Source organism: uncultured Ferrimonas sp. (assembly GCF_947489035.1).
Classification (GTDB): Bacteria; Pseudomonadota; Gammaproteobacteria; order Enterobacterales; family Shewanellaceae; genus Ferrimonas.
On sequence record NZ_CANLCI010000007.1, the window covers coordinates 57,672 to 115,342 of the forward strand.

Consider the following 57,671-nt stretch of genomic DNA (forward strand, 5'->3'; position numbering starts at 1 on the left):
GTTGCAGTCGTTGCTGCTCTTGCGCCACTTGTTTGTCGCCAAACAGCTGTTGCCGCTGCTGCTGCATCTGCTTGAGATCCGCGTCGGCCTTATCCCATTGCTGTTGTTGCTGGGTCTGGGTCGCCGTCAGTTGCGTTTGCTGCTGCAACAGGTGCTGCTGCTGTTGCTCAAGCTGCTGTTGCTGTTCGCCTAGGGTTTGCAGCTGCTTTTGTTGTTGCTGGTGTTGCTGTGCTTGTTGTGCCAGCTGTTCCAGCCAGTGCTGGCGCTGCTTGAGTGGCGGTAACGTCAGTGCCAGCGGCTGCAGTTGCTGCTGCCAGCGTTGATCCAGAGTTTGCAACTGGGCTTGCAGTTGCTGCAGACGCTGCGCTTGTTGCTCTAGCTGTTGCAGCTCGGTGTGCCAGCGTTGCTGCTGATGTTGTTGCTCTAACAATTGCTGTTGGCTGTGTTTAAGCGTCAGCTGGCTTTGCTGCTGCGCTTTTTCCAGCTGCAGCTGCTGCTTTTCAAGTTGCTGCAGTGCGGTTTGCTCCGCAGACAGAGCCTCGGCGTGGGCGCTTAATGCGGTTTGATCCGCCAGTGCGAGCGTCCAATCGTATTGCTGGCACAGTTCAAGCCACTGTTGCTGGGCGCTGTCAATGGCCTGTTGCCACTGCTGCAGCTGCGGCGCTTGCTGCTGCACCTGTTGCTGCAGCCCGGTTAACTCGGTTTTTAGGGCTACCCCTTCGCTGATCAGTCGCTGCCGCTGCTGTTCCAGTGCCTCCAATGCGGTGGCGTTGGCGCTTTGCTGGTGCTGCTGTTGGTACTCCTGCACCAGAGGGTGCTCGGTGGCACCACACAGGGGGCAGGGCGCATCGGGCTTTAGCCGTTTGCGCTGCTCGCTTAAATCTTGGATCTGCTTATCCAGCTCAACCAGTTCATGCAGTCGCTGCCGCTCCCCTTGCAGCGATTGTACCTGTTCGCGCTTGGCGTCGGTCTGGCTGGTTAACTCGCCCATGCGCAGCTGCTGTTGGCGTTGTTGTTGGTTAAGCTGATCCAGCTGTTGCTGGGCATGGTGGTACTGCTGCTGCAGCCGTTGCAGCTGTGGCAACGCCTGTTGCAGTGCTTGTTGCAGCTGGCTTTGTTGGGTTGGCAATGCCGCAAGCGTGTGCTGCTGTGCAAACTGAGTCAGTGCCTGCTCCGCCTCGGTTGCTTGCTGGCGGTGCTGAGTTAGCGCTTGCTCAGATTGGGTGAGCGTCTGGGCGATGGTGGCCAGTTGCTGGCCAAGTTGCTGCTGTTGGTTGTGGCTGTCTTGCGGCAGGGTGTTTAACTCGCTGTGCAGCTCAGCTTGCTGCTGTGCCAGTTGCTGCCACGCGGGCAGCAGTTGCGGCAACTGGTCAAAGTTGGGGTGCTGCTCTAGGTTCTGTTGGCACTGTTGTTGTGCCTGCTGATTGTGCTGGCGCTGCTGCTGGTTGTCAGCCAGCTGCTGGCCGAGCTGCTGGCTTTGATCGCGGCTTTGGCTTAGCTGCTGTTGGTGTTCTTCAAGCCGCTGCCGTTGCTGGGTGATGTTGCTGTCGAGCGGCACCACCTGCTCCAGCATCATCTGGTTTTGCTGCTTTTGCTGCTGTTCTTGCTCTGCAAGCTGCTGTTGCGCTTGTGCACTGCGTTGTTGCTGCTGCTGTAACTGTGGTGTCAACTCGGCCAGTTGGTGCTCTAGCTCGGCTCGGCGTTGCTGCTGCTCGGCCTGTTGCGTCAGTTGCTGGCTGAGCAATTGCTGCTGCGCAGACAGCGGCTGTGCCGGTTGCGCTTGTTTTAGCCGCGCTAATGGTTGCGCTTGCTGTTCAACGGCGGCGTTGGCTTCGCTTACTTGAGTGCTGGCGTTATGCTGCGCCTGAGTTAACTCTTGCTGCTGCGTTAACCACGTCAGTCCCAATTGCAGCTGGTGCAGCTGATCGTGCTGCTGTTGCTGCGCTTGTTTTAGCGCCGTGAGCTGCTGCTGTTTTTCGGCGATTTGGGTCTCATCAAGCAGTGAGATCCCTTGCTGCTTGGCTTGCAGCAGCTCCAGTTGATTTTTGGCGTTGGCGCAGTTGTCGTACACCTGCGCCGAGATCTGGCCGTAGATCTCGGTACCGGTCAGCTCTTCCAGCAGATCGGCGCGGTCGTTGGCACTGGCATTAAGAAAGGCGGCGAACTGGCCCTGGCTCAGCAGCATCGATTTGGTAAAGCGGCCAAAATCTAAGCCGGTGAGGCTGGCCACCAGCTCCAGCTTATCGCGCACTTTATCCGCCAGAATTTTGCCATCGCTTAGCTGGGCCAGCTCCACACTGGGGGCTTGCAGCTTGCCTTCGGCACTTCCACGGGCGCGGCGCTGGCTCCAAAAGGCACGATAGCCGACCCCTTGCACTTCAAACTCGACCTCCGCCAGTGATTCGGCGGTGTGGCGGGTCATCAGTTCATTTTGAGAGGGGGAGACACTCAGCCGTGGCGTTTGGTGGTACAGCCCCAAGCAGATGGCATCAAGCAGGGTGGTTTTGCCGGCACCGGTGGGGCCGGTAATGGCGAACAGGCCGTTGCTGGCGAAGGGCTCTTGCCGAAAGTCGATCTTCCATTCGCCTTTAAGCGAGTTCAGGTTTTTAAAGCGCAGGCTAAGGATCTTCATTGGTTGTGCTCCTGCAGCTGCGCCACGGTGGCGCTAAAGTGTTGTTGCAGCCGTAGCTTGCGCGCCGCGCCTTCGTCGCCGTCGAACTGTTCTTGGTCAAGGCGGCGGCTAAAGACATCATCGACGCTGAGCTCAGACAGGGTTTCGTTGTCGCGCTCGGCGCTTAAGCTGTCTCGCTGTTGCGATTTTTGCCGCCGCACCAGCAGCGGCTCTACTGGCAAGCCCTCACACAATGCGGTGACTCGCCCTTGCAGATCCGACAGGTAGCTTTCGCTGCTGATCTCAATGTCGAGCCAGGTGATCTGATCATTATCTGCAAACTGCTGCAGCTGTTGCTCTACCTCGCTTAAATCCCCTTTAAGCAGCGCCATTTGTTGGAACCGTGGCACTTCCAGCGGGGTAATTTGGCGAACGCGTTGGCCGCAGAACTCCACCAGCTGCACCTGCTTGGCTTTGCCCAGTTCATCGAAGCTGAGGGGGATGGGGCTGCCGCTGTAGCGGATATGCTCGTTGCCGCCAATCACTTGGCTGCGATGGATGTGGCCAAGGGCGATGTAGTCCGCCGGTGGAAAGGCGCTGGCGGGGAAGGCATCCAAAGTGCCGATGTACAGATCGCGCACCGATTCGCTGCTGCTGGCACCTACAGTGGTTAGGTGGCCGGTGGCGATGATCGGCAACGAACGATCGCCTTTCAGCGCCAGTGCGGCGTCATACAACCCTTGGTAATGGCTGGCAATTGCTTGTTGTAATTGCTGCTGTTTTTCGCTGGCACTTTGCTCGGCAATCGAATGCTGAATGTCCCGTGGGCGCAGATAGGGGATAGCACACACAATGCCGATGGCGTTGCCACTAGCGTCGGTCAATTCCAGCAGTTGCTGTTCGATGTTATCGCTGGCATTGGCCGTTAGGTGGGTGCCGAGCTCGGCCAATAAGCTTTTGGACTCATTCAGCATGGCAACCGAATCGTGGTTGCCGCCCAGCAGCACCAGCTGGCAATCCAGTTGGCTCATGGCGGTAACGAGGCGGTTGTAGATATGGCGGGCGTAGCTGGGCGGTGTGCCAGTATCAAACAGATCCCCAGCCACTATCACCGCATCAATCTGATGCGCCTTGATCTGCGCTAGCAGCCAATCAATAAAGGCGTTGTGTTCGTCGGCGCGGCTTTTGCCGTAAAAGTACTGACCTAAGTGCCAGTCAGAGGTGTGCAGTAGGCGCATGCAGAGTCTCTATCCCCAAAGCGAGTGCGTGTTATAGGGCTATCCTACTGAGCTATTTAGTGATTGTCCTTGGTTGCCAACGAATTCCCAGCCAACGGCTGTTCCCGCATCCAGTTTTGCCGTTTTTTCGGCAATTATGTTGTGGCGGCTGATTTGATGATGAACCTTAACAATCAATGGTTTGTTCTGAATGTGGCTGAGTAGGCGTGATATTCCATGGCGAATGGTGGCCCTAACTGGAAGTTATGCCCGTTAAGCAGCAGTACAAACGTTGCCGTTGGTTGCGTGTTTGATGGAGTGACAGGATGCAGAAGATAAGGATGTTTTCATGGCGCGGTGCAGTGCCAATGCTAACACTGGCTTTAAGTTTGTTGTTTTCGAGCAGTGCAGCGGCGTGGTTTTATCAACCTCGGGGCTTGTCGTTGGATTTGGCGTGGCATGTGTGGTTTGCCGATAAGATGATCGTGCGTGGCCGAGTGAATAGCAGCAAGGTGGGCAATACCGTTGAGTTATGGGATGCGGAGCTTGATCTGCTGTTGGCTACCACCACCGCCCGCAATGGCCGCTACCGCTTTAAGTTAACTCAGCCACAACAAAGCACCTTGCCTTGTAAGGTTGAGGTGCGGGCAGGCAACAAGAAGCGGATCAAGCGGGTGCGCTGGGCTTCGCAACAATGCGGCCATCGACGTGCCACCATTGCTGGGCAGGTAACGGTTCAACCCAGCCCCGACGCAACAATCAGCGTTCATCTTAACGGCCAACGTTTTAGCACCCGTACCGATGCTGCTGGGGCTTATCAATTGCCGATCCTCAGTAAAGATCTCGAACCACTGGTGTTGATCCAAGCCGATGCCATCAATCCAGAGAACGGCGATCAAATTACGTTGGTCAATATGGCGGGCTCGTTCGCGCGGGTGCTGGATACGCCGCAGCACAATGTTACTCATGTCAGTAGCGCCAGTTATCAGCTGCAACTGCAAGCCAATGGTGGGCTGGTGCCGCAATCCCAAGCAGAGCTGGATGCGCTAGAAACCACGATGGATGCCGAGCAAGTGCTGCAACTGGCTGGGGTGATCAAGCTGCTGTTGACCGATGATCGTTTCAGCCTGCCTTTAGGGCAAACCAACCTGCTGGATTTTATTGCTGATCGCGATGCCGTTACGGCGTTTATCGCGGCAGTGGCGGCGGAAGATGTGATGGCATTGAATGCAGCGGTTAGCGCGATCACGACCGATAGCACCCAGATATCGGGCTTTAACGCGAATCGTCTGCCAAGTGAGCTATTGGCAGTTCGTGTGGCGAATAAAGGGTATTTGGCGCGCTATGCTGAAGTGGTTGAACTGAATGCGGCTGAGCAGAGCGGGCTGTTACTGGGCTTGGGTTACAATGGCAACCCCATCAATCAAGGGTTTGATTATCGCATTGAGCAAGGCCAATTGGCGTTTGATCTTAGGGAAAGCGTACAGACGGAGACCGTGACGTACGACATCGCGGAACTGACGGATGATGTGGCGCTGCTTGATGCCTATTACGCCGCGGGTGGTGCACCGGATGGGATCCGCTATCGCATTAGCGAGATCCAGCGTAATTACAACCGTGTTTATAACGGCAATAAAGTGGATGTGGTTCGGGTAGAAAGCCGGCAGCGTATTAATGTACCCGACTTTACTCTGGCCGATGGCAGCCAGCTTGCTGTGCCAGACAGGGTTGAGGTGTCGGTTAGCAGCCAGTTGCTGCAGTCGGCTACGGCAACGGCCACCAGCGGGTTTAGCACCCGTTGTGATGGCAGCAGCGTTTGTGTGTTGGGACGGTGGGGCGGTCTATACCATCACGATGTGGGCATTAATGTCTATTCCCGTGCCGCTTATAACAACACCGCCTTTGGTGAGGTGATTGAACTGGCAGCCGATGGCAGCGCGGTTGGGGTGATCTCGGCACAGCTCTCCAGCTGGCAAGTGGATGACCGCGGCCGGTTGCAGCTGCATTACGCCGATGGCACCGTGCAAACCAGCACGATTATCGATCAGCAAGGGCTGGAATACGGTGTGTTAAGTGAGTTTCAGCAGGGGCAGCAACGCTACGCCAGTTACAATATCTGGGTGCGGGGCGACAGCAGCTTTGCACTGGATCTTAGTTATCTACTGAACCCCCAGCCACAGCAGTATTGGAATGGCGAAGTGAACGCATGGCGACCAGGGGTTTACGATGAACAGGGCAATCGCCACGCCTCAAACTACTTTGGTTGGAAGTTTGATAGCGGCATGAACGTCAGCAACCGCCGCTATCGATCTTACGACTACGATGGAGATGGCAACAACGATGACGTGTGGTTGATCAATGAAACCCTTGGTTGGGAGTCGCTGGCGGATCGGGTTTTGATCAACCGCAGCAGTTACGCTCGTCGCTACTGGATCCCACTGGCAGCAACCGAACTGGATGGTGAGCGGGTGTTTTATGTGATGGAGGTGGCCGAGCGTAACGCCGAGCTGCAATACGGTGGCGAACCGGGCTGGCATACCTACTTCTCCCCACGGGTAAACATTGAGCGTGAGATTGATCAGTACCAACCGTTTGATGCCGAGGTGATCGTGCCAGCGTCTTAAGCGCCAGCTCACCCAGCAAGTGCCCCAGCAAGTACCGTAGCCGCTGTGCGATTCTGGCTGTACTTGCTGGGAACATCAACAATCAAGCGGTCTCAGTGCGTTGTGGTTTTGCTTTTAACGGAGAGCCCGTTAAGCTTGCCCTCTATCGCTAAAGGAGCCGCCCATGTCCCACCGTCATACCCCCGCTAACACCATCGTTGTACTGGATTTTGAAACCACCGGTTTGTCCCCCAACATGGGCGATCGGGCTATTGAAATTGGTGCCGTTAAATTGGTGGATGGTCAGGTGGTGGATCAATTCAGCGAATTGATGGATCCGGGGTTTCGAGTGAGTGGCTTTATTGAAAGTTACACCGGGATCAGTAACGCCATGCTCGCCACGGCACCTAACTGCGCCGAGGTGATGCACCGCTTTGCTGATTTCATTCAAGGCTGCAATATGCTGGCCCACAACGCCTCTTTTGATAAGAAGTTTTTGGATGCCGAGCTGGACGCCATTGGCCGCAGCTACAGTGGTGAATTTGTCTGTTCGCTGTTGATTGGTCGCCGCATCTACCCGCACGCGCCCAACCACAAATTGGGCACCTTGGTGGAGTACAAAAACGTGCAGCACGATGGCGTATTTCACCGTGCCTTGGCCGATGCGCAGATGACCGCGAAACTGTGGCTTGCGATGGTGGCAGATTGTGGTGGCAACGTTAGCTTTGCCCAGATGTACACCATCAGTAAAACCCCCAAAGCGAAAGTGCCCGCACTGTTAGCTACGTTGTAAATCGCGAGCCTCATTAGCGTTGCATTGAACGAGTAGCGGCTGGCTAATCATCAACAAACCCCTTAGTTTGGGTACCTTCGACACGGAGGTAAAATGAAAACCCTGATCCCCTACAAAACCACCTTAGATGGTGGCAATGCCTACTGGATGGCTCGGCTGGCACAGCTGGTGTATTGCCGTCGCCCCGCCGATCCCCGTCCGGATGAGGCGCCGATCCTTACTGCGCTGCAACAGCAAGATCCGCAATTTACCCAAGTGATTGGCTACAGCGAGCAGAGTGCTCAAGCGATGCTGGTGGTGCATGGGGACTACCTTGCCGTGGCGTTTCGTGGCACCGACGAGCCCAATGATTGGCTGGATAACCTCAATGCCTTTGCCACCGACCAGCTGTTTGGCGAGTTTCACCGTGGCTTTTATCAATCCTTTGCGGCGCTATGGCCGCAGATCGAGGCCGACATCAATCGGCAGCAGCAACAGCAATCTCGGCCTCTGTTCTTTTGCGGCCACAGCTTAGGTGGGGCGATGGCAACCATTGCAGCGGCGCAGTTGGTGCATCAGGACAAGCCCTTCACCTCGCTTTATACCTTTGGCCAACCACGGGCGATGACTCGCGCTACTGCACGGATCTTCAACCAAGAGGCCAAGGGGCGCTATTTCCGTTTTCACAACAACAACGACCTGGTGACCCGAGTGCCAGCACGCTTTATGGGCTACAGTCACGCCGGCACCTACCTCTACATCAGTGAAGAGAAACAGATCCACCAAGAGCCCGGTTTTTGGTTCCGGTTCTTAGATTCGGTGGATGGTGCGGTAAATTCGGTGCTGGACTTGGGGTTAGATGCCATTGACGATCATGGCATGGAGCACTATCTGGCCGCCATCGAACAGTGGCAGTTCGAACCGTAAGGACGGCACGGCATTAGCTGGCTTGTTGCTGTGGTTGACTGTGCTGCTGGATCCAATCCAGTGCCAACGGCCACAGCGCCTGACACTGGCGACTGAAGAACTTCATGTGCCCAATCTCTTTCAGGCCATGTTCTTGTGGCACTAACGTCAGCCGTTGTGGCTGCAATTGGTGATGCACCGCAATCATCTCGGCCACGTTGCGGTTGTTGGCGATCTCATCATCACTGGCGTTGATCCACAGGGCTGGAATATTCAACCGATGGTAACTGTGCTGTTGAATGGCGTGGCCAAAATCAGTTTGCACGTAGCCACTGCCGTTACACCAGTGCCGCCACTGTTGCGCAACTGCCTTAGGCAGCGGTTCACCCATGCCGAACCACTGCGATTTGGTGTGGCCGAACAGCAGATTGCTAAGGGGAATAAAGCCGTTCATAAAGTACTGGGCGCTAAGCCAAAATGGCATCCGCATGTTGCTTAAATTGCCCGATGAACAAGCAAAAGCAAACATCGAACTAAGCTGGGCACTGTTGTGCATCAACCCCAGCAACTGTCCGCCAGCGCTGTGGCCAATCAGATGACAAGAACGGTTAGGCACTAACTGTTGCAGCTTGGCCAGTACCGCAGGCATATCTTGCTCACCCCATTGCTGGATCGAGGCCGTACTGTTGCTAACGGCCCCCTGTAACGAGCCGCCAATGCCGCGATTATCAAAACTCAATACTGCCAGTCCCTGTTGCGCTAAATAGCGGGAAAAATTGGCATAAAACTGACGTTTTATCCCCGTTGCCGGCGCAATCATCACCGCCGCTGAGGCGGCAATCTTTGGGGCAAAATAGCTGGCTGCCAATACGGTGCCATCTTCGCAGTTGATCGTCAGTTGCTCGCAAGTGATATCGTCCATGGCCTTCATACTGTTCAAGTGTGAGAAAGATCACATTAGCGTGAAGGGGCCAACTGGTCAAACCTGTTCTTGGTGTCACCATTGACGCGAGCAAGAAGCAAGGTGGATCAAAGCCGAGGATGGCAGGTGGGGATCAAGCAGATACAAAAAAGCCACCTTCTTGCGAAGGTGGCTTTTTCCAAACGTTTGGTGGAGCTGGCGGGATTTGAACCCGCGTCCAAAACATCTACGCCGTCGGCACTACATGCTTAGTCACTGTTTTATTTAACCGGTCAAGACCCCCAGAGACAGGGTTCTATCGGGTGAGTCGGATTGGTTTTAACGCTTTCTCTCCCGACAAAGAGTCCACGCGATCATGCAGGGTTTGACTACCTTGAATCTTCAGCCAGCAAGCGGGGCTTCAGAGGTAGGCACTACACAGCGTATTAGGCTGCTAGTGCGTAGTTTTCGTCGTTTGCGACTATTTTTTTGCGGCTTTTTACGTGGCCAACCGCCCCACGGCATGCTCCTAGGGTTTCAAATATTCTGTCGAATCCTGAATCAGCCCCAGAACTTAAGTCTACCACCGTTAGCCGCTGACGGCCAAGAGCAAACTGTTCATACAACCAGCAGTTAGCGCATGCTGCCTTTCATTACGCGTGCTTTTTCACGTTGCCAGTCGCGTTCTTTGCTGTCCTGACGTTTATCGTGCAGCTGCTTACCCTGTGCAAGGGCTACTTCCAGCTTAACGTTGGATTTGCTCCAGTACAGCGCAACTGGCACCAAAGTGTGGCCAGAGCGCTCCACTTGGCCGATCAAGCGATCAAGCTCGCGTCGTTTCAGCAACAGCTTTCGCGGTCGCATCGGCTCGGCGATAACGTGGGTAGAGGCAACATGTAATGGGGTAATGTTGCAGGCAACCAGGTAGGCCTCGTTGCGTTGAATGATGACGTAGCAATCGGTCAGGTTAACTTTGCCCTGACGGAGTGACTTAACTTCCCAGCCTTGTAAGACCAGACCCGCCTCAATCTTCTCCAAAAACTTATATTCGTGCTTCGCTTTTTTGTTCAGCGCGATAGTTGAGGAGGTGGGCTTGGATTTCTTTGCATTATTCTTAGCCATAAGCGCGACATTATACCTGTCTTACAGCGTTTTGGTATCGCTTCAGCTGTGGCAAAATGATCTCATGTGATCAGTGGAGTACTCAAATGCCAGAGATTAATCGCAGCGCGTTGGTTCGCTTTAGTGCGGCGCAGATGTACGCGTTGGTGAACGATGTGGCGTCATACCCTAAATTTTTACCCGGTTGCGTTGGCAGCAAGGTATTAGAGCAGGCCGAAAACCAAATGGTGGCGTCGGTGGCGGTCAGCAAAGTGGGGATCAGCCACAGCTTTACCACCTGCAACACCTTGGTGGAAAACCAATCCATCAGCATGGCGTTGCAAGATGGCCCGTTTAAAGCGCTGTCTGGTGGTTGGGTGTTTACTCCGCTGCGCGACGATGCGTGCAAAGTAGAGCTGTCGTTGCAGTTCGAGTTTTCCAGCCCATTGGTGGCCAAGGCGTTTGGCCGAGTGTTCAGTGAAGTGGCGCAGAATATGGTGCAAGCTTTTACTGAGCGCGCTAAGGATGTGTACTAATGAGTGACACCATGCAAATTGAGGTGGTCTATGCGTTGCCGGGCGAAGCCTTTGTGCGGAAATTAAATTTGCCGGTTGGCGCGACTGCCGAGGAAGCGATTCAAACCTGTGGCGTGCTAGAGCGTTATCCCAATATCGATTTAGCAAAGCAGAAGGTGGGCATTTTTAGCCGCACAGTGAAGCCCGCTTATGTGTTAGCCGATGGCGATCGGGTTGAAATCTACCGGCCATTACTGGCGGATCCACGCGAGGTGCGTAAGCGCCGTGCCGAAAAGGCGAAGCAAGAGGGGCGAGCCGATGCGGTAACCGGTGGGAAACCAAACCCATTGCGTGCTGAGGCGGATGACGCCCAGTAACCCCAGCGTTGAGTTAATGGGGTTTTAGGCAACAAAAAAGGAGGCAATGGCCTCCTTTTTTTGTGCGCAGTAACGGCGCGGTTATTGGCTGTTACTGGTTTCGAGCGGGGTGTTGTACTGCTCGCTTAATTCGTAATCGCCGCTGATGCTGGCAACTTTATCGGCCACAAAGGTAACGATCAGCTCTTTTTCAGTCACTTCGTCGGTGCGGCCGTTTTTGTACTGGTAGATGTAGTACCACGTATCCGAGGCGAAGCTGTCGCGCAGTACCGGACGGCCAAGCACAAACTCAACCTGTTCACGGCTCATTTCGACGCGCAGTTTCTCCACCTGAGTCTGTTCGATGAAGTTGCCCTGTGGCACATCAATTTTGTACACCAACCACTCAAATTGAGCGCATCCTGCCAAGCCCGTGGCTAAGGTGGCTGCGAGCATCAGGTTTCTGAACTGCTTCATCCTACTCTCTAAATCCATATTTATGTGAGCTGGCATCATACCCAAGCTTATCGGGCCGAGTCTATGGGGAAACGGCGTTCGCTGTTGCTAAGGAAAGTTGCCAACGGCTTATTTGTTAAGGGGTTAGTGTAAAGCTTGACGGGAAAGTTCAAAAAAGGGGCCATCAGGCCCCTAAGTGGTCACGCGAGTAAACGCTTATAGTGCGTTTTTGTAGATCTGGCAGATCTGCTCGTGGCTCGCTTCACGTGGGTTGGTTAGGCCACAGGCATCGTTCAATGCGTTGGTTGCCAGTGTTGGGATGTCTTCTTCCTTCACGCCCAGACCAGCCAAGCTTTGTGGGATGTCGATATCCAGAGACAGTTCGCGGATGGCTTGCAGTGCGGCTTGAGCACCTTGCTCGTCGCTCATGGCGGCAACGTCTTTGCCCATCAGGTGTGCAACCAGCTTCAGCTTGTCGGCAACAACCGTGGCGTTGAACTCTTGTACGTGTGGCAGCAACAGTGCGTTACATACGCCGTGTGGCAGATCGTAGAAACCGCCCAGCTGGTGCGCCATGGCGTGTACGTGGCCCAAAGAGGCGTTGTTGAATGCCATGCCAGCCAAGAATTGAGCGTAAGCCATCTGCTCACGTGCGTCGATGTCGTTACCGTCTTTCACTGCTTGGCGTAGGTTGTTGGCAATCAGGGTGATCGCTTTTTCTGCGCAGGCATCGGTGATTGGGGTTGCGGCGATAGACACCAGTGCTTCAATGGCGTGAGTCAGCGCGTCCATGCCGGTAGCGGCAGTCAGGAAGGCTGGCTTCGCTTTCATCAGTTCCGGATCGTTTACTGACAGCAGCGGAGTGGTGTGCTTATCAACGATGGCCATTTTGATGTGGCGCGCTTCATCAGTGATGATGCAGAAGCGGGTCATTTCAGACGCGGTACCGGCGGTGGTGTTGATGGCAACCAGTGGCATCTGCGGCTTGGCAGATTTATCAACGCCTTCGTAATCAGCAATTTTGCCACCGTTTGCGGCAACCAAAGCGATCCCTTTGGCACAGTCGTGTGGCGAACCGCCACCGAAGGAGATAACGAAGTCACACTGATGTTCGTTCAGCAGCGCCAAACCAGCGTCGACGTTGCCGGTGGTTGGGTTTGGCTGAGTACCATCAAATACGATGGCGGCAATGCCTTTGCTGGCCAGCTTGTCAGACAGGTTAGCGACCATGCCCAGTTGTACCAGCGGCTTGTCGGTTACGATCAGTGCTTTTTTGAAACCCAGAGCCACGATGTCATCAACAGCAACGTCCAATGCGCCTTGGCCAACGGTGTTCACAGATGGGATGAAAAATTTGGAAGCGGTCACGATGCTTCTCCTAATAGTGATTTAAAAAGTTTCTCTGCCACCTAAATTACGCCTACCTCGAAGTAGGTAATGTGATCGATGTCGAGAATTACACTACTGATTTTAATCTTGACGAGAGTTCAGATGCGCCGTGACCATAAATGAAGTTTTGTTCGCAGCTTCACTATTGAAATATAAGGTGAATCACCTAGCGAGCAGTTCTGTGGCATTGGCTCGAGTATTTTCCGTTATGGTATCTCCGCCCAATAAACGGGCGAGTTCATCAATACGTTGGGCTTCACTCAGCGGCACCATGTTGGTTTCGGTGCTCTTACCTTGGCTCTGTTTTGAGACATACATGTGGTTGTGGCCGTTGCCTGCTACTTGCGGTAAGTGGGTGACACAGAACACCTGGGTCGATTGCCCCAACTGGCGCAACATCTTGCCGACGACGGCTGCGGTTGGGCCGGAGATCCCAACATCCACTTCATCGAAAATCAGCGTTGGCGTGGCCACTTTGCGGGCGGTGATCACCTGAATGGCCAAGCCAATCCGTGATAATTCCCCCCCCGAAGCGGTTTTGGCGATCGCTTGTAAAGGTTGGCCTGGGTTAGTGGTAACCAAAAATTGCACCTTGTCGCTGCCCAATGGGCTGAAGTGATCGTCGTGAAAGGCCACTTCGATTTCAAACTTGGCGTGGGGCATGGCCAGCTCTTTTAAATTGGCGGTCACCAGTTTGTTGAGCTCTTTGGCAAAGCGGACGCGGCTCTTATGCAGCTTAGCGCCATGCAATTGCAGTTGTTCTAAGGCGTGCTGGCGCTGCAGCTGCAGCTGCTCTAATTGGGTATCGCTGTCGGCCAGTTGCGCCAGTTCATCGGCCAACGCTTGATGGTGGGCGGCCAATTCAGAGGCGGCCACTTGATGCTTACGCGCTAAGGTCATGGCGCGGGATAACCGCCCCTCCAGTTCATCAAAACGCTCGGGCTCCATTTCTAAACTGGTGTGGTAACTTGCCAATTCGTTGCTGCTTTCTTGAATTTGGATCATCCCTTCGTGCAGCATCGCCAGCGGTTCTGCGAGGGCGGGATCGTCACTGTGCAGCGCTTCGACTTCGCTGATGGCCTGTTGCAACAGCGATTGCACCGAGGCTTCTTCCCCGTCACTGAGCAGATACAAAGCGCGTTGGCTTTGCTCCATCAGGTTACCGCAGTTAGCAAGACGCTTGTGTTCCGCTTCAATCTGTTCAAACTCGCCACGGGCTAAGCCAAATTCGTCTAACTCTTGTACTTGGTACTCCAGCAGTTGGCTGCGGGCTTGCCGTTGTTGTTGCTCTTGCTGCAGCTGCTGAATTTGACGGTCGATGCGTTTCCACTGCTGGTAGCCTTGCTGGCAGCTGGCCAATAAGCTGTGGTGCCCGGCGTATTGATCGAGCAAATCCAGCTGCACGTCGCAGTGCAGCATGCTGTGGTGGGCATGCTGACCATGAATGCTCACCAGCTGTTCACCCAATGCTTTCAGTTGTGCCAGTGGCACCGGATGGCCGTTAACCCAAGCGCGACTGCGCCCTTCTTGCGAGATGGTACGACGGACAATGCAGTTATCGTCGTCGTTCAGTTCGTTTTGCTGTAACCAACGCTGGGCTACCGGGATGGCGCTGATATCAAATCGAGCGGAAAGATCGGCTCGTTCGGCACCGGGGCGAACCATGGCGGCTTCCCCGCGGCTGCCTAAGCACAAACTTAATGCGTCGATGGCGATGGATTTACCAGCACCGGTTTCGCCGGTGATGCTGGTCATGCCAGCGTGAAAATCCAGTTCTAAAAACTTAACGATGGCAAAGTTGCTGACAGTCAGTTGGCTTAGCATGGGGCAGCCCTGTATAGGTGAACATGGATACTGTATAAAACGACAGTATATGTGTTTTTTTTCATCGGTAAAGAGGGCGGGGCAATTCTTTTGCAAAAAAACGGGCGCCATGGCACAGCCAACCAACGGCTGAGTGCAATCATGCTGTGGGGCAGAAATCGTGCCTTTTCGCGGCAGCAGAGGCGCGCCGATAGAATCGACCATTTTTAAACTTTGTTGTTATTTATCTGTTTGTTACCATGCCGCGTCGATGGGGTTGAGCGGCACATTGCGCCCCATCCGGGAGCAACCTCACGGACTGGGGTTGCAGCTAGCCTAAAGGAGTCTCACGGTGTCAAACAGCAAGCCCAGCGCCAAAATCGATCACAGCGAGCTGACCAGCTCTGCGTTTTGGATTGGTCACACATTAATGATCATTGCCACGGTGGTGGGGGTGTATCTGGCCGCACAGGCGGGGTTAAAACAGGCGATCATCTTTGATGATGTGACGGCACGGCAGAATAACTATTTTTTACGGCAGTCTTTGTATGAAGAGCTGGCGGATAACATCGGTTCCCTGCGGGAATACGATAAGCAGTACCTTAGCCGCAATATTTCGTCCAATCAGCTGAAAGCGAATGCCCCCAACATCAGTCGCTATGTTTGGGAAACCATGAAGTATTCGCAGATCACCCTGGAAACCCCCAGTTATTTTCTTGGGGAAACGCGACGTTTCTATGCTCAGGTTGATGACATCATTGCCAAGGCGGAAGCCTCTTTTTATTCCTCTCAATACGCCAGCGGTTTAATGACGAAACAGTTGGATAGGATGGCGCATGAGGTGCTGCCGAAATTGAAAAGCAACACCGCCACCTTGGCCACCTACCTTGAGCAATTCGACGTGTATGTGGATGACCTTAAAGCGGTTGCGCCGAGTGAGGCAGAACAATGAGCCAGAAACTGTGCCCGCAGTGCCCGAGTGAATCCTTAACCGTAACCCCCTACCGGCAAGAAGCGGTGGACGTGTGTCGCCGCTGTGCTGGAATGTGGTTCGAAGAGAGTGAAATCAATCGGGTGATCTCTGAGGTGGATAATGGCGAAGATAACGCCGACATTAGCAATAGCCTGAGCCAGCAACGCAGTAAAACCTTATTGCGTTGCCCCGACTGCAACATCAAATTAAAGCGAGCCAAGTTGTTAGATAATTTTGATCTGGAACTCGATGCCTGCCCCAGCTGCGATGGGGTGTGGATTGGCAATGATGAGATCGAAAAAGTAGAACACTCACCGCGGCTGCGGCAGGCACTGAGCGAGATAAACCAGAAAGTTTCAGTGAAAAGTTGGCTATTTCAAACGCTGGTGCGTTTTCCGGTGGAATACAACATAAAACCCCATCGGGTGCCGATTGTGACTTGGTCATTGGTGGTGTTAAACACGTTATTCTTTTGGGCGTATTTTGGTTCGTACAGTGACACCGAGTGGGTATTTGCCCACTTTGCCAGTCGTCCCGCGGATCTGGCTCAAGGCAACGAGTGGTGGACACTGCTCAGTGCCACCTTTTTGCATGGGGATATCCTGCACCTGCTGGGCAACATGTATTTCTTGCTGTTAATTGGCGACAACCTTGAAGACGTACTGGGGCGTTGGCGCTATTTGGGGATCTATCTGGTTTGTGGTATTGGCGCAGGGATCATTAGCACCGTGGCTAACTGGAACAGCGAGATCATGAGCGTTGGTGCCAGTGGCGCCATTGCCGCCTTGTTTGCGATGTATTTGGTTTGGTTCCGCTTCGCCAGTTTGTCGTTCATGTTTATTATCTATCAGAAGAAGTTGTCACCGGTGTGGTATTTCGCCATTTGGCTGGTGATCGATAATCTGTTGGCGATGCTGCTGGATGGGCAGGGCGTGGATTACTGGGCCCATCTGGGGGGCTTTGCGGTGGGGCTGGCATTTGGGTTGGGCTTGAAAGAGTGGGTTTATCAAACCAATCCGGTGGTGCGGATCTTGGCGCAAAACAGCGTTAAAGTTAATCGCTAGTTTAACCGCGAGTGTAACGGCTACCGCAACGAAAAAAGGCTTGATTGGGTAAGCGCCAATCAAGCCTTTTTTGTTGGTTTACCTCGGCCATCTTGATGGCGGCCTTTGGGTTAAAACAGTTTGCTGCCCCAGCCCAGTTTGGTTCGCAGCACTTCAAAGTAGCTGTGGCCCTTAGGGTGGATCAACCGCAGTTTGTGCTTCGCGCGGCGTATGATGATCTCGTCGCCGGGGAGGGCGGGCAGGGTAATGTGGCCATCGCAGGAAACTTCTAAGGGCCGGTTGCCCATTTCAGGTGACGCGATCAATTTCACCACCGATTCCCCATCAACCACAATCGGTCGGCCAGACAGTGAATGAGGGAACATTGGCACCAAAATGACCGCATTCATGTTGGGGGTAAGGATCGCCCCGCCAGCGGAGAGTGCGTACGCCGTCGACCCCGTTGGGGTAGAGACAATCATGCCGTCGGCTCGTTGGCTGTACATAAATTGGTCGTCGATGTACACCTCGAACTCAATCATGTTAGCGACTCGCCCTGGGTGTAATACCGCTTCGTTCATGGCGCTGTTGGTGGATTTTAGCTTGCCGTGGCGGTATACCTCGGCTTCCAGCAAAAAGCGCATTTCGGTATCAAACTCACCGGCCAGTACCGGCCCCAGCTTCTGTTCAAACTCATCGGGACAGATATCGGTAAGAAAGCCAAGGTTGCCACGGTTAACGCCAATAACGGCCACATCGTAACGGGCCAGCACCCGCGCTGCCCCTAGCATGTTGCCGTCGCCCCCCACCACAATCACCAGATCGCAGCGTTCGCCCATTTCACATAGGGTTAAGGCTTCGGCTTTGGTGCAGCCCAACTGCTTGGCGATCCGCTGCTCAATCAATACTTGGTAATTGCGCTCGTGCAACCAATAGAACAGCTTTCGCAGGGTTTGGTTGGCCCCGTGATGGTCCGGTTTGCCAATTAGGCCGATAGTACGAAAGGGCTGAGACATAAAAAGAAAACCGAAGCGGCCTTGAAGTGGGAATATTGATCCCCATAATAGGCTCAGTGTTTAAGTGAATAAAGTGATTTTGGCGGAGTTGTGATGAGCGACGAGCAGCAAAAAGTTGTCGATCAACAAGAAGATATTGAATCTGTAGAAGCAGAAGCTGTGGAAGCGGAAATCGTAGACGAGCGTGATGAGCGCATCGTTCAATTGGAAGCGGAACTGGCTCAGGCACAGGCTGCAGTGGATGGTGAAAAAGACATCAAACTGCGCGCCGCGGCAGAAGTGGATAACATCCGCCGCCGTGCAGCCATTGACGTGCAGAAGGCTCGTGATTTTGCGTTAGAGAAATTCGCAAAAGAGCTGCTGCCGGTTATCGATAACTTAGAGCGTGCCCAAGAGGCAGGCGATAAGGATACCGATGCGGTTAAAGCGATCTTGGAAGGCGTTGAGCTAACCCATAAAAGCTTTATTGATAGCGTTGGCAAGTTTGGCATTGAAGCTGTGGGCGTTGAAGGCGAAGCCTTTAACCCAGAGGTGCATCAGGCCATTTCGATGGTGCCAAGCCCGGATCACGATTCCAATACCATCATGGCGGTAATGCAAAAAGGCTATACCTTAAACGGTCGCCTGTTGCGCCCAGCGATGGTGATGGTTGCGCAGTAAGCGCTAACCGTCGCAGAAAAAACCGAGCCTAGGCTCGGTTTTTTTGTTTTTGTCTGCGGGCGAACAGCCCCGTTGTGGTGCGTTAGCTGATGACGAGGTTGCGCTGGCTGAGTTCCGCTACGCCCGTGCGGATCAATTCTGCGGTGGCCTTGGCGTTTTCCAAAGGCATTAAGTGGCCGTGTTGCTGGTTTTGCTTAAACAGCACGTTGCTGGCGTTACGTTGCCACTGTTGCCATGTGGTGTCGCTGAAGAACGCCGAAGGCTTACCGCGAATGGCTACGGTGGGCACCGGTAAGTCAGTTAGCACTGGCATGATGTTACGGGCTTCACTGTAGTTAGCGGCTTCCCAAATTTTATCAAACACCAATTCCACATTGCCGCTGCTGGTGGGGCGCACGCCGTGATCGGCAAAGGCTTCTAAGGTATCGGCTTCAATGTGCTGAAATGGGCGTTTACGACTGAGTTCGTGCACAAACTGCTGCGGAGTGGGCCAGTGGTGGCGTTTGGCCAAGGTGGATTTTACCAAGGGGTGGCGCTGCTTTAACGAGTTAGGGGCGTAGCGCAGTAGGGTGGATTGCCACGTGGCAACGGTAACCGGCTCAATCAACACCAATTGGCTAAAAAGATCGGGGCGCCGATACGCGGCCAAAGCGGTGCAGCTGGCGCCCATCGAGTGGCCAATGCCGATGATGGGCTCATTGTGGTGGCGTTCAATCTGCTCAATCAGATCATCCACGTACAGCATCCAGCCGTGGTATTGCGGCGGCTTGCCCGCATCGGGCCAGGTTGGTCGCATCGGTAGGGCGGTTAAGCTGAAATGCGGCAACAGTTGGCGCAGCAGCGGCTGATAAACCCCAATTGGAAAGCCATTAGCGTGATAAAAATGGGCTGCAGGGCCTCGGCCACCAAGGCTGAGGTAGGGGCTGTGGGCTGACACCGGTTGAAACATCGATACGTCCTTGTTTGATGTTAGAGCAAATACGCTAACAAGGAACGGTGCGGGACGCCAGCGTAAGCGCCAAGCTTAATTCTTTGTGGTAGTTCACCGCAGCTGCAGTGGGGCGGTTACCACGCGGGGATATGGGGTTAATACCAAACAAAGGGGCGGTTGGCTTGCAACTCGGCCACGCTGGCTTCGATTTTTTGGTATTTCAGATCAACCCAGGCGGGCAGATCCCGTGGTCGCTTTAAGATCCCGCGGCGGGGATCCTTGGGGCTGATCACCACTTCAATGTTATCCAGGCCAATGTCGTGGCTCAGCACAAACAGCTCTTCAATGGAGCGATCGCCCATGGCCAGACAACCGGTAGAGACTTCGCGGCCGTGAATAAAGATGTCGCCCCCCAAATCGGATCGTTGTTCTACGTTGCCATAGTGGCGGTCCAGCTGATTGGGGTAATCGATCCGCAGCGACAGATGAAATTTGCTGTTGGGGTTGGCGGCATCCAGTCGGTAGATCCCCTCGGGCACCAGCAGATCCCCTTGGCGCATCTTCGGGCGCAAGGTGCCACTGGCGCGTTTAATGGGGTAGCTGCGCAGATGGTGCCAAGCGTTATCCTGCCCCTGCAGCCAAATTTCTAATTTGCGTTCCGCTTTTAACGCCACTAATTTCGCTGCTTTGGGCTTGAGCTGATCCGGCAGGCGTTCAAAGTAGGGGGCCAACCGCGCGCGGGCGTCTGGCCCATAGGCGGAAAGCACCGATTCAACCGTGCGGATCTTACCCCAGCTTGGGGCAGCAAAAGACAGCAACAACACTGGCAGCAGTGTTAACAACAGCGTGACACGCAACGGTGAATCTCCTTCGTGATTTGGCGGCAGTGTTTCATAGCCACCGCGGGGCTGCAACGTCCTATGTCACAACCGAGCTAACCGTTATAGCTTACGCAATAAACGAAAAAGCCCGCAAGTTGCGGGCTTCATAATCAGTCGATTGATTTGCTTGAATTAACGCAAATTATGCTGGCTGACGAGTGGTGGTTAACGCAATCTCACGAATGTGTACGTTTTGCGGTTGGCCGTAAGCGTATTCAATGGCGTTGGCCACATCTTGTGCTTTTAGTACGCCGCCCATGGCGTCTTTCCATTCGCCGTAACCGTTTTTGATGTCGTCACGGGTGGTGTGGCTCAGCAGTTCGGTTTCTACCGCGCCTGGGGAGATCACGATAACGCGCACGTCGTCGCCACACACTTCTTCACGCAGGGTTTCGGACATGCCGTGTACCGCGTACTTGGTGCCACAGTATGCCACGTGGTTCGGGAAGGTTTTGAAACCAGCAATCGAAGAGATGTTGACGATGGTGCCGGCTTTGCGTTCACGCATGCCTGCCAGAACCAAGTGGATGCCGTTCAGTAAGCCTTTTACGTTGACGTCCAGCATCTTGCTCCATTCAGCAGGATCTTGGGTGTGAGCGTCGCCCAGCAGCATTACGCCGGCGTTGTTAACCAAGCAATCAACGGGACCAAACTGCGCTTCCGCTTCTTTGATGGCGGCATCAAAGGTCGCCACGTCGGTAACGTCCACTTTGCGGCACAGGGTGTTTGGCAGGTTTAACGCTTCCAGCTTTTCTACTCGACGAGCCAACAGCAGCAGTGAGTGGCCTTGGGCTGACAGAGTGCGAGCGGTTGCTTCGCCGATACCAGAAGAGGCGCCGGTAATTACAACAAGTGGCTTAGTCATGGGGTTTCTCCAATTAAGTCGTTGCCAGCTTGGCAACGTGATGGCGGCCACTATAGAGATAGTCGTTATCGGGCTAAAATACTTTGTTTCTTTGTCTGTAATAGGGTTTGCCTATGGATCTGCGTCGACTGCGCTGCTTTGTGGCGGTATTTGAAGAGCGCAACATCACCGCTGCGGCCCAGCGTTGTTTTGTGTCTCAACCATCATTATCTAGTTCTATCAAACAGTTAGAGCAGGAACTTGGGGCCACATTATTTATTCGCCACAAACGCGGTGTCGATCTTACCGACGATGCCCACCAGCTCTACCCGTTGGCCCGACGCCTATTAGGGCAAGCGGATGAGCTGCCGGCGATGTTTGCCGAGCGCCAAGCTAAGATCAAATTGCGGCTGGGTAATTTTCATGATTTAAGCCCATCGCAGCTGGTGGCCTTTATCGATCGCTGTCAGCAGCTGGAGCCGCGCTTGCAGATTGAACTGTGCGATCACGATGACGGCGAGGTGGATGCGCGCTTAACCTTGGATGTGCTGAAAAAAGAGGAAGAGCTGTTTGTGCCGCTGTGGGAGGAAGACTATGTGTTGTGCGTGCCCACCGACCACGCGCTGGCCAGCCAAGATGAGGTGTCGTTGGCGCAGCTGGATCAATACTCCTTTATTGAATGCGCGGCCTGTGAAGCGCATCAGCAAACCTTAAGTTTGCTGGCCAGTGGCGGCTTTGCGGTTAACTTGGTCGCCAAGGCAGCCCATAAAACCCAAGTACGGCACATGGTGTGTGCTGGGTTGGGGATCTCGTTCTTACCGTCGGGGGTCTTAGAGGGCTGCGAACAACTTAAGGCGGTGCCGTTGCTGGCACCACGGATGTTCCGCCGAATTGGGCTGTGCTTACCGGCTTCCCGCGCCGATAGCAGCTTAAGCCAACTGCTGCGTCGCGTGCCGATGTAACGCCAATGGGTTACGGGGTTGAACGCTGGCTGGCGAGCTTGGCCTTGGCCATTTTCGGCCCCAATTGCTGCACCATTAATCCCGCCACAATCAACACCAAACCGATGATGGTGGCGGGGGCGATCACCTCGCCCAAGATCTGCCAGATAAACAGCAGCGAGATAAAGGGGCCAAGAAACACTAAGTTACTGAGACTGGCGGTGTGTTCTGCAGTACGCATCGCGGTAAGCCACAGCACAAACGTCAGTCCCATTTCAAATAAGCCAATATAGGCAGCACCAGCGAAGCCTTGCCAGTTGGGCAGTGCCAGCTCGCCCCGATATGCACAGACAGCAAGCGTTAACGGCAGCGACACGATGAAGCCCAATAACAGGCCAACCACCGGGTTGCCCTGCTGCTTGGTGTTGATGATCCAGTACAGCGCCCACAACACGGTAGAGATCATCATTAAGCCAATGCCGCTGGGATCAGACAGCTGCAAGCGGCTGAAATCGCCCGCAGTGGCAATGATCACCACCCCAGCATAAGCGGCGATGGCGGCAATAATGTCCCAGCGTCGCAGCGTTTGCCCCAACATCGGCACCGCTAATAGGCTCAGCATGATCGCCCAAGTGTAATTTAACGCCTGCGCCTGTTGGGCAGGTAAGCGATCGTAGCCTGCAAACAACACAAAGTAATAAAGAAAGGGGTTAAGCACCCCGCATTTGATCGCATGCCAAGGGGCTTGGCGCCATTGTTGCGCCAATTGCGGCAGTTGGTCGCGATAAAGAACAATGCCAAACAGCACCAAAGTGGACACAAGCGAGGCATACAACACTAATTGTGCCGGGGATAAGTGCTGCAGCGATAATTTAAATGCGGTAGCAACGGTTGACCAACACAGCACCGCTGCGAAGCCAAATTGCATCGCTCGAGTTTGATTTTTCACGTGTTTATTTTATTTTCTGTGGTAGCGAAAAAGGCGTATTGAAGATTGTATACAATCCTGAAGCGGACGATAACGCCCACAAACTAAATTTTTTTTATTTTTACCCTTGAAAGCCACAGGGCTATCCCCATTTCTCTTGTCAGAATCAGTCGGCCGCAAAAGTTTGCGCGTTTCCCTTGAAAGGGCGCTTGGCTGACCCCACATAGTTTGTAACTTATTTACACCTCGTTATTGCAAAGTTTTCGGAGGCTTTCGATGGGCAAGATCATCGGTATCGATTTAGGCACCACTAACTCCTGTGTTGCTATCTTGGACGGCGATGCGCCGCGTGTTGTTGAGAACGCTGAAGGCGATCGTACTACCCCGTCAGTTATCGCTTACACCGATGGCGAAACCTTAGTTGGTCAACCAGCTAAGCGTCAGGCAGTAACCAACCCACACAACACCATGTATGCGATCAAGCGTTTGATCGGTCGTCGCTTTAAAGACGAAGTGGTACAGCGTGACATCGACATCATGCCGTTCAACATTGTTGAAGCGGACAACGGTGACGCTTGGGTTGAAGCGCAAGGCAACAAGATGGCTGCACCGCAGGTATCTGCAGAAGTTCTGAAGAAAATGAAGAAAACTGCAGAAGATTACCTGGGCGAAGAAGTAACTGAAGCGGTAATTACCGTACCAGCTTACTTCAACGATTCTCAGCGCCAAGCCACCAAAGATGCCGGTCGCATCGCTGGTTTGGACGTAAAACGTATCATCAACGAACCAACTGCTGCGGCTCTGGCTTACGGCATGGGCCGTACCGAAGGCGACAACGTGGTTGCGGTATACGATTTGGGTGGTGGTACGTTTGATATCTCCATCATTGAAATCGACAACGTTGACGGCGAACAGACTTTTGAAGTTCTGGCCACCAACGGCGACACCCACTTGGGTGGTGAAGATTTCGATAACCGCCTGATCAACTACTTGGCTGAAGAGTTCAAGAACGAGCAAGGCATCGATCTGAAGAACGATCCACTGGCCATGCAGCGTCTGAAAGAAGCCGCTGAAAAAGCCAAGATCGAACTGTCTTCAGCGCAGCAGACCGACGTTAACCTGCCGTACATCACTGCAGACGCAACCGGTCCTAAGCACATGAACATCAAAGTAACCCGCGCTAAGCTGGAATCTTTGGTTGAAGATCTGATTGTGCGCTCTTTGGAGCCGTTGAAAGTGGCACTGCAAGATGCGGACCTGTCGGTGTCTGACGTTAACGACATCATCTTGGTCGGTGGTCAGACTCGTATGCCTAAAGTACAGCAAGCGGTTGCTGACTTCTTCGGCAAAGAGCCACGTAAAGACGTGAACCCAGACGAAGCGGTTGCCATGGGCGCTGCGGTACAGGGCGGCGTATTGGCTGGCGACGTGAAAGACGTATTGCTGCTGGACGTTTCCCCACTGTCTTTGGGTATCGAAACCATGGGCGGCGTGATGACTTCTCTGATTGAGAAGAACACCACCATCCCAACCAAGAAGTCGCAGGTATTCTCTACCGCAGAAGACAACCAGTCGGCCGTGACCATTCACGTGCTGCAGGGTGAGCGTAAGCAAGCCCAAGGCAACAAGTCGCTGGGTAACTTCAACTTAGAAGGCATTCAGGCGGCGCCGCGTGGCATGCCACAAATCGAAGTTACCTTCGACATCGACGCCGACGGGATCCTGCACGTGTCAGCCAAAGACAAGGGCACCGGCAAAGAGCAGAAGATCACCATTCAGGCTTCCTCTGGTCTGTCTGAAGACGAGATCAACGCCATGGTGAACGACGCCGAAGCGAACGCCGAAGAAGACAAGAAGTTTGAAGAGCTGGTTCAAGCTCGCAACCAAGCTGACGGTCTGGTACACGGTACTCGCAAGCAGGTTGAAGAAGCCGGCGACGCGCTGACTGGTGAAGACAAAGACGCCATTGAAGCGGCCTGTAAAGCAGTTGAAGAAGCAGTTAAAGGCGACGACAAAGACGCCATTGAAGCTAAGACTCAAGAGCTGATCCAAGCATCGCAGAAGTTGATGGAGATTGCTCAACAGCAGGCTCAAGCACAACAAGCTGGCGGCGAAGAACAGCCTCAAGCCAAAGCAGCCGACGACGTAATGGACGCTGAATTTGAAGAAGTGAAAGACAAGAAGTAATTCTGCTGTCATCACTGCTTAAATAGCTATTTGAGCGGGCGTCCGGCCAAACCGGCCGCCCGCTTTGTCATATTTATCGAGTAACACGGAACGCGACAATCACTATGTCTAAACGCGATTACTACGAAGTGCTGGGTGTTGGCCGCGATGCCAGCGAGCGCGACATTAAAAAAGCGTACAAACGCTTGGCAATGAAGTACCACCCGGATCGCAACCCAGGCGATACCGCAGCGGAAGAAAACTTCAAAGAAGCCAAAGAAGCCTATGAAATTCTGACCGATGGCCAGAAACGTGCGGCTTACGATCAGTTCGGTCATGCTGGGGTTGATCCTAACCGTGGCGGCGGTGGCTTTGGTGGCGGCGGTGGTGCTGGCGGTTTCGAAGACATCTTTGGCGATGTCTTTGGCGACATGTTTGGTGGTGGCGGCCGTCGTGGTGGCGGTGGTCGTCAACAGCAACGCGGCGGTGCCGATCTGCGTTACAACCTGGAACTGTCTTTGGAAGAAGCGGTTAAAGGCTGTAAGAAAGAGCTGAAGATCCCATCGCTGTCCTCTTGTGACAGCTGTGATGGCAGCGGCGCCAAGAAAGGCTCGAGCGCACAAACCTGTGGCACCTGTCATGGCCAAGGTCAAGTGCAGATGCGTCAGGGCTTCTTTGCGGTTGCGCAGGCGTGTCCGACTTGTAATGGTCGCGGTAAGGTGATCAAGGATCCGTGCAACAAGTGTCACGGTGAAGGTCGGGTTGAGAAAACCAAGACCCTGTCGGTTAACATTCCGGCAGGCGTGGATACCGGCGATCGCGTGCGTTTGGCTGGCGAAGGCGAAGCCGGTCAGATGGGCGCGCCAGCCGGGGATCTGTACGTACAGATGCACGTTAAAGATCACCCAATCTTCGAGCGTGACGGCAACAACCTGTATTGCGAAGTGCCAATCAGCTTCAGCAGTGCAGCACTGGGTGGCGAGATTGAAGTGCCGACCTTAGACGGTCGTGTTTCTTTGAAGATCCCAGCAGAAACCCAAACTGGGCGCATGTTCCGCTTACGCGGCAAAGGTGTTAAGTCGGTTCGCAGCCACGCGGTTGGTGATTTGATCTGCAAGGTGATCATCGAAACGCCGGTTAACTTAACCGGTCGCCAGAAAGAGCTACTGCAAGAGCTGGAAGCCAGCTTTGAAGGCACCAGCAAACAGCACCGCCCCAAAGCGGAAGGTTTTTTCGATGGTGTGAAGAAGTTTTTTGACGATCTGACCAGCTAAGCGCTGCCATCGTTTGAATTAAGCCACTCATTTGAGTGGCTTTTTTATTGGTTTTTTGCCGCGAATGGCCTTTTTCCTACAGAAAGCGCAGATACAACTGGTTAACATTGCATCAAGTTCTGTAACAAGGGAAAGATCAAATGCTAAGGATTGTGTTATTGCTGCTGGGGCTGTCGCTGCCATTTTTCAGTGTGGCGATGCCTGACATCGAGCACTTCACCAAAGAGTCGCAATACAAGTCGGTCAAGATTTCACCGGATGGCCAGTTCTTGGCAATCAAAATGCCTAAAGATGGCAAGGATGTCTTAGCGGTATTGGATGCCAATACGCTTTCGATTGTGAATGTGGTTGCCTTTGGAGGCAAAAAAGAGGTTGGCCAGTACTACTGGGTCAATAATGATCGGCTGATTTTTCAATTGCGCGTGAAAAAAGGCTGGTTAGCCGAGCCCTTGTGGTACGGCGAATGGTTTGCGGTTAATGCCGACGGTAAACGTGGCCATAACGTGTTTGGTTATCGTGCCGGTGAGATGCAAACGGGCACTCGCTTAAAAAAGCAAAAATCGATGCAGGCTTGGGGCGAAGTTATCGATTTGATGCCGGAAGATGATGATCACATCTTAATGGCCGCGACGCCAATGAGCGCCACCGGTGAACGTCTTGCCGAGATCATTAAGCTGAACGTGTATAACGGCAAAACCCGCAGCCTTGGCCGCGCACCCGTGCCCAATGCCTATTTCTTGGCTGACAATAAGGGTGAAGTCCGCTTTGTTTCCGGTAAGAACTTAAATGGCGAGTGGGACGTGCGCTATCGAAAAAAGCGCGGCAGCGATTGGATTAAGGTGCCTTCGGAAAGCAATGATGGCGGTAAATTTTACCCAGTCGGCTTTGCCGATGATACCCACATTTACGCAGTGAGTAACTTGCACAGTGACGTTGATGTCCTGATTAAAATGAATGTGGAAACCGGTGAGGTGAAGCAGTTGTATAAAGATGAGCAGGTGGATATCAGCAATTTGCACTTCGGCCCTAAAGGGCGTGAACTGTATGCACTGGAAGTGGAACCCAACTTTCCGAGTTACATCTTTATTCGGGGGAAACACCCGACCGCGCAAGCGTTAAAAAGCCTGATGGCTACTTTCCCTGGCCAGCAGGTGAGCTTGCCAAGCCAAAGCTTGGATGGCGCTCGTGCCGTGGTGAAGGTATACAGCGATCAGCAACCCCCTTCGTTTTACTTATATGAAAGCCAGAGCAACAAACTGAAGTCATTAGTGCACAGCCGCGGCTGGGTTGATAGTAAGCAAGCTTCTTATGTTGAGCCGATCAGCTTTGCTGCCCGTGATGGCCAGAAAATTCACGGCTATATAACTCTGCCGCCAGGTATGGAGCTTAAAGACGCAGCTAAGCTGCCGATGATCGTTAACCCGCACGGCGGCCCTCATGGGGTGCGGGATCAATGGCGTTACAACTACGAAACCCAACTGCTTGCCAGCCGTGGTTATGCGGTGTTGCAGGTCAACTTTCGCGGTTCTGGAGGTTTTGGTAAGCGCTACGAACAAGCAGGGCATCGGCAATGGGGTGGAGTAAGTCAGTTCGATATCATTGATGGTACCCGCTACGCCATTGAACAAGGGATCGCGGATGAACAGCGGATCTGCATCTATGGCGCCAGTTATGGCGGCTACTCGGCGTTGCAAAGCTCGATTTTGGAACCGGATCTGTTCCAATGCGCCGTGGGGTCGATGGGGATCTACGATCTGGAGATGATGTTTGACGAAGGTGACATTCAGGCCCGTAAAACGGGGATGAAATTCCTGAAAGATGCGCTTGGTGAAGATAAAGCGCAGCTGCGTAAGTTCAGCCCAGTGCACAATGTGGATAAATTAAAGGCGTCGCTGTTGCTGATGCACGGTGAAGAAGATGAACGAGCGCCGGTTGAACACGTTGAAGCGTTGATGAAAGCGTTAGACAAGCGCCACTATCCGTATCAGTACCTAGAGATGGATAAAGAGGGCCACGGCTTGGCGGATCCAGCAACCCGTAAAGCCTATTACGAAAAGATGGTTAACTTTCTTGACGATAATCTAAAGCTGTAATCTTTCAGCTCAGTGCCAAGCAACAGCCAGCTTACCGAAGCTGGCTGTTGTGATTGTGGGGCAGAATAAGAAAGTCACGGTATGCCCCATATTGCCCTTAGGGGCGGCGAATCGTTACCATGGGTTAACATCAGTATGAAAGGGATCACAGCATGAAACGGATAGCCATTGCAGCAGCATTGATCGGCCTTAGTGCCTGCTCTGCCACTTCGCCAACGGGGCGCAATCAGTTGCTTATGTTCAGTGCCGATGAGATGCGGCAGATGGGCGATCAGTCTTTTGCTCAGATCAAGCAAAAAGAGCAGCTCAGCACCAACAAAGCGATCAATCAGTATGTGCAATGCGTGACGGCGGCCTTAACCAAGCCAGAGCATCTGCGTGCGGTGGATGATAGCCAGCAAGAGCAGTGGGATCTGGTGGTGTTCGACTCCGATCAAGTGAACGCCTTTGCCTTACCTGGCGGCCACATTGGGGTTTACACCGGTTTATTGAAAGCGGCGCAAACGCCGGATCAGCTGGCGGCGGTGATTGGCCATGAAATTGGTCACGTGTTGGCGGATCACGGCAACGAGCAAGTGTCCCGCGGCCAAGCCACCAACCTCGGCTTGCAAGTGATTGAAGCGGCATTGGGGGCCAGTGGCAGCCAAAATCAAGGGATGATCATGGCGGGTTTGGGCTTAGGCGCTCAGGTGGGGATTTTACTGCCCTTTGGCCGTCAGCAAGAAAGTGAGTCCGATGTGATCGGGTTAGAGCTGATGGCGCGGGCCGGATTTGATCCCGCTGCGTCCATTGCACTGTGGCAAAACATGGCCAAGGCCAGTGGCGGCAATGCGCCGATGGAGTTCATGTCGACTCACCCGGCACACGACACTCGCATCAACGAATTGAGTAAGCGCCAACCTGAAGCTCAAGGCTTGTACAAACAAGCGCAGCAGCAGGGTTATCAGCCTCAATGCAAAGTACCAAGCTAGCGTGGTGGATGGCTGGGTTCAGTATTTAAAAAGTGCTATTATCCACGCCTTTCAAACCCACTAAAAATGGAACAAACCATGACTTTTGAGTCTGTTGAACAGAAAGTAAGCTACGGCGTTGGCCGTCAAATGGGCGATCAACTGGCGAGCCAGAGCTTTGAAGGCGTAGACATCGCAGCAGTACAAGCTGGTTTGGCTGATGCCATGAACGGCGCCGCTTCTGCAGTGCCAGAAGCTGAACTGCAGCAAGCGTTTCAGGTGATCTCTGAGCGTATGCGTGCAGAAGCTGAAGCCAAGGCCAAAGAAGCCGCTGGCGAAGGCGAAGCATTCTTGGCTGAAAACGCCAAGCGTGACGAAGTAACCGTTACCGAATCTGGTCTGCAGATTGAAGTACTGAAGCAAGGCGAAGGCGAAAAGCCGACCGCTGAGTCTACCGTACGTTGTCACTACCACGGCACCTTCACTGATGGCCGTGTATTCGACTCTTCTGTCGATCGTGGCGAACCCGCTGACTTCCCAGTAGGCGGCGTTATCGCCGGTTGGACTGAAGCCCTGCAAACCATGCCTGTTGGCACCAAGGTTAAGCTGGCTATCCCACACACCTTGGCTTACGGCGAGCAAGGTGCAGGCGGCGCAATCCCACCGTTTGCGGCGCTGGTATTTGAGGTTGAATTACTGGAAATCCTGTAATAGGTAGCCAGTAAAACCTAAGGGAAGCTTCGGCTTCCCTTTTTTGTTGCCGATGAAACGGATATAGTGCGCCTGTTGACGGCAGTCACACTCTGTTGGCAACAACCGATTTGATCACACTGGTGAATAAGTTCGCCGGGTGAACTGGAACACTCTGCGGGGAAAGAAACCTTGAAAACCATTCGTGTTGCCATTGCTGGTGCTAGTGGACGCATGGGGCGTACCCTCATTGAAGCCGTACTGGCACACCCAACCATCGAATTGGGTGCGGCAATGGAACGAGCCTGTTCCACCTTAGTTGGTTGCGATGCTGGCCAGTTGGTCGCTCGCGGGACCGCCGGGGTAAAACTGGCGTCCGATTTGGCTGAGGTGGCGGATAACTTCGATGTTTTGATCGATTTTACCTCGCCAGAATCGACCTTAGCGTATGCCGAACAGTGTCAGGCGCTGGGTAAAGCAATGATCATCGGCACCACCGGCCTGTCTGCCGAGCAACAGCAGCAGCTGACGGCCATTGCTCAAAACACGCCAATGGTGTTTGCCCCCAATATGGCCGTGGGCGTCAACTTGATGTTCCGCCTATTGAAAATTGCCTCGCAGGTGATGGGCGAGCAATGCGACATTGAAATTCAAGAAACCCACCATCGTTTTAAGAAAGACGCGCCATCAGGCACCGCCATGAAAATGGGCGAAGTGATTGCCGATACCTTAGGCCGCGATCTGACTGAGTGTGCGGTTTATGGCCGCCAAGGGATGGAAGGTGAACGCGACCGGAAAACCATTGGCTTCGCCACCACCCGTGCCGGTGATGTGGTGGGGGAACACACCGCGTTGTTTGCCGATATTGGCGAACGGATTGAAATAACCCATAAGGCGAGCAGCCGCACCACCTTTGCTAATGGTGCATTGCGGGCCGCGTTATGGGTGGTCGAACAACCCTCGGGGCTGTATGACATGCAGCAAGTCCTTGGATTTGATCCTGAATAAAATAAGCACGCCAATGGGCGTGCTTTTTTATGCTTTGCAGTTTGCGGGTGACATCGTTCAATAAAATGAACAGATTAACCCTGATAACAAACGCTCAAACTGCTGGTTACAAATAGGCAAATGGGAATTCCGCTGGTATAGTTCGCGGAATTTGTCAAAAATCCATTTTTTGCTTATTGCCCTACAGCCTAAATGGCAAGAAAACCAAAAACTTATAATTTTAATTGGTGGAGGTCAAGTTGAAAGAAACTGCCCTGTTAGTTCTCCAAGATGGGACTGTTTTTCGTGGGAAATCCATAGGTGCCCAAGGTATGTCGGCCGGAGAGGTCGTTTTTAATACTTCGATGACGGGCTACCAAGAAATTCTGACCGATCCCTCCTATTCACGACAAATTGTCACCCTGACCTATCCCCACATTGGTAATACCGGCACCAACGCCGAAGACACCGAATCCGATGCCATTCACGCCATGGGATTAGTGATCCGCGATTTACCAACCTTAGCCTCGAGTTTCCGCAATGAGCAGTCTCTAAGCGATTACCTTAACCAGCACGGTGTGGTTGGCATTGCCGACATCGACACCCGCAAGCTGACGCGGATCCTGCGCGAGCATGGGGCGCAAGCTGGCACCATCATCGCCGGTGAAGATAACGTTGAGCAGGCGTTGGCCGCCGCCCAAGCGTTCCCGGGCCTAAAAGGGATGGATTTGGCCAAAGAGGTGACCACCGCCAAACCTTACACTTGGCGCCAAGGCAGCTGGAAGCTGGTGGGCGGTTTGCCGTCTGACACCCCGGAAGGCGAGCTGAAATACAACGTGGTGGCTTACGACTACGGGGTTAAACACAACATTTTGCGGATGCTGGTTGACCGGGGTTGTGACGTGACCGTGGTACCGGCACAAACCCCAGCCGCGGACGTGTTGGCGCTGCAGCCCGATGGCGTGTTCCTGTCTAACGGCCCCGGCGATCCAGAGCCCTGTGATTACGCCATTGAGGCGATCACGCAGTTGCTGGAAACCAACATTCCCCAGTTTGGGATCTGCTTAGGCCATCAATTGCTGGCTCTGGCTTCGGGTGCCACCACCTTGAAGATGAAGTTTGGCCATCACGGTGGTAACCACCCGGTGCAAGACTTGGACAACAACCGAGTGATGATCACCGCCCAGAACCACGGTTTTGCGGTGGATGAAGCCACTCTGCCGGCAAACTTACGCGCAACTCATAAAAGCCTGTTTGATGGTTCCCTGCAGGGGATCCACCGCACCGATAAGCCGGCGTTCTCGTTCCAAGGCCACCCAGAGGCGAGCCCCGGCCCCCATGATGCGGCGCCACTGTTCGATCACTTTATCGAACTGATGAACGAGTTTAAGGCCCAAAAATAAGCGCGAGAGACAGAACAATGCCAAAACGTACCGACCTAAAAAGTATCCTTATCCTCGGCGCTGGCCCAATCGTAATTGGCCAGGCCTGTGAGTTTGACTACTCTGGCGCGCAAGCTTGTAAAGCCCTGCGTGAAGAGGGTTACCGGGTGATCTTGGTGAACTCCAACCCCGCCACCATCATGACCGATCCCGAGATGGCCGATGCCACCTACATCGAGCCGATTCACTGGGAAGTGGTTCGTAACATCATCGCCAAAGAGCGCCCCGATGCGGTGCTGCCAACCATGGGTGGGCAAACTGCACTGAATTGTGCCCTTGAGCTGGAAAAGCATGGGGTGCTGGCCGAGTTTGGGGTCGAGATGATCGGCGCAACCGCCGATGCCATCGACAAAGCCGAAGATCGCGCTCGCTTTGATGTGGCGATGAAGTCGATTGGCTTAGAGTGTCCGCGCGCGGGCATTGCTCATTCCATGGAGGAAGCCAACGGTGTACTTGAGCAAGTGGGTTTCCCTTGCATCATTCGCCCCTCCTTTACCATGGGCGGCAGTGGTGGCGGCATCGCTTATAACCGCGAAGAGTTTGAAGAGATCTGCACCCGCGGTTTGGATCTGTCGCCAACCAACGAACTGCTGATTGATGAATCCTTAATCGGGTGGAAAGAGTACGAGATGGAAGTGGTGCGTGACCGCGCCGACAACTGCATCATCGTTTGTTCCATTGAAAACTTTGACGCCATGGGCGTGCACACCGGCGATTCCATCACCGTTGCCCCAGCACAAACCCTAACCGACAAAGAATACCAGCTGATGCGAAATGCCTCGATGGCGGTACTGCGCGAGATTGGCGTTGAAACCGGTGGCTCTAACGTTCAGTTTGGCGTCGATCCTAACACGGGCCGTGTGGTCATCATCGAGATGAACCCACGGGTATCACGCTCGTCGGCCTTGGCGTCGAAAGCAACGGGTTTCCCTATCGCGAAAATCGCCGCCAAGTTGGCGGTTGGTTTCACCTTGGATGAGTTGCAAAACGACATCACCGGTGGCGCCACCCCTGCCTCGTTTGAACCGTCAATCGACTACGTAGTGACGAAAATTCCACGCTTTAACTTTGAGAAGTTTGCCGGCTCGAACGACCGCTTAACCACTCAGATGAAGTCGGTTGGTGAAGTGATGGCCATTGGCCGCACCTTCCAAGAATCGATGCAAAAGGCGCTGCGTGGCCTCGAGACTGGCCGCACTGGGTTTGACCCAATTGTGGATCTGCACGACGCCGACGCCATGGCCAAGATCCGTTACGAACTGCAAGACGTTGGCTGTGAGCGCCCGTGGTACATCGCTGATGCCTTCCGCGCAGAGATGACGATGGAAGAGATCCATCGCATCACCAACATCGATCCGTGGTATTTGGTGCAAATCGAAGAGCTCGTGCAGCTGGAAGCGCAGGTGAAAGAGGGCGGCATACGCACTCTGACCAGCGATTTCCTGCGTACCTTAAAGCGCAAAGGCTTTGCGGATGCCCGCCTTGCTGAGCTGGTTGGGGTTGCCGAAGCGGAAGTCCGTAAGCTGCGCCATAAGTTTGAGCTGTTCCCAGTGTACAAGCGGGTGGATACCTGCGCGGCGGAATTCTCTACCGATACCGCTTACATGTACTCAACCTACGAGGACGAGTGCGAAGCCAAGCCAACCAATAACGATAAGATCATGGTGATTGGTGGTGGGCCTAACCGGATTGGTCAGGGCATCGAGTTTGATTACTGTTGTGTGCACGCCGCCTTAGCGATGCGCGAAGACGGCTATGAAACCATCATGGTTAACTGCAACCCTGAAACCGTATCGACCGATTACGACACCTCAGATCGCCTCTATTTCGAACCGATCACCTTCGAAGATGTGCTCGAAATCGTTAACGTTGAAAAGCCAAAGGGCGTGATTGTGCAGTACGGTGGCCAAACGCCACTGAAACTGGCGCGGGCACTGGAAGCGGCAGGCGTGCCAATCATCGGCACCAGCCCAGATGCCATTGACCGTGCCGAGGATCGAGAGCGTTTCCAGCAAGCGGTTGAACGCCTTGGTCTGAAGCAGCCAGAAAACAGCACCGTTACTGCGCTGTCGCAAGCGGTGACCGACGCTGAACGCATCGGTTACCCATTGGTGGTGCGTCCATCTTACGTATTGGGCGGCCGGGCAATGGAAATTGTCTACGACGAGCAAGACTTACGTCGTTACTTCACCGAAGCCGTATCGGTATCGAACGAATCGCCAGTGTTGCTGGATCGGTTCTTGGATGATGCCATCGAAGTGGACGTGGACGCGGTGTGTGACGGCGTTGATGTGGTGATTGGTGGCATTATGGAGCACATTGAGCAAGCGGGGGTTCACTCCGGTGATTCCGGTTGTTCCTTGCCACCATATACCCTAAATCAGTCGATCCAAGATCAGATGCGCGAGCAAGTGCGTAAGCTGGCCTTAGAGCTGGGCGTTATCGGCCTGATGAACGTACAGTTTGCGGTGAAAGACGACGTTATCTACCTGATTGAAGTGAACCCGCGTGCCGCGCGTACCGTGCCATTTGTTTCTAAGGCAACCGGGGTGCAACTGGCCAAAGTCGCCGCGCGGGTTATGGCGGGCAAATCACTGCAACAGCAAAACTTCACCCAAGAGGTTATTCCGCCGTACTTCTCGGTGAAAGAGGTGGTGTTGCCGTTCAATAAGTTCCCTGGGGTTGACCCACTGTTAGGGCCAGAGATGCGCTCTACCGGTGAAGTGATGGGGGTGGGTGACACCTTTGCCGAGGCTTACGCCAAAGCCCAGCTGGGGGCCATTAAAGATGTGCCGAAAAATGGCCGCGCTTTGCTGTCGGTTCGCAGTGGCGACAAACGCCGCATCGCCGATTTGGCCCAGAAGCTCATCGAACAAGGCTACGAATTGGATGCGACCCACGGTACCGCCGTGGCCTTGGGCGAAGCAGGGATCAACCCTCGCTTGGTTAACAAGGTGCATGAAGGTCGTCCGCACATTCTGGATCGGATTAAGAATGGCGAATACACCTACATCGTTAACACCACCGAAGGTCGCCAAGCGATTGAAGATTCACGTCAATTGCGCCGCGGTGCGTTGCGTTACAAGGTGAATTACACCACCACCATGAACGCCGCATTTGCGACTTGCATGGCACACAATGCCGATGACCGCAGCAACGTAAATTCAGTACAAGAACTGCACCAGCGTAGCCTAAGCTAGTTATCGCTTTTGCTAACTAAGCAGCCAGTTAGCTGAAACTCAACGCCGGATGGGATGACCCACCGGCGTTTTACGTTTACAATTCCCACCAATAAAATCGATTCCATATTGCCAACTTGCGTTGTCGTTGCCGTTTAATCACGGCATTGATGCTGAGTTTTTGTGAGAGAAAGAGAACATTATGGCTACTGCTCCAATGACTGTCCGCGGTGCGGAAATGCTTCGTGAAGAGTTGGAATACTTGAAGTTCACTAAGCGCCCCCAAATTTCTGAAGCGATCGCGTCTGCCCGCGAACTGGGTGATCTAAAAGAGAACGCCGAATACCACGCCGCTCGTGAAGAGCAGGGCATCGGTGAAGCACGCATTCGTGACATCGAAGGTAAGCTGTCTAACGCCCAAGTTATCGACGTAACTAAGATCGCCAATAACGGCAAAGTGATCTTTGGTTCTACCGTTACCTTGGTGAACGTAGATACCGACGAAGAAGTGACTTACCGCATTGTGGGTGATGACGAAGCGGACTTTAAAAACAAGCTGATCTCGGTGAATTCACCGATGGCCCGCGCCATGGTGGGTAAGCAGTTGGACGACAGCGTGATTGTTAAAGCGCCAGCTGGTGATATCGAATACGAAGTGATTAAGGTCGAGTACCTGTAATTCGTTTTTGTACACGCCCAAGAACAAGCCGCCTGCGGGCGGCTTGTTTGTATCCAGACTTAGCCATTCGGCTGTTGATATCGCTAGCGTAATCTGTGCTAAAGCGACACAAATCTTCGCACCAACATCACCATATTCAGTGCCAGTTCACGGTGGCGCTTGGAAATGATTGCTCCGCGACTGAATGCCGATTGTGATAGGTCGCCCCGATCGTCGCCCTATTTTCGAAACTTATTCACCCAAAGGCGGTGTTACTCCGAGCTGGGTGTGATTTGCTACCATGTACTCCTAAAGAGGTATAGTTCTGACACCTTTGTGGCGCGACTATCTGCCCCATAAGAGGTATTCATTTAACGCAGCATCTCGCTAACAAATACGCTGCGTTTATCGACAAAATGAGTACTGATTCAACTAAGCAGAAACATGTATGACGTTCACCCAGATGATCTGCGTACTGTGCTGCACCCCTCAGGAGATGATGATGAAATTACGTTACTTAGCTGGCTTTACCATGATGGCACTTGCTGCTGGCTCCGCCTCTGCTGCTGAAGCAAACAGCGTGGCAGAAGCCGTAAAACAAGGCACCGTAAAAGTTGACGCACGCCTGCGTTACGAAATGGTGGATCAAGATGACGCCGCCAAAGACGCTGACGCACTGACCCTGCGTACCCGCCTGACTTTTGAAACCGCTCAAGTAAACGGTTTCTCTGGTTTGATTGAATTTGAAGATTCCCGCGATGTGTTCGGCGTAAACGATTACAACGACACCAACGGCAAAAACAGCGACCACGCTAAGATTGTGGATCCAAACACTACCGAGCTGGATCAGGCCTTCATCCGCTACCAGAACGACATGGTGAAAGCGACGGTAGGTCGTCAGGTTATTACCATGGACAACCACCGCTTTGTTGGTCACGTTGGCTGGCGTCAAGATCGTCAAACTTTTGATGGCGTAAACCTGATCCACACCCCAACCAAAGATCTGAGCCTGCAGTACGTTTACATCAACCAACGTAACCGCATCTTCGGTGAAGAGAAAGACGTAGATTCTGAAGACCACTTGGTGAACTTGGGCTGGAAAACCGGTCTGGGCAAACTGACTGCATACGCTTACTTGCTGGATAACGATCAGGTTGATAACGACAACCTAGACACCTACGGTGTGCGTTTTGCGGGCAAAACCAAAGCCGCCGACATGCCGTTGAATTACCAGTTCGAATACGCCATGCAGGAAAACGAAGCGAACGACGCCGACACCAACTACTACTTGGCTGAAGTGGGCACCGCCTTTATGGGCGTAAACGCCAAGCTGGGTTACGAAGTGCTGGGCTCTGACGACGGCAAAGGCGGCTTCGCTACCCCGCTGGCGACCCTGCACAAGTTCAACGGTTGGGCGGATCAGTTCTTGGGCACGCCAACCGAAGGTCTGCAAGACATGTACATCAACCTGTCTACCAAAGTTTTGGGCGGCAAATTTGCTGTGGTTTACCACGATTTCACTACTGACCATGAATTCGCTGGAAACACCAGTGATGACGCGGGATCTGAATTTGACGTAGCTTTCAGCAAGAAATTTGGTAAAAACTACAACGCTGGCATCAAGTACGCTGCCTTTAGCGCAGGAGATGCGAAATTCCAGAAGGTCGCTAATGGTGTAGCCACTTACAAGGCAAAAGTAGACGCCGACAAAGTATGGATCTGGGTTGGTGCGAGCTTCTAAGCCTTCGCTTAGCTTCAGCTAACAATCAGATACAAAAAAGGAGAGGCTTAGCCTCTCCTTTTTTTGTGGCCACCGTTACAGTGGCCTGTTCAACCGCAACAGCGCTTAACGTGCTTTAGGCACTTCAATCTTGCGATCGACGGTTGGGCGGAACAACACCTGAATGTGACCGATGGTCTGTACTTCAGTTGCCTTGGTTTCGCGTACGATAGCAGCCATAATTGCTTTCTTTTCTTCGCGGTCTTCAGCGGCAACTTTCACTTTGATCAGCTCGTGGCAGTCTAGTGCCAGTTCAATCTCTGCCAGTACACCTTCGGTCAGGCCGTTGGCGCCGAGGAGCACAACAGGCTTGAGCTTGTGGGCCAACCCTTTCAGGTACTGCTTCTGTTTGGTGGTCAATTGGCTCATTAGGGCACTCTTTTTGACATTGTGGACTTGAAAACCGCGTATTCTAGCCGCATCTAACCGTTAATACTATTTCTAACCATACTGAATGCAGTTTCTAACCATACTGATCTGCAGTATTGATGGCCACACAGGGGTAGCCACAGGGCATGAGTAAAAAGAAACACACTGCCAGTTCGAAACGCTGGTTGGACGAACACTTCGATGATCACTACGTAAAGAAGGCGCAGAAGCAGGGGCTGCGTTCTCGAGCCATTTTTAAGTTAGAAGAGATCCAACAAAAAGATAAGCTACTTAAACCTAAGATGTCGGTAGTGGACTTAGGCGCCGCCCCCGGTGGTTGGTCGCAATACGCGGTTGAACAAGTGGGTTTGGATGGCGTTGTCATCGCTTGTGACATTTTACCGATGGACCCAATCGCAGGGGTCGATTTCCTAGAAGGCGACTTCCGTGAAGAAGCGGTGTTAAATGCCTTGTTGAGTCGCGTCGGTGATAGCAAAATTGATGTGGTGATGTCAGACATGGCACCAAACTTCTCTGGTGCCGGCACCGTAGACCAGGCGCGCTCTATGTATCTGGTCGAATTGGCGTTTGATATGTGCCATCAGGTACTGGCCAAAGGTGGTGCTTTTGTGGTCAAGGTGTTCCAAGGCGAAGGCTTTGATCAATATCTGCAAGAAGTGCGTAACCGTTTTACCAGCGTGAAGATACGTAAACCGGACAGTTCACGGGCCCGTTCTCGTGAAGTCTACATTGTGGCAAGCGGTTACAAAGGGTAAGCTAGCCCTTAGTAAACCAAGGAATTTGTGAGGTTATATCCCTTGAGCGATATGGCAAAGAATTTGATTTTATGGCTTGTTATCGCAGTTGTATTGATGACTGTGTTTCAAGGTTACTCGCCGTCTGCTGGCAACAGCGATGGCATGAGCTACAGCACCTTTGTGCAAGCCTACCAAAACGGTTCAGTGCGCTCGGTTGAGATTGAGGACCAATCCACCATCAGCGGTACCACCAGCAGTGGCGAAAAATTTGTCACTTATATGCCGGTCTACGATAAAGATCTGCTCAATGAACTGATGAAGTACGACGTTGAAGTGGTAGGCAAGCCGGCTGAACAGCCAAGCATGCTGACCCAGATCTTCGTTTCATGGTTCCCAATGCTGCTGCTGATCGGGGTGTGGATCTTCTTCATGCGTCAGATGCAAGGTGGCGGCGGTAAAGGCGCGATGTCTTTTGGTAAATCCAAAGCCCGCCTGATGAGCGAAGAACAGATCAAAACCACCTTTGTTGACGTTGCGGGTTGCGACGAAGCAAAAGAAGAGGTGAAAGAACTGGTTGATTACCTACGGGAACCAACCAAGTTCCAGAAACTGGGTGGCCGTATCCCAACCGGTGTGTTGTTGGTGGGTCCACCAGGTACCGGTAAAACCCTGCTGGCGAAAGCCATTGCCGGTGAAGCCAAGGTGCCGTTCTTTACCATCTCGGGTTCTGATTTCGTTGAAATGTTTGTTGGTGTGGGTGCATCCCGAGTGCGCGACATGTTCGAACAAGCGAAAAAATCAGCACCGTGCATCATTTTTATTGATGAAATCGACGCCGTAGGCCGCCAACGAGGCGCAGGTGTAGGCGGTGGGCACGATGAACGCGAGCAGACCCTGAACCAAATGCTGGTTGAGATGGACGGTTTTGAAGGCAATGAAGGCGTTATCGTGATTGCTGCCACGAACCGACCAGATGTACTGGATCCGGCGTTACTGCGTCCAGGCCGTTTTGACCGTCAGGTTACCGTTGGCCTGCCAGACGTGCGTGGTCGTGAACAGATCCTGAAAGTGCACATGCGCAAAGTGCCACTGGCTGAAGGGGTGGATGCCGCTCTGATTGCCCGTGGTACCCCTGGCTTCTCTGGTGCGGAACTGGCTAACTTGGTTAACGAAGCGGCGTTGTTTGCAGCCCGTGGTTCCAAGCGCTTAGTGGCAATGGAAGAGTTTGAAAAAGCCAAAGACAAAATCATGATGGGCGCAGAGCGCCGTTCCATGGTGATGTCTGAGGATGAAAAACGCATGACTGCTTATCACGAGTCCGGTCACGCCATTGTTGGTCGTTTGGTGCCTGAGCACGATCCGGTCTATAAAGTTTCGATCATTCCTCGTGGCCGTGCTTTGGGCGTGACCATGTACTTGCCAGAGCAAGATCGTTGGAGCCACTCGAAGCAGCACCTTGAATCGATGATCTCCAGTTTGTATGGCGGCCGGATCGCTGAGCAGCTGATTTACGGTGACGACAAGGTAACCACGGGCGCGTCCAACGACATTGAGCGTGCGACCGACATTGCCCGTAAAATGGTTACCCAGTGGGGTCTGTCCTCCAAGCTGGGGCCAATGAACTACGCCGAAGAAGATGGCGAAGTGTTCTTGGGTCGTTCGATGGCGAAAGCCAGCCACATGTCGGATGAAACCTCGCACTTGATTGACGAAGAAATTAAAGTCTTTGTCGACAACAACTACGCCCGTGCTCGTGCCATCTTGGAAGAACACATGGATATCTTGCATAGCATGACCGAAGCCTTGATGCAGTACGAAACCATTGATGCCCGTCAAATCGACGACTTAATGGAACGCCGCGAAGTGCGCCCACCGATGGATTGGGAACAAGCGAGTAAAGACCAAGGCGACGACAACAGCAATGGTGGTGCTAAGGCGGAAGCCGATGTACCTGCTGATGACGCCGCTGCAGGCAGCGAAGAAGCGCCGGCGAAGTAGTCGCGTTACGATTGATAAGGCCCCGCCCGTGCGGGGCCTTTTTGTATAAGGATTTCAGCATGCTGTTACGTTGTGCGGATAAAAGCTTGGATCTGTCTTCGGTGCAGATCATGGGGATCTTAAACGTCACCCCAGATTCCTTTTCGGACGGTGGCCAACACCACCGTTTAGATGCCGCAGTTGCACAAGCGGCACGGATGGTAGAGCAGGGGGCGACCATCATCGACATCGGGGGCGAATCCACACGCCCTGGTGCAGCCGAGGTTCACTTAGATGAAGAACTCAGCCGTACCATACCGGTGATCGAGGCGATCCGCGCTCAGTTGGATGTGGTGATCTCCATTGATACCTCGAAAGCCGCGGTAATGACCGCTGCGGTGGCGGCAGGGGCAGGGATCATTAACGATGTACGTGCCTTGCAAGAACCCGGTGCCTTAGCAGCGGCAGCGGCAACCGATGCGGCGATCTGCTTAATGCATATGCAGGGGCAGCCACGCACAATGCAAGTGGCTCCGCATTATGATGATCTGTTTGCTGAGATCACTCAGTTTTTCCAACAGCGTATTCGTCAGTGCGAGCAAGCTGGGATAGAGCCTGCTCGGTTAGTACTGGATCCCGGTTTTGGTTTTGGTAAAACCTTGGATCATAATTTCCAACTGTTAGCGCAGCTGGATGCGTTGCGAGCACAACAATTGCCGCTGTTGATTGGTTTGTCGCGAAAATCGATGATTGGCAACTTACTGCAGCGCCCTGTAGAGCAACGCCTTGTCGGCAGCGTAACGGGCGCGTTACTGGCCGCACAGCAGGGGGCGGAGATCGTGCGCGTGCACGACGTAGCAGAAACCGCTGATGCGATTAAAGTGTGGCAACAAGTAAACCGTTTTCAATAGTGATATTGTTCAGTAAAACTGCGCCACTCGCTTTAAAATCATAGCTTTGCTTAAAGAATCGGCTAACGGCCGAGGTGTTTGCTTTCGGCTCTTGTAACTTAAAAGTCAGTTAGCTATTATCTCGCCCGCTTTCACAGGAGATGCACATGGCCACAAGACGTCCAATCATCGCCGCAAACTGGAAAATGGCAGGCAGCCAACAGTTAGGCGAAGAGGTACTGGAAAAGTTTAAGCTGCTGTCTAACAGCTCAGCTGAAGTGGTCCTTTGCCCACCTAGTGTTTACCTTGATAGCTTGCAACAGAAGTTGTCAATACGTAGCAGTGAGCTGGTTAACCATCGGATTTACCTTGGTTCCCAGAACATGAGCCACCAAGAATTTGGCGCTTACACCGGCGAGATTTCTGGGGCAATGCTGAAGGAATTCGGCTGTAGCTATGTTATCATCGGTCACTCCGAACGCCGCCGTATGTACGGCGAAAGCAGCGACATCGTCGCAGATAAATTTATCATGGCGCAGAAGATGGGCTTAACCCCGATTTTGTGTGTTGGTGAATCCTTAGCTGCACGTGAAGCAAGCCGCACCTTCGAGGTGTTAAATGGCGAGCTGAACGCGGTGCTTGATAAAGTGGGCATTATGGCGTTTGATAACGCGGTAATTGCTTACGAGCCTTTATGGGCTATCGGAACCGGCAAGAGCGCCACCCCTGAGCAAGCTCAGGAAGTGCACGCTTTTATTCGTCAGCGTCTGACGGAAATTTCACCTTACGTTGGTGAAAGAATTCGAATCCTTTATGGTGGCAGCGTTAAGCCCAGCAATGCGGCTGACTTGTTTACCCGACCGGACGTCGACGGTGGCTTAGTCGGTGGAGCCAGTTTGAATGCAAGCGACTTTGTTAATCTGTGTCGCATCGCCTCAGAATCGGAATGATTGAACGATGGTTTTTGAAATTTTAATGGTTTGTTACTTGTTGGTTGCTCTGGCTATTATCGGCCTGGTGCTTATCCAGCAAGGTAAAGGAGCTGGCATGGGAGCGTCTTTTGGCTCCGGTGCTTCTGGTACTCTGTTCGGCTCCTCCGGTTCAGGCAACTTCCTGACCCGCAGCACCGCGGTGCTGGCAACATTGTTTTTTGTGTTAAGTCTGCTGTTGGGTCGCATTAGCGCCAACACAGATGTTCAAACTGATGATTGGAACAACTTAGAAGTTCCTGCAGTTGAACAACCAGTTAGTGAAGCACCAGTCGAAGAAAAAACCTCTAGCGACGTGCCTAACTAACAACAAGTTTCTGTGCCGAGGTGGTGGAATTGGTAGACACGCCATCTTGAGGGGGTGGTGAGCTATGCTCGTGCGGGTTCAAGTCCCGCTCTCGGCACCATTATTCGCTTTCTGATGCAACGCTGTTGTGTTAGAGTGCAACCGAAATTGACGCGGGATGGAGCAGTCTGGTAGCTCGTCGGGCTCATAACCCGAAGGTCGTTGGTTCAAATCCAGCTCCCGCAACCAATTTACTTAGAAAGATATGCGTATCTCTCTAACTGTTATTAGTCACCTATTGCCCGGTACTGATAACACCTCGTGACCGTAAGGTCGGACTTCAGTCCAAATCCGTAGCGAGGACGGTGGCAGTAACTGCTGCCGAGTTTCAGAAATGGGACTCTAAACAGGGTATAGCTAACTTTAAGCCCCGTTTTTAAACGGGGTTTTTTGTATTTGGTCGCCAGAAAAAGTGCATCAAAGCACGTTCTCGGGCGACTGATGACTGCTGTCCCTTGGGGTTTGACTATCCTAGATAGTCGGTAATAGGGCTTCTAGCCCTTTTTTTGTTTATAGGGGTAAACCCATGGCGACGATTCAACAGCGCCTGAACGATATGTTGGCAGAACCAGTAGAAGCTCTGGGCTATGAGCTTTGGGGTCTGCAGTTTATCGGTGCGGGCAACCATTCCGTGTTACGCCTATTTATCGATCACGCTGATGGCATCTCAGTGCAGGCGTGTGCCGAAGTGAGCCGCCAAGTGAGTGCCGTATTGGACGTAGAAGATCCAATCAGCACGGAATACAGCTTGGAAGTCTCATCCCCAGGGATGGACCGTCCACTCTTTACTGCAGCGCAGTATGAAAAATATCTCGGCTCCGAAGTGAATGTGGTGCTGAATATGCCAATGGAAGGTAAGCGTAAGTGGCGTGGTGAGATCATCGCTGTCGATGGCGACAACGTAGCCTTACGCAGTAATGGTCAAGACGTTACGGTGATTCTGTCGAACGTACAGAAATCCAACTTGATTCCGAAATTTTAAGTTTCAGGGTGAAACGAGGCTGAAAATGAGCAAAGAAATCCTGGCGGTTGCCGAAGCGGTATCCAACGAGAAAGCGGTACCACGCGAGAAAATTTTCGAGGCGCTGGAAATCGCCCTCGCCACCGCGACCAAGAAAAAGCAAGAACTTGAAATCGATGCGCGTGTTTGCATCGATCAGCGCACCGGTGAATTTGATACTTTCCGTCGTTGGGAAGTAATTGAAGACGATGCCGAGATGGAAGTGTCCACTCGTCAGGTGTACCTGTCCGCGGCTCGCGCCATGGAAGAGGACGAGTCGATTCAAGCTGGCGACTTTGTTGAAGAGCAGATCGAATCTGTTACCTTCGACCGCATCACCACCCAGACCGCCAAGCAAGTTATCGTACAAAAGGTACGTGAAGCTGAGCGTTCTCAGGTTGTTGAGCAGTTTAAAGACAAAGAAGGCGAGCTGGTAACGGGCGTGGTTAAGAAAGTAAACCGTGACTCTGTCATCGTTGACTTGGGCAACAACGCCGACGCCATCTTGTTCCGCGAAGAGATGCTGCCCCGTGAAAACTTCCGCCCTGGCGACCGCGTACGTGCTTTGCTGCACAGCGTTCGTTTGGAAGCCCGTGGTTCGCAGCTGTTCCTGAGCCGCTCTCGCCCTGAAGTGCTGATCGAACTGTTCCGCATTGAAGTGCCAGAGATTGGCGAAGAGATGATTGAGATCATCGGTGCTGCCCGCGATCCGGGCTCTCGTGCCAAGATTGCTGTGAAAAGCAACGATAAGCGCATCGACCCTGTTGGTGCCTGTGTGGGTATGCGTGGCGCTCGAGTTCAAGCCGTTTCTGGCGAACTGGGCGGCGAGCGTATCGACATCGTACTGTGGAATGAAAACTTCGCTCAGTATGTGATCAACGCCATGGCACCAGCAGACGTAAGCTCTATCGTAGTAGACGAAGACGCTAAGTCGATGGACGTTGCTGTAGAAAAAGATTCATTGGCTCAAGCCATTGGCCGTAATGGTCAGAACGTGCGCTTGGCCTCTCAGGTGACCGGTTGGGAATTGAACGTAATGACCACCGATGATCTGGCTGCAAAACATGAGCAAGAATCGGCCAAAATGATCGCCACTTTCGTTGAAGCATTAGACATCGACGATGAGTTTGCCGGCGTTCTGGTTGATGAAGGCTTTACTACGTTGGAAGAGATCGCCTACGTACCAGTAGCAGAGCTGCTGGAAGTAGATGGTCTGGACGAAGAAACCATTGAAGTATTACGCGATCGCGCTAAGACCGCCCTGACCACCAAAGCACTGGCTTCTGAAGAAGCACTTGACGGTGCCGAACCCGCGGAAGATCTGCTGGCTCTGGAAGGGTTAGAGCGTCACTTAGCGTTTGTTTTGGCCAGCCGCGGTGTGATCACCTTGGAAGATTTGGCCGAGCAAGGCGTTGATGATCTGACTGAAATCGAAGAGCTGAGCGAGGAAAAAGCCGGCGAATTGATTATGGCAGCACGGAACATCTGCTGGTTTAGCGACGAAGCGTAATCATCAGTCAACAGAGGATATAAGGATAATGTCAGAGAAAACCATTGAGTCCCTTGCTGAGGAAGTCGGCAAATCTGTTGATCGACTGATTACTCAGTTTGCTGATGCCGGTATTAAAAAAGGCAGCGGCGATAAAGTTACCCAAGATGAGCAGCAATCTTTGCTGAGCCATCTGGCTAAGCAACACGGCGGTCAGGCTGAGCCCACCCGCATGACGTTGCAACGCAAAACCAAAACCACTTTAAGCGTTAACAGCGGCGGTGGTAAGAGCAAAGCGGTTCAAGTAGAGACGCGTAAAAAACGCACCTACGTGAAGCGCAACTCTGTGGAAGAACAAGCCAAGCAGGACGCGGAAGAGCAGGCTCGCCGTGAGGCAGAAGAAAACGCGAAACGGGCAGCGGAAATCGCTAAGCGTGAAGCGGAAGAGCAAGCTCGCCGTGATGCAGAGGCAAAGGCAAAACGAGCGGCGGAAGAAAAAGCCAAGCGTGAAGCTGCAGAAGCAGAGCGCAAAGCCGATAAAGATCCGGCCGTCGTTGCGCAAGAAGAGAAAGCCAAACAAGAGGCAGTAGCATTGTTAAAAGCGCAAGAAGCAGAAGCGGCACGGAAAGCGGAGCAGTTAGCCAAAGAAAAGGCTGAAGAAGCCAAGAAACTGGCAGAAGAAAATTCCGGACGTTGGGCTGAAGAGGAAGCCAAGCGTAAGGAAGCAGAAAAGAACGCCGACTATCACGTGACCACTTCGCAAGAGGCTCGTGCTGCTGAAGATCAGCAGGACGCCAAAGCCGAGCGCAGCGGCCCTCGTCGTAAGAAGAAGGCTGCAACCCAAGATCGCAATGCTCGCGGTGGTCGTAACGACCGTCGTGGTGGCCGCAACAAGCGCGGTGCTAAAGCACCAAGCAACATGCAGCACGGCTTCCAGAAGCCAGCAGAGAAAGTCGTTCGTGACGTTGTGATTGGCGAAACCATCACCGTTGGCGAACTGGCAAACAAGATGGCCATTAAAGCCACTGAAATCATCAAAGCGATGATGAAGATGGGCTCTATGGTTACCATCAACCAGGTGATTGACCAAGAAACAGCTCAGCTGATTGCTGAGGAGTTGGGTCACAAGGTTGTACTGCGTAACGAGAACGAACTCGAAGACGCAGTAATGGCGGATCGTGATACCACTGCGGCTAACGTTAACCGTGCGCCAGTTGTGACCATCATGGGCCACGTTGACCACGGTAAAACCTCGCTGCTGGATTACATCCGTCGCGCCAAGGTTGCTTCTGGCGAAGCCGGTGGCATTACCCAGCATATCGGTGCTTACCACGTAGAAGTGGGCAACGGCATGATCACCTTCTTGGATACCCCTGGGCACGCGGCGTTTACCTCGATGCGTGCTCGCGGTGCCAAGGCAACCGACATCGTTGTTCTGGTTGTGGCTGCAGATGATGGCGTAATGCCACAAACCATCGAAGCGATTCAGCACTCTAAAGCTGCTGGCGTACCGCTGGTAATCGCAGTGAACAAGATGGATAAAGAAGACGTTGATCCAGATCGTGTTAAAAACGAACTGTCTCAACACGGCGTTATCCCAGAAGATTGGGGCGGCGAGCACATGTTCGCACACGTATCGGCTAAATCCGGTATGGGCATCGACGAGTTGCTGGAAGGCATCTTGCTGCAATCTGAAGTACTTGAGCTGAGCGCTCGTGCTGAAGGCATGGCACGCGGTGTGGTTATCGAATCTCGCTTGGATAAAGGTCGTGGCCCAGTTGCTTCTGTCCTGGTTCAAGAAGGTACTCTGCGTCAGGGCGACATCGTTCTGTGTGGTCTAGAGTACGGTCGTGTTCGTGCCATGCGCGATGAAAACGGCAAAGAGATCGAAGTGGCTGGCCCGTCCATCCCAGTAGAGATCTTGGGTCTGTCTGGCGTTCCTGCTGCTGGTGACGAAGCCACCGTAGTACGTGACGAGAAGAAAGCCCGTGAAGTTGCGCTGCACCGTCAAGGCAAGTTCCGCGAAGTTAAGCTGGCGCGTCAACAGAAGGCCAAGTTGGAGAACATGTTCACCAACATGACCGAAGGCGATGTTTCTGAGCTGAACGTGGTACTGAAGGCTGACGTACAGGGTTCTCTGGAAGCAATTGCAGACTCTCTGACCAAACTGTCTACCGATGAAGTGAAAGTGAACATCATCGGTCGCGGTGTGGGCGGCTTGACCGAAACCGACGCTTCTTTGGCTGCGGCTTCTAACGCCATCTTGGTTGGTTTCAACGTTCGTGCTGACGCCGTTGCGCGCCGCATGGTTGATAACGAAAACCTAGACTTGCGTTACTACAGCGTGATCTACGATCTGATTGACGAAGTGAAAGCGGCCATGTCTGGCATGTTGGCACCGGAATTCAAACAGCAGATCATCGGTCTGGCTGAAGTACGCGATGTGTTTAAGTCGCCTAAGATTGGTGCTATTGCCGGTTGTATGGTGACTGAAGGTATCGTTAAGCGTAACGCGCCAATCCGCGTACTGCGTGAAAACGTTGTTATCTACGAAGGCGAGCTGGAATCTCTGCGTCGCTTTAAAGACGATGCTCCAGAAGTGCGTAACGGCATGGAATGTGGTATCGGCGTTAAGAACTACAACGACGTTAAAGTCGGCGACCAAATCGAAGTATTTGAGACCGTTGAAGTTAAACGCTCCCTGTAATCGAGCGATTAAGGAAGAGGGGCTTCGGCCCCTTTTTTTGGTGAAAAATTATGGCAAAACAATACAGTCGAGCAAGCCGCATTGGTCAACAATTGCAGCGTGAATTGGCAATGGCGATGCAACGAGACGTGCGCGATGCACGCTTGGGCATGGTTACCGTTAACGAAGTTGAAGTCTCCCGTGATATGGGGTACGCCAAGGTCTTCGTAACGTTTTTGAACGACGACGAAGCGGAAGTAAAAGCGCAAATCGAGGCTCTGATTGAGCTGGCGCCGATGATCCGTACTCTGATTGCTGGCCGAGTGAAGCTGCGGGTAATGCCTGAGCTGCGCTTCCAGTACGATCGCTCTTTGGTTGATGGCATCAACATGGCGACTTTGGTCGGCAAAGTGCGTGCTGAAGACAACGCCAAGATCGAAAAATTCGGTCGTGACGATGAAGACGAGGGGCAAGAGTAATGGGTCGCCGTCGTAATCGTGGCCGTCTGATTGACGGCGTGGTGCTGTTGGATAAGCCCCAGGGCTTGTCCTCCAATGACGCACTGCAGAAGGTAAAGCGGATCTATCACGCCAACAAAGCCGGCCACACCGGGGCGCTGGATCCATTGGCAACGGGCATGTTGCCAATCTGCTTGGGTGAAGCGACTAAGTTTTCTCAGTACCTGCTCGAGTCCGACAAGCGTTACACCGTTATCGCCAAGCTGGGGCAGCGAACCACCACCTCTGACGCCGATGGCGAAGTGGTGTCTGAGCGCCCAGTCGCGGTCACTCAGGCGCAAATTGATGTGGCTTTGGATGGCTTCCGTGGTGAAACCATGCAGGTGCCATCCATGTACTCTGCGTTGAAGTACCAAGGTCAGCCGCTGTACAAGTATGCGCGTGAAGGGATCGAGATCCCTCGCGAAGCTCGCCCAATTAACGTGTTTGAACTGAACCAGCTGCGCTTTGAAGGCGACGAGCTGGAACTGGACATTCATGTTTCCAAAGGCACTTACATCCGCACCATCGTTGATGATCTTGGGGAAGTGCTGGGCTGTGGCGCGCACGTTATCTTCTTGCGTCGTACTCAGGTGGCGAACTACCCGTACGAGCGCATGGTAACTCTGCCGCAGTTGGAAGAGCTGCTGAATCAAGCGCAGATCCAAGAAGTGGCTCCGAAGGAATTTTTAGATCCTTTGCTGCTGCCAATGGATACCGCGGTGGCGGATCTGGAAGAGGTCAACATGACTGAAGTGGTTGCCAGCTATCTGCTGAACGGGCAACCAGTACAGATCCCTGGCGCGCCGTTAAATGGGGTTGTACGCCTGACCATGGGCGACGAAAAAACCTTTATCGGTTTAGGCCAGATTGATGACGCCGGTTTGGTGGCACCAAAACGGCTGATCAACCGCCAGGAAGGTTGAGTCGGGCGGATAAAACCGCTACAATCCGCCGCCTTGAGCTGAGTTAGTGATCGGCTCAAGTTGTTTAAAGCTTATTATATTTGGAGAAAGACTATGTCACTAAGCGTTGAAGTTAAGGCACAAATCGTTGCTGAATTCGGTCGTGGTGAGAACGATACTGGTTGTCCAGAAGTTCAAATCGCACTGCACACCGCTCAGATCAACCACCTGCAAGGCCACTTTAAGCAGCACATCCACGACCACCACTCCCGTCGCGGCCTGCTGCGCATGGTTGCACAACGTCGTAAGCTGCTGGACTACCTGAAGCGTAAAGACGTTGCTCGTTACCAAGAAGTTATTGCCAAGCTGGGCCTGCGTCGCTAAGTCGTACCAAGTTTGTAAAAAGGGAGCCTTTGGGCTCCCTTTTTCTGTTTCTGCGCCGCAGAAAGTTAGCCCTCTGCGGCTGCTGCGCCCTATCGGTTTGAATAAGCCACTAAAAATGGCATGGCAAGCACGGCACACCGCTGTCTTTGTGGAGCCGATGCAGTATACTAACCTGCGAAATTTAAGGCGAAAATCAAGTTAAGGAAACGACACGTGAATCCTGTCATTAAGAGCTTTCCGTACGGCAAGCACACCGTCACTTTAGAAACTGGTGTAATTGCACGTCAAGCCGATGCTGCCGTACTGGCAAGCATGGGCGACACTACCGTTTTGGTATCTGTTGTAGGTAAGAAAAAAGTACAACCTGGCCAAGACTTTTTCCCGCTGACGGTTAACTACCAAGAGAAGACTTACGCTGCTGGTAAGATCCCAGGTGGCTTCTTCAAGCGTGAAGGTCGTCCAAGCGAAGGTGAAACTCTGACCGCGCGTCTGATCGACCGTCCAATCCGTCCGTTGTTCCCGAAAGGTTTCATGAACGAAGTACAGGTTGTTGCTACTGTCGTTTCTGTTGAACCTGCGGTATCTCCTGACGTTGTAGCGATGATCGGTACCTCTGCTGCTCTGTCTCTCTCTGGCATTCCATTCAACGGCCCAATCGGTTGTGCCCGCGTTGGTTTTAAAGATGGCGAGTACCTGTTGAACCCGTCTCGTGAAGAGTTGGCTGAATCCAAGCTGGATCTGGTTGTTGCCGGTACCGAAGGCGCGGTTCTGATGGTTGAATCAGAAGCAGAAGTACTGTCTGAAGAAGAGATGTTGGGTGCGGTCGTTTACGGTCACCAAGCACAACAGGCTGTGATCAACGCCATCAACGAATTGAAAGCGGAAGCAGGCAAACCATCTTGGGATTGGACTGCACCAGCGAAGAACGAAGCCTTGGCGGCGAAAGTTGCTGCTTTGGCTGAACAGGGTCTGGGCGATGCTTACCGCATCACCGATAAGATGCTGCGTGTTGATGCCATCAACGCCACCAAAACTGCCGCTAAAGAAGCCATCTTGGCTGAAGATGCAGAGCAAGACGCATCTGAAATCGCAGGTCTGCTGAGCAGCCTTGAGAAGAAAGTGGTTCGTAGCCGCATCATCGCTGGTGAGCCACGCATCGATGGCCGTGATACCAAAATGGTACGCGCCCTGTCGGTACTGCCTGGCGTATTGCCACGTACTCACGGTTCTGCTTTGTTCACCCGTGGTGAAACTCAGGCTTTGGTGGCCGCTACTTTGGGCACCGAGCGTGATGGCCAGATCATCGACGAGCTGGTTGGTGAGCGTACCGATCGCTTCATGCTGCACTACAACTTCCCTCCATACTGTGTAGGCGAAACCGGTTTCATCGGTTCACCTAAGCGTCGTGAAATCGGCCACGGTAAGCTGGCGAAGCGCGGTGTTCAGGCAGTAATGCCTAGCGCAGAAGAGTTCCCGTACACCGTTCGTGTGGTTTCTGAAATCACCGAATCTAACGGTTCTTCTTCTATGGCTTCCGTATGTGGTACCTCTTTGGCACTGATGGATGCGGGCGTGCCAATCAAGGCTTCTGTTGCGGGTATCGCAATGGGCCTGGTTAAAGAAGGCGACGACTTTGTTGTTCTGTCTGACATCTTGGGTGATGAAGATCACTTGGGTGACATGGACTTTAAAGTAGCGGGTACCGAGCAAGGTGTTACTGCACTGCAGATGGACATTAAGATCGAAGGCATCACTCAGGAGATCATGCAGATCGCCCTGAAACAGGCTAACGAAGCTCGTAACCACATTCTGGGCGTGATGGATCAGGCGATGCCTTCCCACCGTTCAGAGCTGTCTACTCACGCTCCGCGTATCACCACCATCAAGATCAACCCGGACAAGATCCGCGATGTGATTGGTAAAGGCGGTGCGACCATCCGTGCGTTGACCGAAGAAACCGGCACCACCATCGAGATTGAAGACGATGGTACCGTGAAGGTCGCTTCTACCGACGGCGCTGCAGCGAAGCTGGCTATCGAACGTATCGAAACCATCACCGCAGACGTTGAAGAAGGCCGTATCTACAAAGGTAAGGTTGTTCGTATCGTCGACTTCGGCGCGTTCGTGAACATCCTACCGGGCAAAGATGGCTTGGTGCACATCTCTCAGATCACTGAAGAGCGTGTGAACAACGTGGCTGATCACCTGAGCATGGGTCAGGAAATCGACGTGAAAGTAGTGGAAGTGGACCGTCAAGGTCGCATCCGTCTGTCGATGAAAGACATTGCCGCCGCGCCTGCTGCACCTGCAGCAGAGTAAGCGATTGGCCACCTAACCGTGGCCAATACCGCAAAAAAAACGGTCGCCCTAGGCGACCGTTTTTTTATGCTTAACGAACAACGTTAACGCGCATTTATTAGTCAAATGGGCTTGTTGTAACCGTTAATCTTGGAATTGTGCTGTAAGTTCTTTTAAAGGCAGGAACTCAAATAAGGAAACGGCGGTCAGAAGCACCAACAAGATGGCAAGCAGCAACCCGGTTGGGTTGATTTTCTTTGGTGGTGCAGGCGGGACCTTACCCAACTTCATCTGGGCATTGTGTGCCTTGAGGAGTTGCCCCTCTTGTTGCACTTCTACGATCAAAATATCACCAACCGCAGGGCGATGAGGGCGGTAGTTGAACGCCGCTAAGTCGACATAGACTTTGTCAGATTGGCCATTGGGTCTCATGTAACCATAGCCTTCGTTGTCATGCCATTCGAATAGAGTGCCTTGCAACCGCATTGCCACCGCTCACCTTTTGTTAAAAATTAGTAAACATCGTCATGCTAATACGAAAAAGTTTGAAAAAACAGCATTTTGTTGTCATCCCGCCAAGGTGATTTTGGTGGTAATATCTATTTATCTCAGGCAGAGCTAACGTTTTAGCGCTCTGTTTCAAAGGCCGCTTTCATGGCGCCATGCAAGGACAATGAATGAACATCAAAACTTTGTGGTTACCTTTGATGCTTTCCGGTGCGCTGCTGAGCGGCTGTGCTTCCACCAAGGTTGAATCCACCGAAGATAGAGGGCCGCAGCTGTTATTGGCCACGCCGCGCCAAGCGGATCCGCAACTTGAGATCCAAGTGGCGAAGCTCACCGAGCTGCTGGCCAGTGCGAAACTGAATGAACAGCAGCAGGCGCAGCTGTTGTACGACCGCGGCATTCGTTTTGACGCCCTTGGCCTGCGAACGTTGGCCCGGTTGGATTTTAATCGCGCGATGCAGCTGCAGCCGAATGACGCCAACCTGTTTAATTTCATGGGGATCTATTCCACCCAAGCAACGGAATTTGATCGCGCCTACGAATCCTTTGATTCAGTGCTCGAGCTCGATCCTAAGTACGACTTTGCCTACTTGAACCGCGGCATTGCTTCCTACTATGGCGGACGAACCGATCTGGCCCAAATGGATTTCAATACCTTCTATCAGCAAGACCGCACTGATCCTTATCGGGTGATCTGGCTCTATTTGGCTGAAGTGGCACAGCAACCAGATACGGCCATTGGTAACATGCGTGGCCGTGTGGCCGAGCTGGATAAAAACAACTGGGCCAGCGGCATTGTGGCGTACTACTTGGGCGACATCGATTCGGTGCAACTGCTGCAAAGTGCCCGGCAGGGGCTGTCGAAAAAAGGTGAGTTAGCGGAACGCCTGTGTGAAGCCTACTTCTACCTTGGCAAAGCGGCTCGATTGCAGGGGCAGCCAAGCAAGGCGATTAACCTGTATAAGCTGGCGCTGGCCACCAATGTGTATGAATTTGTCGAGCACCGTTACGCACTGCTGGAGATGCGCCAAGTTGCCGAAGAGGCGATAGAACAAGCTCACCAAGCTCAGCAACAACCATGAGCACTGTGCGGCAGCAGTTAGCGCAGCGATTGATGATCGATCTGCGCTATTTTGCTGAACCGGAACAGCCACAAACCGCCGTTACCCAATTAACCCCATCGTTGCGGCAGTTGCTGCAATCCCAGCAACTGGGCGGGGTGATCCTCTTTAGTGAAAACTGCCAGCAGCCGGCGCAATTACGCCAGTTGTGCGCCGAACTGCAAGCCACCAGCCAAGATCTGCCACTGCTGATCAGCATCGATCAAGAGGGGGGACGAGTGGTGCGTACTAGCCGTGATTGGAGTACCGGCTTTGCGGGGAATATGGCCATTGGGGCGACCCATGCTGGCTATGGTGATCACTTTGCTGGGGCGACGGCGGCCACCATTGGCACGGAACTGAATGCCTTAGGCATTAATGTGGTGCACGCCCCCTGTGTGGATGTCAGCAACAACCCCGACAATCCGGTAATCAACATTCGCGCTTATGGCGATCAACCTAAGCTGGTTGCTGAATTAGCCGCTGCGGCCTGTCAGGGCTTTGCCCGCAGTGGAGTGGCGGCAACCTTAAAACATTTCCCCGGCCATGGGGATACGGATACCGACAGCCACACTGGCTTGCCGTTGGTTAGCCACGCGCTAGAGCACCTTAACGCGATTGAGCTTTACCCCTATCGGCAGATTTTGCGGCAGCACCCGCCACCACTGCTGATGACCGCACACATTCAATATCCGGCGCTGGATAGCAGCACCATCAACGGCGTCGTGCGTCCGGCCACGCTGTCCCGACGGATCATCACTGAACTGCTGCGTGATGAATTGGGCTATCAAGGGGTGGTCATTACCGATGCGATGGACATGGCGGCGTTAGCGCAGCTGTTGCCGATGGCCGATGCGGTGATTGAGGCGTTTCGGGCGGGGGTGGATATTGGTTTGATGCCGGTAAAGATTCGTTCGGTGGCGGACTTTTCTCAATTAGAGCAGCTGTTGGATGCGTTGGAGCAGGCGGTGACTGACGGCACGCTGTGTAGGCTGGAGCTGAACCAATCCTATCAGCGGATCTGTGCGCTTAAGCGCAGCTTGAATCAGCGCGAACAGGCACCGCTGAGCTGCGTTGGCAGCGTGGCCCACCGTCAGCAAGAGCAACAGCTAGCTCTGGCTGCGATCACGGCCATCCAAGGGCAACGGCCAGAGGCATTACATTGTTCCGCGAAGATCGCGCTGTTGTTGCCGGGCAAGCCACTGTTGCAGGGGATGACTCAGGCCTTAGCGAGCGCCAGTGCGGAACAGCTGCAATTGCAGCCCGTGGATATTAGCCAAAACGAAGTGACGGCTACGACACTGGCAAACTGTGATGTGGTGGTGGCGGGGTTTGTGTCGCCACGGCAAAGCGCGGCAGAGCTGGGCGGGGTGGATGATCTGAGTTTGCTGGATGAGCAAGCGGTTGCCAACGCCTATCAGCCGCAGCGATTGCAACAGCCGCTGGCGTTGGCTCGGCAGCTGGGCAAGCCCGTGGTGTTTCTCTCATTGCGTGCCCCTTACGACGTGGCACGCTTTGGCCAATACGCGGATTGGGTGTTAGCCAGCTATGCCTATCATGTGGATAGCGCGAGTCGTTGCGGCGCCAGTTTAACAGCGCTGGCGCAGGTGCTGTTAGGCGCTGCTGAGGCGCGGGGCACCTTGCCGGTTACGGTTTAATCCCCCCCTTTTTTCTTGCCCTTTTTAACCTTAGAGAGACCTCATGTCGCAATCATTCCAACTGCACGTCGCCCAGCTTTTTGATGGACTGCGGCTGCACGCGAACGTGTCTGTGTCGGTGCTCGATGGCCGGATCCATGCCATCACCCCTTGCACCAGCCCCGAGGTGACCGAAGGCTTATTGGCGCCGGGTTATGTGGATCTGCAAGTGAACGGCGGTGGCGACATCCTGTTTAATGAGCAGCCGAGTGTGGCCGCCATTGAGCAGATGGTAAGAGCCCATCAGCGTTTTGGCACCACGTCGTTGTTGCCCACGGTGATCACCGACGACATCGCGGTGATGGAGCAGGCTGCCGATGCGGTCGCGCAGGCTCTAATCAGCCAAGACAGCGGCGTAGTGGGCATTCACTTTGAAGGGCCGCACATTGCCAAAGCGAAACGCGGCGCGCACAATCACAATCACATTCGTGCTATCTCCGCTGCGGAATGGGCACTGTTTGCCCGCACCGATCTGGGCTGCAAGTTGCTTACGATTGCGCCGGAGGCGGTCAGCCCCGCTGAGATTGAGCGGTTGGTGGTGCTGGGGGTAACGGTAAGCCTTGGCCATTCCAATTGCAGTTACTCACAAGCGCAGCAGGCCATTGCGGCGGGTGCCAGTGGGGTTACCCATCTGTTTAACGCCATGTCGCCACTGCAAGGGCGAGAGCCGGGATTAGTGGGGGCGGCGCTGCTGAGTAAGACAGCCTGTGCTGGGATCATCAACGATGGTCACCATGTTGATTTTGCGAGTGTGCGGCTAGCCTATCAGGCACTAGGTGCAGAGCGACTGTGTCTAGTAACCGATGCGATGCCCCCCGTTGGCGGCCAGCAGCAGCAATTTACCCTGGTGGGGAATCCCGTCATTTTGAATGGCGATCGGCTGTTGGGGCAGGGGGGCGAATTAGCGGGCTCGGTGTTAACCATGGAGCGAGCAGTACAGCTAGCGGTGCAGCAGGTTGGCATTGAAGTGGCGAATGCGTTGCAGATGGCAACAACAACCCCAGCGCGATGGCTGGGGTTGCAGGGGATTGGTCGCATTGCCGTTGGTCAGCGTGCTGACATGGTGTTGCTCAATAAGCAATTGCAGTTGCAGCGCTGCTGGCGTGCTGGTCGCTTACTTTAGTCGGCGTATTTGCGGCGGATCTCTAAGATCTGTGGCAACACGCTGGTAAAGGCGGCCACCAGTTCTGGATCGAAGTGACTGCCGGCATTTTGCTGCACGTGGGCGATGGCATCTTCATTGCTCCAAGCGTCTTTATAGGGGCGGTTAGAGGTTAAGGCGTCAAACACATCAGCAATGGCCACCACACGACCAGACAACGGGATGTTGTAACCGGTTAAGCCGTGGGGATAACCGCTGCCATCCCAACGCTCGTGGTGAGACAGCGCGATTTCGCGGGCCGTAAACAGTAATTGCGATTGATGCTCACCAATGATCTCGGCGCCAAATTCGGGGTGGCGTTTCATGGTTTGCCACTCTTCTGGGGTTAATTTGCCCGGCTTTTGCAGCAACGCATCGGGCACGCCGATTTTGCCGACATCGTGCATCGGTGCCGCTTGGAAAATCAGTTCCGCCCACTCTTCACTTTTCCCCAAAGCCGAAGCAATTAACTTCGAGTAGTGGCTCATGCGGATAATGTGCAAGCCGGTTTCATTGTCTTTGTATTCCGCCGCTTGACCAAGACGACGAATGATCTCTAAGCGCGATTGATT

Annotated in this window: 49 protein-coding genes, 2 tRNA genes and 1 other RNA gene (2 of these 52 cut by a window edge); 36 read left to right on the plus strand and 16 right to left on the minus strand. The window is 53.3% G+C overall.

What is annotated here, in order from left to right; all coding sequences use genetic code 11:
• Both Q0796_RS06355 and sbcD read right to left on the minus strand, forming a co-directional pair.
• Positions 1-2,632, minus strand: the 5' portion of a protein-coding gene (locus tag Q0796_RS06355; RefSeq protein ID WP_298441234.1) for an AAA family ATPase. Its footprint begins 1,040 nt before the window's first position; 2,632 of the gene's 3,672 nt are visible here — the first part of the coding sequence; it begins with the start codon at positions 2,630-2,632; its stop codon lies beyond the left edge, outside the window.
• Entirely contained in the window at positions 2,629-3,849 is a 1,221-nt protein-coding gene (gene sbcD / locus Q0796_RS06360) for an exonuclease subunit SbcD (RefSeq protein ID WP_298441236.1), read from the minus strand. Before sbcD ends, Q0796_RS06355 begins: the two co-directional genes overlap by 4 nt.
• A gap of 305 nt (positions 3,850-4,154) precedes the next feature.
• Between sbcD and Q0796_RS06365 the strand changes: the two genes are divergently transcribed.
• The 3 genes from Q0796_RS06365 to Q0796_RS06375 all read left to right on the plus strand — a co-directional run bounded on the left by Q0796_RS06365 (position 4,155) and on the right by Q0796_RS06375 (position 8,130).
• Positions 4,155-6,452, plus strand: coding sequence for a hypothetical protein (locus Q0796_RS06365; protein WP_298441238.1), 2,298 nt, complete (start codon positions 4,155-4,157; stop codon positions 6,450-6,452).
• Between the two features lie 163 nt (positions 6,453-6,615).
• A complete protein-coding gene (locus Q0796_RS06370) occupies positions 6,616-7,224 on the plus strand; it encodes a 3'-5' exonuclease (protein ID WP_298441240.1) in 609 nt (202 codons plus the stop codon).
• A 93-nt stretch (positions 7,225-7,317) separates the two neighbouring features.
• On the plus strand, positions 7,318-8,130 hold the full coding sequence (locus Q0796_RS06375) for a lipase family protein (RefSeq protein ID WP_298441242.1): 813 nt from the start codon (positions 7,318-7,320) through the stop codon (positions 8,128-8,130).
• Positions 8,131-8,143: 13 nt separating this feature from the next.
• Here Q0796_RS06375 and Q0796_RS06380 read toward each other — a convergent pair whose 3' ends face one another.
• The 3 genes from Q0796_RS06380 to smpB all read right to left on the minus strand — a co-directional run bounded on the left by Q0796_RS06380 (position 8,144) and on the right by smpB (position 10,132).
• The gene (locus Q0796_RS06380) at positions 8,144-9,031 is read right to left on the minus strand and encodes an alpha/beta fold hydrolase (protein ID WP_298441244.1); all 888 of its coding nucleotides are present in this window, start codon (positions 9,029-9,031) and stop codon (positions 8,144-8,146) included.
• A gap of 187 nt (positions 9,032-9,218) precedes the next feature.
• Positions 9,219-9,579: a transfer-messenger RNA gene (ssrA, locus tag Q0796_RS06385) on the minus strand.
• 64 nt (positions 9,580-9,643) lie between these two features.
• Positions 9,644-10,132, minus strand: coding sequence for an SsrA-binding protein SmpB (gene smpB, locus Q0796_RS06390; RefSeq protein WP_298441246.1), 489 nt, complete (start codon positions 10,130-10,132; stop codon positions 9,644-9,646).
• Between the two features lie 86 nt (positions 10,133-10,218).
• Between smpB and Q0796_RS06395 the strand changes: the two genes are divergently transcribed.
• Entirely contained in the window at positions 10,219-10,647 is a 429-nt protein-coding gene (locus Q0796_RS06395; protein ID WP_298441248.1) for an SRPBCC family protein, read from the plus strand.
• Complete coding sequence (locus Q0796_RS06400) at positions 10,647-11,003, plus strand: RnfH family protein (RefSeq protein ID WP_298441250.1); 357 nt, start codon at positions 10,647-10,649, stop codon at positions 11,001-11,003. Before Q0796_RS06395 ends, Q0796_RS06400 begins: the two co-directional genes overlap by 1 nt.
• 81 nt (positions 11,004-11,084) lie before the next feature.
• On the opposite strand, the gene bamE is transcribed toward Q0796_RS06400, so the two are convergent.
• The 3 genes from bamE to recN form a co-directional block, all read right to left on the minus strand.
• Entirely contained in the window at positions 11,085-11,459 is a 375-nt protein-coding gene (gene bamE / locus Q0796_RS06405; protein ID WP_298441252.1) for an outer membrane protein assembly factor BamE, read from the minus strand.
• A gap of 195 nt (positions 11,460-11,654) precedes the next feature.
• Positions 11,655-12,806, minus strand: a complete 1,152-nt coding sequence (yiaY, locus tag Q0796_RS06410; RefSeq protein ID WP_298441254.1) for an L-threonine dehydrogenase — start codon at positions 12,804-12,806, stop codon at positions 11,655-11,657.
• Positions 12,807-12,989: 183 nt separating this feature from the next.
• Positions 12,990-14,651, minus strand: coding sequence for a DNA repair protein RecN (gene recN / locus Q0796_RS06415; protein ID WP_298441256.1), 1,662 nt, complete (start codon positions 14,649-14,651; stop codon positions 12,990-12,992).
• Positions 14,652-14,982: 331 nt separating this feature from the next.
• On the opposite strand from recN, the gene Q0796_RS06420 reads away from it, so the two are divergent.
• Together Q0796_RS06420 and Q0796_RS06425 are read left to right on the plus strand one after the other, a co-directional pair.
• On the plus strand, positions 14,983-15,582 hold the full coding sequence (locus Q0796_RS06420) for a hypothetical protein (protein WP_298441258.1): 600 nt from the start codon (positions 14,983-14,985) through the stop codon (positions 15,580-15,582).
• Positions 15,579-16,667 carry a rhomboid family intramembrane serine protease gene (locus tag Q0796_RS06425; RefSeq protein ID WP_298441260.1) on the plus strand — a complete coding sequence of 363 codons (1,089 nt, stop codon included), beginning with the start codon at positions 15,579-15,581 and terminating at the stop codon, positions 16,665-16,667. Before Q0796_RS06420 ends, Q0796_RS06425 begins: the two co-directional genes overlap by 4 nt.
• A 110-nt stretch (positions 16,668-16,777) precedes the next feature.
• Here Q0796_RS06425 and nadK read toward each other — a convergent pair whose 3' ends face one another.
• The gene (nadK, locus tag Q0796_RS06430; RefSeq protein WP_298441262.1) at positions 16,778-17,662 is read right to left on the minus strand and encodes an NAD(+) kinase; all 885 of its coding nucleotides are present in this window, start codon (positions 17,660-17,662) and stop codon (positions 16,778-16,780) included.
• A gap of 93 nt (positions 17,663-17,755) precedes the next feature.
• Here nadK and grpE point away from each other — a divergent pair, with 93 nt between their 5' ends.
• Complete coding sequence (gene grpE / locus Q0796_RS06435; RefSeq protein WP_298441264.1) at positions 17,756-18,322, plus strand: nucleotide exchange factor GrpE; 567 nt, start codon at positions 17,756-17,758, stop codon at positions 18,320-18,322.
• Between the two features lie 82 nt (positions 18,323-18,404).
• Here grpE and Q0796_RS06440 read toward each other — a convergent pair whose 3' ends face one another.
• The 3 genes from Q0796_RS06440 to Q0796_RS06450 form a co-directional block, all read right to left on the minus strand.
• A complete protein-coding gene (locus tag Q0796_RS06440; RefSeq protein WP_298441266.1) occupies positions 18,405-19,271 on the minus strand; it encodes an alpha/beta hydrolase in 867 nt (288 codons plus the stop codon).
• A gap of 137 nt (positions 19,272-19,408) precedes the next feature.
• Positions 19,409-20,110: a L,D-transpeptidase family protein gene (locus Q0796_RS06445; protein ID WP_298441269.1), complete on the minus strand. Its 702-nt coding sequence runs from the start codon at positions 20,108-20,110 to the stop codon at positions 19,409-19,411.
• A gap of 166 nt (positions 20,111-20,276) precedes the next feature.
• A complete protein-coding gene (locus tag Q0796_RS06450; RefSeq protein WP_298441271.1) occupies positions 20,277-20,999 on the minus strand; it encodes an SDR family oxidoreductase in 723 nt (240 codons plus the stop codon).
• A 113-nt stretch (positions 21,000-21,112) separates the two neighbouring features.
• On the opposite strand from Q0796_RS06450, the gene Q0796_RS06455 reads away from it, so the two are divergent.
• Positions 21,113-21,940: a LysR family transcriptional regulator gene (locus Q0796_RS06455; RefSeq protein WP_298441273.1), complete on the plus strand. Its 828-nt coding sequence runs from the start codon at positions 21,113-21,115 to the stop codon at positions 21,938-21,940.
• A gap of 10 nt (positions 21,941-21,950) precedes the next feature.
• Here Q0796_RS06455 and Q0796_RS06460 read toward each other — a convergent pair whose 3' ends face one another.
• Positions 21,951-22,868 carry a DMT family transporter gene (locus Q0796_RS06460; RefSeq protein ID WP_298441275.1) on the minus strand — a complete coding sequence of 306 codons (918 nt, stop codon included), beginning with the start codon at positions 22,866-22,868 and terminating at the stop codon, positions 21,951-21,953.
• 255 nt (positions 22,869-23,123) lie between these two features.
• Between Q0796_RS06460 and dnaK the strand changes: the two genes are divergently transcribed.
• The 10 genes from dnaK to Q0796_RS06510 all read left to right on the plus strand — a co-directional run bounded on the left by dnaK (position 23,124) and on the right by Q0796_RS06510 (position 38,027).
• Positions 23,124-25,034, plus strand: coding sequence for a molecular chaperone DnaK (dnaK, locus tag Q0796_RS06465; RefSeq protein ID WP_298441277.1), 1,911 nt, complete (start codon positions 23,124-23,126; stop codon positions 25,032-25,034).
• Positions 25,035-25,138: 104 nt separating this feature from the next.
• Positions 25,139-26,287, plus strand: coding sequence for a molecular chaperone DnaJ (gene dnaJ, locus Q0796_RS06470; RefSeq protein WP_298441279.1), 1,149 nt, complete (start codon positions 25,139-25,141; stop codon positions 26,285-26,287).
• A 140-nt stretch (positions 26,288-26,427) separates the two neighbouring features.
• On the plus strand, positions 26,428-28,380 hold the full coding sequence (locus tag Q0796_RS06475) for a S9 family peptidase (protein ID WP_298441281.1): 1,953 nt from the start codon (positions 26,428-26,430) through the stop codon (positions 28,378-28,380).
• Between the two features lie 152 nt (positions 28,381-28,532).
• Positions 28,533-29,351 carry a M48 family metallopeptidase gene (locus Q0796_RS06480; protein WP_298441283.1) on the plus strand — a complete coding sequence of 273 codons (819 nt, stop codon included), beginning with the start codon at positions 28,533-28,535 and terminating at the stop codon, positions 29,349-29,351.
• A 78-nt stretch (positions 29,352-29,429) separates the two neighbouring features.
• Positions 29,430-30,041, plus strand: coding sequence for an FKBP-type peptidyl-prolyl cis-trans isomerase (locus Q0796_RS06485; protein ID WP_298441285.1), 612 nt, complete (start codon positions 29,430-29,432; stop codon positions 30,039-30,041).
• A 171-nt stretch (positions 30,042-30,212) separates the two neighbouring features.
• On the plus strand, positions 30,213-31,028 hold the full coding sequence (dapB, locus tag Q0796_RS06490; RefSeq protein ID WP_298441287.1) for a 4-hydroxy-tetrahydrodipicolinate reductase: 816 nt from the start codon (positions 30,213-30,215) through the stop codon (positions 31,026-31,028).
• Between the two features lie 227 nt (positions 31,029-31,255).
• Positions 31,256-32,410, plus strand: coding sequence for a glutamine-hydrolyzing carbamoyl-phosphate synthase small subunit (gene carA, locus Q0796_RS06495; RefSeq protein WP_298441288.1), 1,155 nt, complete (start codon positions 31,256-31,258; stop codon positions 32,408-32,410).
• A 17-nt stretch (positions 32,411-32,427) separates the two neighbouring features.
• Positions 32,428-35,649 carry a carbamoyl-phosphate synthase large subunit gene (gene carB / locus Q0796_RS06500; RefSeq protein WP_298441290.1) on the plus strand — a complete coding sequence of 1,074 codons (3,222 nt, stop codon included), beginning with the start codon at positions 32,428-32,430 and terminating at the stop codon, positions 35,647-35,649.
• Positions 35,650-35,830: 181 nt separating this feature from the next.
• Positions 35,831-36,307 (plus strand): transcription elongation factor GreA, encoded by a 477-nt coding sequence (gene greA, locus Q0796_RS06505; protein WP_298441292.1) that lies wholly within the window; start codon positions 35,831-35,833, stop codon positions 36,305-36,307.
• 427 nt (positions 36,308-36,734) lie between these two features.
• The gene (locus Q0796_RS06510; protein WP_298441294.1) at positions 36,735-38,027 is read left to right on the plus strand and encodes an alginate export family protein; all 1,293 of its coding nucleotides are present in this window, start codon (positions 36,735-36,737) and stop codon (positions 38,025-38,027) included.
• Positions 38,028-38,132: 105 nt separating this feature from the next.
• Here the strand turns inward: Q0796_RS06510 and yhbY are convergent, their stop codons facing one another.
• The gene (gene yhbY / locus Q0796_RS06515; protein WP_298441295.1) at positions 38,133-38,435 is read right to left on the minus strand and encodes a ribosome assembly RNA-binding protein YhbY; all 303 of its coding nucleotides are present in this window, start codon (positions 38,433-38,435) and stop codon (positions 38,133-38,135) included.
• Between the two features lie 146 nt (positions 38,436-38,581).
• Between yhbY and rlmE the strand changes: the two genes are divergently transcribed.
• The 14 genes from rlmE to pnp all read left to right on the plus strand — a co-directional run bounded on the left by rlmE (position 38,582) and on the right by pnp (position 52,675).
• A complete protein-coding gene (rlmE, locus tag Q0796_RS06520; RefSeq protein ID WP_298441296.1) occupies positions 38,582-39,211 on the plus strand; it encodes a 23S rRNA (uridine(2552)-2'-O)-methyltransferase RlmE in 630 nt (209 codons plus the stop codon).
• A gap of 42 nt (positions 39,212-39,253) precedes the next feature.
• Positions 39,254-41,191 (plus strand): ATP-dependent zinc metalloprotease FtsH, encoded by a 1,938-nt coding sequence (gene ftsH / locus Q0796_RS06525; RefSeq protein WP_298441298.1) that lies wholly within the window; start codon positions 39,254-39,256, stop codon positions 41,189-41,191.
• 59 nt (positions 41,192-41,250) lie between these two features.
• Entirely contained in the window at positions 41,251-42,081 is an 831-nt protein-coding gene (gene folP / locus Q0796_RS06530) for a dihydropteroate synthase (protein ID WP_298441300.1), read from the plus strand.
• Between the two features lie 146 nt (positions 42,082-42,227).
• A complete protein-coding gene (tpiA, locus tag Q0796_RS06535) occupies positions 42,228-43,010 on the plus strand; it encodes a triose-phosphate isomerase (protein WP_298441367.1) in 783 nt (260 codons plus the stop codon).
• 7 nt (positions 43,011-43,017) lie between these two features.
• The gene (gene secG, locus Q0796_RS06540; protein ID WP_298441301.1) at positions 43,018-43,356 is read left to right on the plus strand and encodes a preprotein translocase subunit SecG; all 339 of its coding nucleotides are present in this window, start codon (positions 43,018-43,020) and stop codon (positions 43,354-43,356) included.
• Between the two features lie 14 nt (positions 43,357-43,370).
• Positions 43,371-43,456: transfer RNA gene (locus tag Q0796_RS06545), tRNA-Leu, on the plus strand.
• 51 nt (positions 43,457-43,507) lie between these two features.
• Positions 43,508-43,584 (plus strand) — tRNA-Met (locus Q0796_RS06550).
• 337 nt (positions 43,585-43,921) lie between these two features.
• Positions 43,922-44,377: a ribosome maturation factor RimP gene (gene rimP / locus Q0796_RS06555; RefSeq protein ID WP_298441303.1), complete on the plus strand. Its 456-nt coding sequence runs from the start codon at positions 43,922-43,924 to the stop codon at positions 44,375-44,377.
• Positions 44,378-44,402: 25 nt separating this feature from the next.
• A complete protein-coding gene (gene nusA / locus Q0796_RS06560; RefSeq protein WP_298441304.1) occupies positions 44,403-45,905 on the plus strand; it encodes a transcription termination factor NusA in 1,503 nt (500 codons plus the stop codon).
• A gap of 28 nt (positions 45,906-45,933) precedes the next feature.
• Entirely contained in the window at positions 45,934-48,591 is a 2,658-nt protein-coding gene (gene infB / locus Q0796_RS06565) for a translation initiation factor IF-2 (RefSeq protein ID WP_298441306.1), read from the plus strand.
• A 50-nt stretch (positions 48,592-48,641) separates the two neighbouring features.
• Positions 48,642-49,049 (plus strand): 30S ribosome-binding factor RbfA, encoded by a 408-nt coding sequence (gene rbfA / locus Q0796_RS06570; protein WP_298441307.1) that lies wholly within the window; start codon positions 48,642-48,644, stop codon positions 49,047-49,049.
• Positions 49,049-49,993, plus strand: coding sequence for a tRNA pseudouridine(55) synthase TruB (gene truB, locus Q0796_RS06575; protein ID WP_298441309.1), 945 nt, complete (start codon positions 49,049-49,051; stop codon positions 49,991-49,993). Before rbfA ends, truB begins: the two co-directional genes overlap by 1 nt.
• Before the next feature lie 93 nt (positions 49,994-50,086).
• Positions 50,087-50,356, plus strand: a complete 270-nt coding sequence (gene rpsO / locus Q0796_RS06580; protein WP_298441311.1) for a 30S ribosomal protein S15 — start codon at positions 50,087-50,089, stop codon at positions 50,354-50,356.
• 213 nt (positions 50,357-50,569) lie between these two features.
• Positions 50,570-52,675: a polyribonucleotide nucleotidyltransferase gene (gene pnp, locus Q0796_RS06585; RefSeq protein WP_298441313.1), complete on the plus strand. Its 2,106-nt coding sequence runs from the start codon at positions 50,570-50,572 to the stop codon at positions 52,673-52,675.
• 123 nt (positions 52,676-52,798) lie between these two features.
• On the opposite strand, the gene Q0796_RS06590 is transcribed toward pnp, so the two are convergent.
• A complete protein-coding gene (locus Q0796_RS06590; RefSeq protein ID WP_298441315.1) occupies positions 52,799-53,140 on the minus strand; it encodes a hypothetical protein in 342 nt (113 codons plus the stop codon).
• 191 nt (positions 53,141-53,331) lie between these two features.
• Between Q0796_RS06590 and nlpI the strand changes: the two genes are divergently transcribed.
• Genes nlpI through nagA form a run of 3 tightly spaced genes read left to right on the plus strand, consistent with a single transcriptional unit; the run spans position 53,332 to position 57,081 of the window.
• Positions 53,332-54,243, plus strand: coding sequence for a lipoprotein NlpI (nlpI, locus tag Q0796_RS06595; protein ID WP_298441316.1), 912 nt, complete (start codon positions 53,332-53,334; stop codon positions 54,241-54,243).
• Positions 54,240-55,919, plus strand: a complete 1,680-nt coding sequence (locus Q0796_RS06600; protein WP_298441318.1) for a glycoside hydrolase family 3 protein — start codon at positions 54,240-54,242, stop codon at positions 55,917-55,919. The genes nlpI and Q0796_RS06600 overlap by 4 nt, the downstream gene beginning before the upstream one ends.
• A 43-nt stretch (positions 55,920-55,962) precedes the next feature.
• Positions 55,963-57,081, plus strand: a complete 1,119-nt coding sequence (gene nagA / locus Q0796_RS06605) for an N-acetylglucosamine-6-phosphate deacetylase (protein WP_298441319.1) — start codon at positions 55,963-55,965, stop codon at positions 57,079-57,081.
• Here the strand turns inward: nagA and Q0796_RS06610 are convergent.
• Positions 57,078-57,671, minus strand: the 3' portion of a protein-coding gene (locus Q0796_RS06610; protein ID WP_298441320.1) for a two-component system response regulator. 429 nt of this gene lie beyond the right edge of the window; the window shows 594 of its 1,023 coding nt (coding positions 430-1,023); its start codon lies off the right edge, out of view; its stop codon occupies positions 57,078-57,080. The two genes, nagA and Q0796_RS06610, sit on opposite strands and share 4 nt — an antisense overlap.

Coding starts and splice junctions, on each gene's coding strand:
- sbcD (WP_298441236.1), bottom strand. CDS start 3,849: ATGCGCCTACTGCACACCTCTGACTGGCACTTAGGTCAGTACTTTTAC.
- Q0796_RS06365 (WP_298441238.1), top strand. CDS start 4,155: ATGCAGAAGATAAGGATGTTTTCATGGCGCGGTGCAGTGCCAATGCTA.
- Q0796_RS06370 (WP_298441240.1), top strand. CDS start 6,616: ATGTCCCACCGTCATACCCCCGCTAACACCATCGTTGTACTGGATTTT.
- Q0796_RS06375 (WP_298441242.1), top strand. CDS start 7,318: ATGAAAACCCTGATCCCCTACAAAACCACCTTAGATGGTGGCAATGCC.
- Q0796_RS06380 (WP_298441244.1), bottom strand. CDS start 9,031: ATGGACGATATCACTTGCGAGCAACTGACGATCAACTGCGAAGATGGC.
- smpB (WP_298441246.1), bottom strand. CDS start 10,132: ATGGCTAAGAATAATGCAAAGAAATCCAAGCCCACCTCCTCAACTATC.
- Q0796_RS06395 (WP_298441248.1), top strand. CDS start 10,219: ATGCCAGAGATTAATCGCAGCGCGTTGGTTCGCTTTAGTGCGGCGCAG.
- Q0796_RS06400 (WP_298441250.1), top strand. CDS start 10,647: ATGAGTGACACCATGCAAATTGAGGTGGTCTATGCGTTGCCGGGCGAA.
- bamE (WP_298441252.1), bottom strand. CDS start 11,459: ATGAAGCAGTTCAGAAACCTGATGCTCGCAGCCACCTTAGCCACGGGC.
- recN (WP_298441256.1), bottom strand. CDS start 14,651: ATGCTAAGCCAACTGACTGTCAGCAACTTTGCCATCGTTAAGTTTTTA.
- Q0796_RS06425 (WP_298441260.1), top strand. CDS start 15,579: ATGAGCCAGAAACTGTGCCCGCAGTGCCCGAGTGAATCCTTAACCGTA.
- nadK (WP_298441262.1), bottom strand. CDS start 17,662: ATGTCTCAGCCCTTTCGTACTATCGGCCTAATTGGCAAACCGGACCAT.
- grpE (WP_298441264.1), top strand. CDS start 17,756: ATGAGCGACGAGCAGCAAAAAGTTGTCGATCAACAAGAAGATATTGAA.
- Q0796_RS06440 (WP_298441266.1), bottom strand. CDS start 19,271: ATGTTTCAACCGGTGTCAGCCCACAGCCCCTACCTCAGCCTTGGTGGC.
- Q0796_RS06450 (WP_298441271.1), bottom strand. CDS start 20,999: ATGACTAAGCCACTTGTTGTAATTACCGGCGCCTCTTCTGGTATCGGC.
- Q0796_RS06455 (WP_298441273.1), top strand. CDS start 21,113: ATGGATCTGCGTCGACTGCGCTGCTTTGTGGCGGTATTTGAAGAGCGC.
- dnaK (WP_298441277.1), top strand. CDS start 23,124: ATGGGCAAGATCATCGGTATCGATTTAGGCACCACTAACTCCTGTGTT.
- dnaJ (WP_298441279.1), top strand. CDS start 25,139: ATGTCTAAACGCGATTACTACGAAGTGCTGGGTGTTGGCCGCGATGCC.
- Q0796_RS06475 (WP_298441281.1), top strand. CDS start 26,428: ATGCTAAGGATTGTGTTATTGCTGCTGGGGCTGTCGCTGCCATTTTTC.
- Q0796_RS06480 (WP_298441283.1), top strand. CDS start 28,533: ATGAAACGGATAGCCATTGCAGCAGCATTGATCGGCCTTAGTGCCTGC.
- Q0796_RS06485 (WP_298441285.1), top strand. CDS start 29,430: ATGACTTTTGAGTCTGTTGAACAGAAAGTAAGCTACGGCGTTGGCCGT.
- carB (WP_298441290.1), top strand. CDS start 32,428: ATGCCAAAACGTACCGACCTAAAAAGTATCCTTATCCTCGGCGCTGGC.
- greA (WP_298441292.1), top strand. CDS start 35,831: ATGGCTACTGCTCCAATGACTGTCCGCGGTGCGGAAATGCTTCGTGAA.
- Q0796_RS06510 (WP_298441294.1), top strand. CDS start 36,735: ATGACGTTCACCCAGATGATCTGCGTACTGTGCTGCACCCCTCAGGAG.
- yhbY (WP_298441295.1), bottom strand. CDS start 38,435: ATGAGCCAATTGACCACCAAACAGAAGCAGTACCTGAAAGGGTTGGCC.
- rlmE (WP_298441296.1), top strand. CDS start 38,582: ATGAGTAAAAAGAAACACACTGCCAGTTCGAAACGCTGGTTGGACGAA.
- folP (WP_298441300.1), top strand. CDS start 41,251: ATGCTGTTACGTTGTGCGGATAAAAGCTTGGATCTGTCTTCGGTGCAG.
- tpiA (WP_298441367.1), top strand. CDS start 42,228: ATGGCCACAAGACGTCCAATCATCGCCGCAAACTGGAAAATGGCAGGC.
- secG (WP_298441301.1), top strand. CDS start 43,018: ATGGTTTTTGAAATTTTAATGGTTTGTTACTTGTTGGTTGCTCTGGCT.
- rimP (WP_298441303.1), top strand. CDS start 43,922: ATGGCGACGATTCAACAGCGCCTGAACGATATGTTGGCAGAACCAGTA.
- nusA (WP_298441304.1), top strand. CDS start 44,403: ATGAGCAAAGAAATCCTGGCGGTTGCCGAAGCGGTATCCAACGAGAAA.
- infB (WP_298441306.1), top strand. CDS start 45,934: ATGTCAGAGAAAACCATTGAGTCCCTTGCTGAGGAAGTCGGCAAATCT.
- rbfA (WP_298441307.1), top strand. CDS start 48,642: ATGGCAAAACAATACAGTCGAGCAAGCCGCATTGGTCAACAATTGCAG.
- truB (WP_298441309.1), top strand. CDS start 49,049: ATGGGTCGCCGTCGTAATCGTGGCCGTCTGATTGACGGCGTGGTGCTG.
- rpsO (WP_298441311.1), top strand. CDS start 50,087: ATGTCACTAAGCGTTGAAGTTAAGGCACAAATCGTTGCTGAATTCGGT.
- Q0796_RS06590 (WP_298441315.1), bottom strand. CDS start 53,140: ATGCGGTTGCAAGGCACTCTATTCGAATGGCATGACAACGAAGGCTAT.
- nlpI (WP_298441316.1), top strand. CDS start 53,332: ATGAACATCAAAACTTTGTGGTTACCTTTGATGCTTTCCGGTGCGCTG.
- Q0796_RS06600 (WP_298441318.1), top strand. CDS start 54,240: ATGAGCACTGTGCGGCAGCAGTTAGCGCAGCGATTGATGATCGATCTG.
- nagA (WP_298441319.1), top strand. CDS start 55,963: ATGTCGCAATCATTCCAACTGCACGTCGCCCAGCTTTTTGATGGACTG.